Below are 57,671 nucleotides of genomic sequence, written 5' to 3' on the forward strand. Positions count from 1 at the left end.
ATGCACAGACGTTCCGCTCGAGGACATGACAGGGATCAGAAAGAACATGCCACTGGCCACTGCAGTGCTCAGTGGCACTGCAAGCATCCTGGCAGGCAGATTCCAAGCACTCATTGACAAACCTCAACTTTCTTTCCATCCATTATGGACGGCCAGCACTTGGCGGGTGGTGCGCCCGGTATCCACGGCAGCTTGTAGGAGTTGACCTTAGAGCCGATGTTATCTGTATTCGGCCCCGTTTCATCGTGGATCCGCCATATGTGAACTTGCGGTGCGAGAGCATTGGCATAGTCGAGGATCCAGACATGTGCGTCGCATCGCTGGGAACGGTCACCACCGGTACCCATAAGCCCAAACGGCATTGCCGACTGCGAGAGCCAGAAACAGGCAGCCAACAGACAAGGCCGCGCCCGGTGACCGAAGAACTTCAATGCGGTCAACCAAACGCTTCCGCGCCTCACTCAGCGAGTCGCGCTTCAAGCCAGCCCAAAGCATGAACATGTAGACCGATAGCACTGCAAATACGATTGAGTGCAACCACGCTGGAAGAACCGTTCCATTCATTACTACAAATCTCCAAGATGGAAAATTGGCGCGTTCGCGATATCGGGCACATTGATCATTGAGCGGCCTGTGGGCGCGGAACTTTAGACGAGAGCTATCGCCTTTCGCTGCAAATCCGATCCTGGTCGACACCGGAGGCTGCGCCACGATCCGGGAAACCCAGAGGCGACTCCCCTCCCCGGACGGATCACGTAGTTTCTGAGGTCAGCTAAAGGCTTGAATTCTTGAAGGCCTCTTTCGCAAGACCAATAATTTCCGCGAGCTCTCTCACATCGATCCAAGCCTCGGATACATCCAACAAGCGATTACCACCAGCAAGGGAGTCCAGCACGACTTCCGCTGCGACCACCCTAACCTGATGGCCAACCTTCACTGCAAAGGCGAAGCAATTCTCATCCTCCAAATTGTTCGTCGAGGCTTGGTAGGTATAGTCAGTCTGGAAGCTATCGGGAATCTCATCTTCATCCATAAGGATGTAGGGAAGCATTCCATTCAGCAGAAAGCGGAATGTATCATCCGCACCAAGACTTGACACATCGGAATTCTCTGGCAGATCCACAAGAGCATTACCGGGCGACAAGCTACCAATGTCTGCCGAGAGCGCTGATACCCTCGCTCGTCGTGGGAATAGCCGTCCATCTACAACGAAGTGAAAAATGCCATTCCCCATGCCAGGCTTCTCGTTCCAGGATTGGACGCTCGCGGCGATGAGTGCGAAATTGTTTGGGTCGCCGAAGACAGTCATGTACGGTCAGTAATGCAGGCAAGAATGATCATCGGGAACTCGACGGTTGAAGATGATTAGGCGTTGGGAACTAAGACTTTATTAAAGACATGTTGTATAGGAACAGGGTAACGACAACGATCGCCAGGAAGACCTCCGGGAGCCTAGTCCATTTCCAGTGGCGCAAACGAGCGACGAGTACGCAGAGAAGGACTGGAAGAGACAGAAATGACACGACGACGGCAAGCCGGACCCAGTCCCCGTAAGGTCCCAAAAGAAGTTGAGGCATCAATCTCAAGCCCCTATTCCAATGGGAATAGGCAGAAAGTAGCTCGACCAGCGCACATAGCACCCAGAGGCAAAAGTACGCAAGGTGAATCAGGTTGTACTTCGCTCCTGCCATGATCACGCTCCTGACTCATGCAATCCATTCACCACGATCTAGACACAATTTTACTCCAGTCAATGATTGCAGGCGCCTGCACAGCCGGGGTCTCATGAGGCTTCAGAACATCCCCTGATCAGCGGTGGTGCCGTCCGCGGCACCACCTTGCCACCTGCCACGCTAGTCTCGAAATACTTACTGTCACTCGACCTCCCCTTCTACCTGTCCTTGGCCGCTGTCCGCTTACGTAGCAAGCTGGGCCAGATCAAAGAGTAAAGGATGCCCGCGAGCAGACCTATGACCGCAAACACTGCAAGTCGCCTGGGCGCCCGTTCAATCCAGAAGGTGCTGCTTGCCCAGATGTTGTTCCAAGCGTCACGCGCAAAGGCGCCCTCGACTATGAGCCAAGCGAGCACCGCACAGAACGCGCCCAACGCGACATGGCGGAACTTCGCGTGAGGTAGTACGGCATCAACAATGAGAATCGCTGGGAAGCCAACCACCACGCCGAAGATAGCTGCCACCATGCCTATGATCGAAGAAAAGTAGATCGTCTCAATTTCTGTCCCTGCATTGACGCTCAGTGGTAGGCCGATCAGGAGCAACCCGCAGATGCCGGCGCTGAGAGCAACCGCAAGAATCTTCGAAAGCGCAAGACGTTGGTTCACTGGCAGACCTCTATCGATTTTCCCAACGAATCGCGAACGATCAGTGCGCTTGGGTAAGCCTTCAAGCGAAACACGTGCCGCGGATCGGCCTTATCCTCGTCCATGGAAATTTTAGGAACGCTCGAATCCGGCCAACCAGGTCTGGCCTCGCCACATCGCCGTCCTCGAACCTGACGTACTCCGAGCGCGCGTCGTCGACACAGTCGAGCTGTGTCTCAACGATCATCAGGAAACACTTCTGAAGAGGCTCCTACTCAGGCCAAACAATCTCTTCGGCATTCATCCAGTGGAGTCTGCCGGGCATCTCTAGAGGCTTAACAAAGAAGTCCTCTACCGCATGCCATGCGGCCAGGGGTAACACCAATGAGCCAAGAGGAACGAACTGGTCGTCACCGACATCCACAATTGCGTTCATCTCATCCTTGCTTCCAATGGAGTAGTAGGCCTTCCTTGCCCTAGCAAGATCGTAGCGAACAGACATCCGACCATTCCCGTCATGCAGAACTACGAGGACTGCAAGTGAAAGTCCACCTTCTATGTAGCTAAAGACGCAGTCTCCGCCACCCCTGCTCCACTCTGCGGCGGAACAGTTCAGGAAGCTTTTCGCGTACTCGGAAAGCTCGGGGGACCGATCCACTTCACGACCAAGAAATATGCAATTGAATTCTGACATCTGCTTTACTCACTAGCGGGATGCATGCGGGAGTTCAACGTAATTGCATTGCCATCCTTCATAACGATGTGAAGCGCATCAACCTTCGTGTGGCTATATCTTTCAGAATTTAACCCCTGAATCCACCCTTCGATTGAGCTCGATTGCATCCTTACCACCCATTGTTACTGTTTGGCTCTGGAAGGTTTCCGTCACTAACCGAACAAAGCCCTTCTGCTTCAGCTCGGTGCTTGGGTCATCGATTCGACTGGAAGCGGCCATCCTTTCAGGTAGCCCTGGTACGTCAGTGTCGGCAAGCTCCACGTTGCCGCCAGTTCGGGCGCTCTTTGGATGTTCTGCACAGGAAGTGGAAGGACAATCAGCTTTGGTCTGATGGGATCCACTTCGATGGTTGACTCATTGAGTCCGAGCATCACGCGCCCGAGATTGGGTAGAGAGGAACATCGTTGATCGGGACACCGTGAGCATCAAAGATGCGTTCTAGAGCGCACGAAAACTGATCGATACGCTCCTGCTCATCCAGAGTGAAAGACATCTTGATCGCGGACGAAATCTCGGCGCATTCCTCCAGAGCGTGCGCGTACGCGATTGCATCGCTCGCCGCTTCAAAATTTCGATCTGGGTATGTCTCTGGTTCGGCCAGGGCGTGCTGTCTAAGACCCTTAGCCAGCACCAACGTTGCCTGATGATTGAGCAAGCCATGTGTCGCTAGCAGCCTAACGAACTTGATAGTGCCGATGACGTAAGTTCCTACCCAGGCCTTAGCGGAATTCCAGCTACTGGTAATGTTCGCGCTTGGATCAGACATTGACAGTAGTTCGAGGTACGCCTGTTAGCTTAGATTTTCCATGCCGTCTCCGTAGGGAATGAGCTTGACCAAGCCAGACCTGACAGATCTGTACCTTGCAGTGCACTTCGCAGCGCCGCAAGTTCACCCATGCTGACCACGGCATTCGTTGGCCTGACCTTGACCGATCAAGTAGCCGAAGTTATGGGGAGCCGGCACCCTCGTGAAGTTTCAGCGACGCCGATTGGACGTTTCCAGTAGAGGCGAATTCATGAAAGCACCTTCTTACCGGCTCGATGTCATGTGTCGTCATGCATCGCTGATACAGGTCCCCAAGGATTTCAATCTCCCCTTCGCCCGCAGTTGGATTTGTGATGGTATCTACCTCGTGATCTCCGTCGTCGGTGTAGCGACTAAGCATAAGCATGAAGTTTCCGCTGTCTGCATATAGTGCCAGTTCGTAGACTCCGACCTCAGGCACGGGATCTTCACTCAGGCTAACAATTCCGCTCATTGCCGAAAATAGCTGCAGCGCAGCGTCAATCTCTTCATTGGAAGGATCATTCCGAACTGGCAGCTGCGTGCGCGCAGTATCCGAACTTACGTAGAATCCGGCTAGTTTCACGATTTCTTCTCTCTGATTGAGCGCATACCCTGGGTCCAAGAGTAGGTCTTTGGTAGACCGGTCTTGTTGTCAACCGCTCTGACACTAAGGGAATTCAAGCCAGCAGCCTGGGCCGCCGCAGCGATGTCGCCCTTACAGAATCCGCAGACGTCTTTTCCGGAGACAGAGATGCTCATGTCCGCACCGACCGCAAGCCCAGCATCATGCACCTTCTAGATAACAGCGATCTCTGCATGAGCCGTCGCCATGTTGCCATTGGGCAACACCTTGCCTGACCTCTCTGATCGAGCAGCGACGCGATCCGCTATCAGCGTTGGTATGCCGGCATTTCCTTGGTCAAATTCTCCCCCAGTCGGATTTTAGTGTACGAAGGTTCTTCCTCCAATGGTGGTCGTGGCAGTGACAGTTGGAACGACAATTCGGTCCGACAGACCGCCACCGTTCTGAGGCGGAAGGCCAAGAGCATTTGTTTGAGGCACCTCCAGCTCAGAGGGGGTGGCCGCCGGCGGCTTTCGAATGCCAAGTGACCCCGTTACAGGGGCAACTCCAGATTTCACCGTCGCGGCGTTCCCCAGTAGATTCGCCAGTCCCCCTACTGTCAAAGTGAGTGACCGACGACGCTCTTCACTCATGTCGGACGCACTTGCAGCAAGGTAAGCGGCGCTCGCGAGCGCACTGTTTATCTGAGCATCCTGGACCGCAAAGAAGCTGCGCCAAGCCATGTTGGTCGGAAGGTAGTCTTCTGACCGGAAGCTTTCCAAGCCTGACCTGAGCAGTCCTTCCATGTAGGTGCTCTCGTTGCTGGTCTTCTCTCTGTATATGTACCTTTCAAACCAGGTCAGGTTTGTATCCGAATATGCATGCTTGTCTACGCTGAGTCCTGCGTAGGGGAAGCCGATTACGGTGTCCGGACCCGTTCCAGATAGCTGTCCGGTCACCTGACCGCCGGGCGTCAAGCCTCCGCCGTTCTGGGCTACGTAGGTGCTGTAGTAGATATCCCAGTTTGCCTCGACCGGTGTCTCAACGATCATCAGGAAATACTTCTGATCAGTTTCCTGACCTTCGATGGCTACAGGCTAGAAGACAACGTTCTCATATGGCTGGTCGACCTCGGGCAAACCCCTCAATGCACTGAAGAGCCTCTGACTGACAAGCGGGGCACTCGCGTATCCAGCCAGTGAATAGTCGACCTCGTGCCCTGGGTGCGTGACCGAGAGGCTATGGCTACCGGGCTCCATGAAGTTGACCGGCGGTTCGATCAGGTGCCAATCGTTGATGACTCAGATCGCCCAGAACCCATCGGTCCATAATAGCTATGTCCGCCCGCATCAAATAGCGTTCCATGCGACTTCCCTGTCGGCAACTGTAGCCAATTCCTCGGCCTCACTTGCGGTCAGACCAATGCGGAAACCACTCGAACAGTAATGGCGCTAGGATCGTCGACAGCTGAGACTGCCTCGTATATCGACTCAGAGGAAGAATGCAGCGACTCGTTCTCAACGGCAAATAGCAGTGCCGACAAAGCGCGAGCCCTGCTGAATGCGAAGAGATAAGCGTTGTCTCCCGACGAGTCACCGGCGTCATGAAGATCGAAATATTGCTCGTCGGCTTGCTCTGCCAGCATCTTTATCTCTTCAATCTTGGATGCCAAAACATCGCGCCCCAAACTCAGTTCGCCTAGAACGGAAAGCACGACACTATCATGCACTTTCGCAGATTCGATTGCATAGCCACACGCTGCCAATACAGCAGCCCTTCTTTGCGAAGGGCTGGCTTGCCTCAATCGGGTCATCAGATCCACAGACACCGCTTCCAACCTCATCATTCTTCATTCCTTCTTGGAGATACCTTTGACGTTTCCCTGGGCTTCGGTTTTAGCGGCGTAGACACATTTGCACCCGTCGGTTCAATGCTGGACTGACAGGTTGGACACACTGGACGGGTAGCACCAATATCGACCACTTTCAGCCCGTTTTCGCTTGCATATTTGATGATATCAGCTTCCGCATGGCCAGTGCCTGCGATGACCTTCTCCCCAGGCTTAGCTGTTACACCAGGTCGCAGGTACCCTCGGGGCTCACTGGTACTAATCACGACAGACCGGACACCATTGGCATCCTCGACAATCGCAACCCCCATCGTGATTCGACCCCGAGAGTTTTCAGGTATTTGAGCCTGCAGCTCAGACACTCTGTTTTGGACAACCTCACTTGGTTTTCCATATACACCACCAATCTCCACCGGCTTCCCGGAGGGCGTTCCAGCGTCTGCCACACCGCTCGGCTCCGCGCCGCCCTTGGTGGATTCGACTTGGCCTTTGGGATTTTCGGCAACGTGCGTCTCCGGAAGGGGACGAGCTTGTCCAGCCGCAGCAGCTTCACGCTCCAGCTTAGACAATCGCCTTGCCTGCACGGCCGCACGCAACGCAGTTAACTCGCCCATACTCATGACCGCGAGGGCTGCGTCCAAACCAACCTCGCCCTTCGTGTACCCATTCGAGGTTACATCAGCGAGGTTCCACTTGTCGGTGAATCCAGTTTCGTATTTAAGCGTGTCCCATGCACTGCCTGCATAGTCCGAAATCGACGTAATTACTCCCATGCCTTTTTCTTTGACAAGGCCGATGGCACCAATCTCCTGAATTCGATTGATGTCGTACTTGGCTTGTTCGTACTGCTGGTAGGCGCTGTAGATGGGATTCATCGCGGCCATGTCGATGACCATGCCCCCCGCATTTGCGGTTACACCTGCAATCTGCCCGCCGCCGCCGAAGATCATGCTCAAGGCAAGATTGGTGGCCGCTTCTTGGCCTTTCCCAGCCATCGCGAGTTGCATGGCGGTGTCTTTCCCGCAGCTTCCAGCGGCCGCACAAGTAATCTTGTAAAGTGCATCCTGCTTGCTGGTGTGGGTCAGAAGACCGCTGGCAATCTCACCACTTCTGTCGCTTTTTGCTGCGGCTATGGCCAGATCCACCGCATTGTCGCTAATCCACTTTTGATAAGCGGCATCACTGTGGACCAGCGTGGCGTACGCGGCGCCCAGTTTTTCCTGCTCCGTTGCGCACTGCGGGGAACTGGCAGCGCCAGTGCAGGCGGCGATCAGGGATTGGTTGCGGGAATCTGAAAGAGCAGCAAGCTCCTTCTCGGTGCCGCAGCCCTCCTTGTCTCCCTTGAGGCAGCCGAGCATCGCGTCGAGATACTGCATGCGCTCACCGTGGCTGAGGTAGTTGTTCTCAACGGCGTTCTGCGCAATACCGGCGCCCAGCGCTGCACTTGCAAGCCCGCCCGAGCCCACAGATCCTGCAAGCGCACCCACTGCCTGAGACAGGGCGAGGACTGTCTGCCTATCCTCCTCGGTAAGGTTACTGGTCTCGCCCCTGTAGAGGTACTCCGTGATGAATTTCGCGGCCAGCTCGCCCCCGACCGCGGCGGTTGCGCCACTCCCCGCGCTTCCACCGTTTGCCTCGGCCAGCAGTGCGCCGAGCACCGCATGTGAGATCAGCTGGAGAGTCGCGTCCGGATTCTCTCCGTGGTTCGGATCGAACTGGCTGCCAATGAAGTTGGCCGCATAGGGGGCAAGCGCATTTGCTGCAACCTGGCTGCCTCCTTGTCCTGCGACGCCAGCTACAACGGCGGCAGTCACCGCATCAAGCGCACGACTGTAGCTACCACCGGTGCTCCACTTCAGTGCGTCTTGGAAACCAGGACTGTTGTCGGCCAGATAGTTCTGCTTGCCTGCCTCATCCAACTTCGAGTAATCGTTCCACTTGGTGCTGTCTTTCTGCAGCTCACGTTCGTATTCAGCTCGTGCCACCTTGCTCTTGTAGGCGAACACATCTCCGGCCACCTGCTTGCTTGTCGCCACCACGGTGCCCGCAGCCGACGACATCGCCTGTTGCTCCTGCATCAGCTTCTGCAGGTCGGGCAGCGCATTGATCGCCTCGTGCGCCTTGCTGGCATCGGTGTTGACACCCAGCTCTGCAGCCGTGACCTTCTTTCCACCGATGGTGATGTTGCCTTCGGTCAGGGTTGCGTAGGTCGTGGAGCTGTCGCTGCCGCTGCTGGTCATCGGCACGCCACCACTGAAGTTGGTGCCGTCCGCGCTGCCAAACTTGCCGCCGGCCACGTTGGTGCCGATGTCCTTCAACTGACCGGCGGCATTCTTGTCGGCGCCTTCACCGGTGCCCTTGTTCCCAAACCCACCGCTGATGCTTGCCGAGCTCGCCCGGTAGTCCATCTCGTTCTTGAGGTCGGTAAAGGTCAAGCTCTGCGCGGTCAGCTCGCTGTTGGCGGCATTGGTGCTGGCAATGGCGCCGCCCACCAGGTTCACGTGTCCGGCGTCGACGTGGTAGCCGCCATCGCCCGCGAACAACCCGGACTGCTGGCCGACTCCCTTGTAGCTGCCGTTGGCTTTTCCCGCGCTGGCATAGCCGCTGGCGTCCCACGCGGTGCCGACCGACACCTGCACGCGGCCGCCCACCTGGCTGTCCTTGGACATGCTTTCGGCAACGTCCTGCAGCGATTCAATGGTCAGCGTGCCGCCAGTCTTGACGTCGATGCGGTCCGCGGTTGCGGTGGCGCCGCGCAGGGTGGTGTCACCCTCGGCCTTGAGCGAGATGTTCTGGCCGGTCAGGGTGGTGTTCTGCCAGGTGCTGCTGTCGGCGTTGGACTTGCTGCTGCCCACGCTGGCTTCGGCGTACACGTACACGCCGGTCTGCGCGCCAACCGATACGCCCACGCCCACTTCGGCGCCTGCGTTGTTGCTCCTGCTCTTGTCCTGCAGGTGCGCCTTGCCTGCTTCGAGCAGGATATCGCCGGCCGAATCCAGCGCCAGCGTGTTGCCGGCGCTGAGGTTGCCCTGCACCACGTGGATGTCGCCGCTGGTGCTGGTCAGGTTGACGTTGCCGCCGCCCTGGATGGTGGAGCCACGCGAAACGGTGCTGCTGCCCTCGGCACTGCTGCTGGAGGACTTGAAGCCGATGCCCGCTTCGGCACTGAACAGCGAGCCGCTGCCAGCGCCGCCGGCGGCCGCCGAGATTGCGCTGGCCGCCTGGTAGGCATTGGCACCGGCCGCCATGCCTTGCATGGCCTGCAGGCGACCGTCCGACTGGCGTGCCGAATCCACGTTGTTGATCAGGTCGATGAAGGGCGACTTGATCCGCGCGAACACGCCAATCTTCAGGTCCTTGTCGCTCTGCGAGTTATGGCCGCTCTCATCTGCGGTGAGCAGCTCGATCTCGGCGGCAGTAATGTTCACATCCTGAGCGGCCACCACGTTGCTGGCGATCTGGGTGTACTTGCCGCCCGCACCCAGGTTGACGTTGCCGCCCAGGCTGCCGATGGTGCTGGCGACCTGGGAGACCATGCCGCTGTCGTCCTCGTGCTGCTGGCGGTGCCAGCCGGCGAACTTCTCGGTGTCGGAGATCTGCACCGTGCCGATGGCCTTGCTGTCGGCAGTGTTGGCGTTGCTCACCGTGTCCTGGCCGCTCTGCACGGTGAGGTTGCCGGCGGCGCGAATGGTGACGTCCTTCTCGGCGGCGATGTTGGCCGCGGTCAGGGTGATGTCGCCTTCGGTGGTGGCCATGCGCACGCCACCTCCCACCGACAGCTGGGTGCCGGTGATGGTGTCGCTCTGGCCGGTGCCGTCGCTGCGCGAGTTGTTGGTGCCGAACGGCAGGCCGCTGGTGTTGTTGGCGAAGCCCCAGCCCTTGCCGGCACTCTGGCTGGTGCTGGATTCGGTGTTGTGGGCCACGTCGAAGACGATGTCCTTGGTGGCCAGCAGCAGCGCGTCGCCTTCTGCCGAGAGCTGCGCGCCCTGGCTGGTGATCGAGCCGCCATTGGCGATCAGGGTCATGTCCCCGCCCGCACTCAGCTGGGCCACGCGGGCATCGCCGGTGGAGTGGGTCTGGTTGCCGCTGGAGCGCTGGCTGCCCCCGGTGACCACGACCGAGGTGGTGGCCGCCCGCACGCCGGAGGCGGTGCCTTCGGCATTGCGCGTGATGTCGCCCATGATCGAACCACTGTCGGCCATGCCGTCGGTGGTGGAATCGCGGGCGCTGCGGTAGGCCTTGGTGGGGTCGTAGGTGACGCCCATCGAGAAGCCGCTGGATTTGCTGGACTGGCTGTTCTGGGTATCCAGCGTGTCCTGGCGCGCCACCAGGTTGATGTCCTTGCCGATCAGGGTCAGGTCGCGCCCGGCGGCCACGTCGGAGGCGGCGATGGTGAGCTGGTTGCCGGCGTTGAGCTGCACGTTGCCGTCCATCGAGCCCACTGCCGATCCCACCTGGGTGGTGGACTGGGTGGCACTCTCGTTGTTGGACCTGGAGCCGCTGTACCCCACCGAGGCCACGCCATTGGCGAAGCCACCGGTAATGCCCGACTTCTTCTGGCTGAAGCTGCTGGCTTCGCTCAGGGTGTCCTGCGCGGATTCGATGGTGATGTTGTTCACCGCCGCAATGCGCAGGTCGTTGTCGGCCAGCACGGTGGAGCCAGTGATGGAGACGTCGTTGCCCGCGATGATGTCCACCGTCTTGCCGCCGACGCTGGAGCCGACCGCGTAGCTGGCCGCGCTCTGCTCGTGGGTGGTGGTGGTGGTGCTGGAAAGCGTCTTCTTCCTGCGGGTGGTTTCATCCACCACCAGGTCGTGGGTTTCCTGGGCGGTGGTCAGGGCGACGTTGCGGCCAGCCGAAAGCACCACGCCACCTTCGCTGCTGTCCACGGTGGTGGACTGCAGCGTGAGGTCGCGCCCGGCCTGCAGGGCGACGCCTTCGCCGCCGCTGAGCTGGTTGCCCAGCACCCAGCCACTGGCGGCAGTCACCTCGCGCGAGTGGTTCCGGCTCTTTGCGCCGCTCTCGAAGGTCTGGGTGTCAACCACGGCGACGCTGTTGATGTCACGGCCGGCCTGGGCGACCAGTGCGTTGGCCGCCGAGACATTGGCGGCCGCCAGGTTCAGGTCACGGCCCGCGTTCAACACCACGTCGCCGGCGCCGGTGATGGTGGTGCCGGTGTGGGTGAGCTGGCTCTGGTTGCTGAAGTTGCGGGCGTCGTGGGTGAGGGACACGCTCCGTTGCTCGACGACCGAGGTCAGGTTGAGGTCCCCCCCCGCCACGACGGCGGTGAGGCCGTCGGCACCGGCGTTGGCCAGCTGGGCGGCACGCAGTTCCACGTTGCCACCGGCGTTGACGCTCAGCACGCCGGCACCGTCTGTGTTGGTCACGTAAAGGCCAGCCACGCGGTCCAGGGTGGTGGTGCGTTGGGTCAGCAGGTCGCCCTTGTCCTGCCACTCATGGGTGGTGGAAGCCACGGTGATGTCACCGCCAGCCTTGAGCGCCAGCACGTCGGTGGCGGTGACGGTGCTGCCGATGATGTCGATGTTGCCGCTGGCCTTCAGGCCCACCTGCTGGCCACTGATCTGCCCGCCGCCGATGTTGCGGATGTTGCCGGCGTCGATGCTGACCAGCTGGCGCCCGGCGATGGAGCCGTTGCTGACCAGGTCGCCACGCAGCTTGATGTCCACGTCGGCACCGGCCAGCAGTGCCCCGTTGTGGTCGAGGTCGCCCGGCATCACGCGCAGGTAGACCTGCGGCACCAGCGCGCGTGCAGTTGAGCCGTCGGCCAGGGTCACGTCCTGCTCCACCAGCCACACGATGTCGCTGGTGAGGCGCGCCATCTGCTCGGCAGTGAGGGCCACGCCGGGGCGCAGACCCCATTCGCCGGCCACGGTGGCGCCGGCTTCCAGCAGCGCGCGGTACTGGTCTTCATCGCTGGCGTAGCCATCGAGGAAGCGACGGCCGGTGAGCTCACCGATCTGTTCGCGCACCAGCTTCTGTTCGTAGAAGCCATCGCCCAGGCGCTTCTGGGTCTGGGAGGGCTCGTAGCCGGCGCGCTGCAGCAGGTAATCGGAACTGAGCCAGCTGCGGTAGTTGGCGAATTTCGGATCGGTTTCGACCAGGTAGCTGCCGCGGTTGGCATCCACGTTGAACAGGCTGGCGCTGGGGGCGCTGGCGTTCGGTGCGGTGGTCACCACCAGGTGCGGATCGTTGCCGGCGGCGGCCACGGCCTGCTTGCGGTCGAGTGCAGCGTTGGCGCCACTGCCGACATGGTTGCCGCCCTGCGCGGCGCTCGGGCCGGCGGCGGTGGCCTGGGTGGCCTGGGTGGCGCTCACGTCCTGGACGGTGCCGCTGCCGGGCCCGGCCGAGCCGACCTGCCCGGGACCCTGCGCCGTGGCAGCATCGGCCAACTGCGCGCCGGTCGTTCCGGGGCCCTGCACGGCGCTGCCGTTGTGACCCTGCGCTGCGGTGGCTGCGCCGGGGCCCTGTGCGGCCACCGGGCCGGCGCCCTGGCCGGTGGCCTGGCCGGGTCCCTGTACCGCGCCGGCACCCGGACCGACCGAACCTGCACCGGGACCGCCGTTGTTGAGGTTGGCCATGCTGCTTCCGTCGCGGACGTTGGGAGCGTCGCTGCCGTTGTTTTCATTGCGCAGCGTGCCGACATCGACGATCAGCTTGCCACCGGCGACGAGGCCGGCGCCCAGTACGCCGACCTGCTCGGAAATGGGGGCTGCGCTCCAGGGGCTGGATGCGCCGCCGTAGGTGACGCTGACGTTGTTGAAGGAGTGGGTACGCTCCAGCTTCCGGGCCGTATTGATGACCGACGCGTCCTGGGTGAGGCCGTGGATCTCCAGGTTGCCACCTGCAGCAATGCTGGCGTACTCGTTGCGCAGTGCATTGGTGTTGATGTTGATGCGCCCACCCGCGTTGATCACCGCATCGGCACCGGCCGAAACGACCACATCTTCCACGGTGGTACGGGTGGCCAGGCGGTACTTCTCGTTGCCGCTGGTGCGTTCGGGGTGACGCTGCATGTTGATCAGCATCGCGTCCGGATTGTCGTAGTCCGGGTAGGTGATCAGCTGCACGCAGTTCGTGGTGCACGTCCCGTAGGCATTGCTGTAGGCCAGGGTGTCCGACTCGTAGCGGAACGCCGGACTGCCCGGCTGGGGTTTGGAAAGCTCACGGAACGGATCTTCTGCTCCGGCACCCAGCTGGTCGGGGTTGCTGCGGTTGTCTGCACGGCCGACGTAGTAGATCACCACCGTGCCGTCCTGGACATTCAGGCGCGCACGTTCACCGCGCGCACCATAGAGGCCGCCGCGGGCAAAGTAGTAGGCGCTGGTGTTGGGGGTCAGCCGTACGACCGCCTTGCGGATCTGCTGGCCGTCGGGCGTGATGTAGCCCGTGTCCTCCAGGATGTCGGCCGGGTTGAGGTAGTAGATTTCAAGAGGCTGGAAATTGGAGGTCTCACGCAGCCTGCCGTCGTTGTCGCCGTTCCTGAACCAGGTCGGCTGGTTCAGTGTCACGGTGTCGTGCACCGTGGTCTGCTTCTGCACCACCACGTTTTCGCGGATGTTGTTGACCGCCAGCGCATTGATGTCCAGGTTGCCGGCGATTTCGATGGTGGAGCTGAGGTTGTCGATGCGCTGCGCGGTGCCCACCGCGTTCAGTCCGTTCAGGCCGCCGCCGATCACGGCGTCGCCATCGCTGAAGATCAGGCCCTGGCCGCTGTTGGTCAGCACGGCCACGCCCAGGTCCAGGCGCTGGCGCGCGGCAATGGTGGCCGAGCGCTGCGCGCCGCCAACGTTCTCGGCGACATTGTTGAGCGTGCCGGCATTGATGGCGATGCGATCGCCATAGATGCGGCCGGTGCCGATGTTGGTCAGGGTGCCCGCGTCGATATGCGTGGTACGCCCGTCGAGCAGACCGCGGTTGACCAGTTCACCGCCGGCCACCAGCCGGGTCAGGCCGACCGAGCTGATTTCGCCGGTGGCCGCGTTGTAGACGTTGCCGGCACTGATGTTGACGTTGGCGCCCTGCAGCTTGCCCAGGTTGTCCAGATTGCCCTGGATGGCGAGGGTCAACGTGCCATTGGCGGCCAGCTCGCCGGTATTGGTGTGGCTCTGGCCCAGTTCCAGGGTCATGTCGCCCTGCGACAGCAGCTTGCCGTCTCCGGTGATTTCGCGGGTGTGGATGAACTGGCTGGTGCCGGCCACCAGCGTACCGCCGGCGTTGGCGATGCTGTCGGCGCGGATCTCGGAAGTCTGCGAGGCCGAAACCAGCCCGCCCGCGTTGTTGAGCTGGTTGCTGAGCTGCACTTTCAGGTTGTTGGCCAGCACCTGGCCCTGCTGGTTGTCCAGGCTGCCACTGGTAAGCAGAAGTTGCTTGCCCTGCAGGCCCAGGGCCGGGCCGTTGGGTCCGCTCAGGGTGTCGCGGTTGTCGACGCTGGCGGCCTGCACAGTCAGCGTGCCGGCGGCAGCCACCAGCCCGCTGCGGTTGTCCAGCACGCCGGGCAGCAGCAGGTCGGCATTGCGACCGACACTGATGGCGCCACCAGCGTTGTTCAGCTGCTGCGCGCGCAGCGTGAGGTCGTTGGCACCCTGCAGCGAGCCGCCGCCGGAGTTGTCCACGCTGCTGGCATTGACGGTGATGGCGCCCTGGCCAAATACCGCGCCGGCGCGGTTGTCGAATGCGCCGCTGGCGATGTCCAGCGCGCCGCTGCTGTTGATGCCGTTGCCGTTCGCGTTGGTGTTGAGCAGCGCCTGGCCGGCCGTGTCGATGCGCAGGTTGCCGGCCGATTGCAGCAGGCCGCCGCTGTTGTCCAGCAGGCCGGTATGCAGCGTGGTACCGCCGGTCAGGCTGGCCACCGTACCAGCACGGTTGTCCAGCGCCTGGCCGTGCGTGTTCAGATCGACGGTGCCGGCAATGACCCTGCCGGCCTGGTTGTTCATGCCGGCCGTGCCCAGCTGCAGGGCGGTACCGGTCTGGATCAGGCCGCCGGCATTGTTGAGCTGGGTGGACGTGTCGAGCTGCAGCCCCGTACCTGCAGCGAGGATGCCCGCGGCGTTGTTCAGCGACTGCGCATCGATGTCGGCGCTGCCGCCCGCGTTGATGGTGCCCTGCGCGCTGTTGTCGAGCAGGCCGTCGACAGTGAGGGTCAGCGCTGACGCGCCATCGGTATGCAGGATGCCGGCGCGATTGTCGACGCCGGCAGCAGTGACGGTGGCAGCGCCGCCGGTGAGGATGCGTCCGTTACGGTTCTCCAGCGCACCGCCGATGGCCAGCTGGCTGCTGCCGGTGCCGGCGGCCTGAACGGTGCCCTGGTTGTTGGTGAACTGGGCGGCGTGCAGATCCAGCGCGCCGTTGCTGGCGAGGGTGCCGGCGGTGTTGTCCAGGCGGCCGCGTATGTTCAGTGCAAGCACGTCCGTGCCCGCCGCGGTCAGGCTGCCCCCGGCCGTGGTCAGGTTGCCGGTCTGGACGGTGATGCGCTGCGCGGCGGTGGTGCCGTTGCGCAGGTCGGTGTTTTCGCCCTGCAGGTGCAGGCTGCCATTGCTGAGCAGTTTGCCGCCCTGGCCGTCGAGCGTACCGGCGTTGATTGCCAGCGAGCCGGTCCCGGCCTGCTGCACGGTGCCGCCAGCATTGCCCAGCGTGGACGCGGTGATCTGGAGATCGCCATTGCTGGCCAGGGTCCCGTTGTTGCCATTGTCCAGGCTGCCCTGCACCGCAATCGTGCTGGCGCCGCTACCGCCGGACAGCACGGTGCCCCCACGGTTGTCGAAGCCGGTGGCGACGATGTCCAGCTGGCTGGCGCTGAGGGTGGCATCACGGTGATCGACGTCCCCCGCGCGCAGGATCAAGGCGCCTGCGGTGGCGATGCTGCCCTGCTGGCCGCTCAGGCTGCCGGTCTGCAGGGTCAAGCCACCGTTGCCCGCGTGGGCGATCCTGCCGGCGGTGTTGACCAGGCTACCGGCCTGCAGGTGCAGGGCGTTGGCGTTGCTGGCCACGGTGCCCCGGGTGTTGTCGAGCTGGCCGGTCACCTCGATGCGGGTGTTGGCGCTGCCGGCCGAGCTCAGGGTGCCGTCGACGTTGGACAACGAACCGGCAGTGATCTGCTGCGCGCCATTGGCCGCGATGGTGCCGCCGTTGTTGCCGAGCGCGTCGCGCACCTGCAGGACCATGGCCTGCTCGCCGGTGGCACTCAGGGTGCCGCCTGCGTTCTGCAGGCTGCCGGCGGTGATCTGGATGTCCCGCGCGGCGGTGGTGCCGCCAGTGAGGTCGAGGGTTTCGCCCTGCAGCGCCAGTGCGCCGTTGCTGACGATGCGGCCGCCGGCGCCGTGCAGGGCCTGCGTTTCGATCTGCAGCTGGCCGTCGCCGGCCTGCTCGATGCTGCCGGCGCGGTTGTCCAGCGTGCCTGCGCGCAGGTATGCGTCACCGCCGCTGGCGATCAGGCCTGCGTTGCTGTTGTCCAGCACACCGTCGGCGCCGACGCTGAGCGCACCGGCGCTGTGCAGGGTACCGCCCTGGTTGTTCACGCTGACCGCCGCGATGTCGAGGTCGCCGCTGACCAGCACCTTGCCGTCGCGGTTGTCCAAGGCCTGCCCGATGGCGAGCTGGCTGGCGGCGGTTCCCGCGGCCTGCACGGTGCCGGCGACGTTGACCAGGTCTGCGGCGCGCAGGTCCAGTGCGCCGTTGCTGGCCACGGTGCCGCCGCTGTTGTCGAGCTGGCCGCGCGCGTGCAGCACCAGCGCCTCGGTGCTGGTCGCGGTGAGCTTGCCACCGGCGGTGGTCAGGTTGCCGCTGTCGATGCGGATGCGCTGCGCCGAGGTGGTGGCGTTGCGCAGATCGATGTCGTCGCCCTTCAGGGTCAGGCTGCCATTGCTGACAAGCGTGCCACCTGTCCCCTTGAGCGTGGCAGCGTTGATGTCGAGCAGGCCGCTGCCGGCCTGTTGTACCGTGCCACCGGCGTTGCCGAACACCGCTGCGTTGACGGTCAGATCACCATTGCTGGCGATCACGCCCTGCTCGCCGTTGTCCAGCGTGGCGTCCACGGTGAGGCGGTTGGCCCCGGTGCCGGTGGCCACCAGTTTGCCGCCGCGGTTGTCGAAGGAGCGGGCATCCAGCGCGATCTGCACGGCCTGCAGCGTGGCACCGCGATGGTCCACGTCCGTGGCGGTCAGGGCGAGGTCGCCTGCGGTGACGATGGTGCCATCGCGGCCATCCAGCTGGCCCGTACCCAACGTGAGGCCCTGCGTGCCGGCATGGTTGAGGGTGCCTTCCACGTTGCGCAGGCTGCCGGCATTCACGGCCAGCGCGGCGGCGTTGCTGGCGATCAGGCCCTTCGAATTGTCCAATTCGCCACTGACGGTGATCTGGCTGTTGGCGGTACCGGCCGAGCTCAGTGTGCCGTCGCGGTTGGACAGCGTGCCGGCATCAATGCGCTGGGCGCCGTTGGCGGCGATGGTGCCGCCGTGGTTGCCCAGGCGGTCGCGCACCTGCAGCAGCATCTCGGCGGTGCCGGTGGAACTGAGGGTGCCACCGCTGTTGTCCAGGTTGCCGGCCTGCACGCTGATATCGGTGGCGCCAACCGCGCCGTCGCGCAGGTCCAGCACCTCGCCCTGCAGCTGCAGCGCGTCGCTGGCGACCACCGTGCCGCCCGCATTGCGCAGCAGCGCGGCGTCGATATGCAGGCTGCCGTTGCCGGAAATGGCACCGCTGCCGTTGTCCAGCGTGTCGGCCACGCGGATCTTCGACGTCGCTTCGCCGGCGGCGATCAGCTTGCCGTGATCGTTGATGAAGCTGCCGGCGGCGATGTCGATCGCACCATTGCTGCCGAGCATGCCGCCGCTGTTGTCCAGCAGTGTGCGTGCCTGCACCTGCAGCACGCCGGTGCCCACCGCGGTGAGCTGGCCGCCGCCGGTGATCAGGCGTTCGCTGTCGATGGCAATCTGCTGCGCCGAGGTAGTGCCTTTGCCAAGGTCGAGGGTGTCGCCCTTCAACCGCAGGGCGCCGTTGCTGAGCAGCGTGCCTGCCGTGCCCTGCAGGGTCTGCACCTGGATGGCGAGCGTGCCGCTGCCGGCCTGTTGGATCGTGCCGCCGGCATTGCCCAGGGTCTGGGCGGTGATCGACAGGTCGCCGTTGCTGGCCAGGCTGCCGCCGTCACCGTTGTCCAGCGTGTCATCCACCTGCAACGTGTTGGCGGCGGTGCCGGTGGCGACGATGCTGCCGCCCCGGTTGTCCAGCGACTGCGCGCTGAGGTCGAGCTGCGCGGCGGCCAGCGAGGCGCCGCGATGGTCCACAGCACCGGCGCTGAGGGTTACCGTGCCGGCGGTGCCGATGCGGCCGTCCTGTCCGTCCAGGCGGCCGGTGGTGATCGACAGCCCGCCGCTGCCAGCGTGGCTGATGGCGCCGTCGGCGTTGACCAGCGTGCCGGTCTGCAGCTGCAGCGCCGCGGCATTGCTGGCTACGCTGCCGGCGTGGTTGTCCAGGGTGCCCGCCACCACGATGCGGGTGTCGGCGGTGCCGGCCGAGGTGAGCTCGCCGCTGCGGTTGCTCAGCGAGCCCGCCTCGATCTGCTGTGCACCGTTGGCACTGAGGGTGCCGCCATCATTGAGCAGGGCGCCCCTGACGCTCAGCTGCAGGGCCTGCTCGCCCAGCGACAGCAGCGTGCCGTTGCTGTTGTCCAGCGAGCCGGCGCGGATGTCTACCTGGCGTGCGCGGGTGCTGCCCTTGCGGACATCCAGCGCCTGCGCCTGCAGCTGCAGCAGGCCGTTGCTGGCGATGCTACCCGCGCTGCCCTGCACGGTACTGGCGGTGATCTGCAGGGTGCCGTCGCCGGCGTGATCGATGCTGCCGCCGGCGTTGAGCAGGCCGTCGGCGTCGATGCGCAGGTCCCCATTGCTGGACAGCGTGCCACCCTGGTTCTGCAGCAGGCCGCTGGCGCGCAGCGTGCTTGCCCCGGTGCCGGCGGCGACCAGCTTGCCGCCGTTGTTGATGAGGGTGGTGGCCTCGATGGCCAGCGCACCGTTGCTGCCGAGCAGGCCACCGGTGTTGTCCAGGGTGCGGCTTACCTGCAGGTTCAGCGCATCGGGGCCAGCCGAGGTGAGCGAGCCGCCGGCGGTGACCAGATGGTTGGTATGGATGTCGATGCGCTGGGCAGCGGTGGTGCCGTCGCGCAGGTTGGTGGTGCCGCCCTGCAGCAGCAGGCTGCCGTTGCTGAGCATGCTGCCGCCTTGGCCCTGGAGGTTGGCCGCATCGATGCGCAGGCTTCCGCTGCCGGCCTGCTGCACGGTGCCGCCGGCATTGCGCAGTTGCGCTGCGCTGATCTGCAGGTCACCGTTGCTGGCCACGGTGCCGCCGTCGCCGTTGTCCAGGGTGCCCTGTACGTTCAGGCTGCTGGCCTGCTGCCCGGTGGCGAGCACGCGGCCACCGCGGTTGTCGAAGGACGCGGCGGTCAGGCTGATCTGGTTGGCAATCAGCTGCGCGTTGCGGTGGTCGGCGGTGCCCAGCTGCAGGAGCAGGTCGCCTGCGGTGGCGAGGGTACCGCCCACGCCATCCAGGCGATCGGCGCGCAGGCGCAGGCCGTCGCTGCCGGCGTGGCTGATGCTGCCCCGCGTGTTGACCAGGGTGCCGATGCCCAAGCCGAAGCTGGCCGCGTTGCTGGCGATGCTGCCATCGCGGTTGTCGAGCGTGCCGATCGTCCAGGCGCTGGCGGCGCTGCCGCCGTGCGCCAGGCTGCCGCCCCGGTTGAGCAGTGTCTGCGTGTGCAGCTCCGCTCCCTGGGCCAGGGTCATGTGCCCGTCGCTGTTGTCCAGCGTGGCTACCCGGGCGGTGGTGGCGCCCTGCACTTCCAGGGTGCCGCCGACGTTGCGCAGGGCCTGGCCCTGCACCTTCAGGGTGTCTACACCGAGCGTGCCGCCGCTGTTGTCCAGGCTGCTGCGCGCGTCGAGATGCAGCACGCCGGTGGCGTCGATGGCGCCGCCGTCGTTGTCCAGCGTGCGCGCGATGTTGAGCACGCCGGCCGCCAGGGGAACCGTCGTGGCGGGCGGCGGGGTGGTGCCGGTGCCTGTGCCGGTGCCGGGCGTCGGGATGCCCGTGCCGGTGCCGGGAGTGCTGCCGCTGCCCGGAGCGGTGCCGCCGGTGTTGCCGGTGCCTTCGCTTGGCGTGGTGGTGGCAACGGTGCCGATCTGCCCCTGCAGGTTGCGGACGTCGGCCCCCTTCAACTGCAGCGCCTGCGCGCCCACCTGTTCGATGCTGCCGGCGCGGTTGCGCAGCGCGTCGGCGTTGAGTTCGAGCCGGCGTGCGTTGAGCGTGCCGCCGCTGTTGTCGATGTTGGCGGGGGTGTCCACGCGCAGCTCGCGCTCGGCGCTGAGCGTGCCGGCGTTGGCAACGCCGCCTGCGGCTTTGATGCGGGTGTCCTGCTGGGCGTGCAGCGCGCCGGTGTTTTCCAGCCGTCCTTCGGCGGTGACCACCAATTCGCCGGCCTGCGCACCGATCTTGCCGGCGTTGCGCATGCCCACGCCCTGCTCGTTGCCGACCAGCCAGATCCGGTTGGCATACATGCCACCCAGCGCGCCCACGTCCAGGGCGAACGCCGCGGCTCCGCCGCCGGCGGCCTGCGGGGTCACGGCGGTGTTGTCCGCGCTCACCACGTTGTTGCCCAGGCTGGCCTGCAGCTGGTTGGCCCAGATGCCGGCGTTGACCTGCAGCGAGCGGGTGATGATGTCGGTGTAGTCGGTGCGGCTGGCATCCAGGCCGGCACCGGCAATGCGGATGGCGCCCCCGGCCACCCGGTAGCCTTCCAGCGCACCGTTGCTGACGATGGGCGTGCCAGTGGTCAGGGTGACGCGGCTGGCGTTGAGGAAGCCGGCGCCGTCGATCTGGATGCCGGCCGGATTGGCGATGATCACCTGCGCGCGGGCGCCGGCCACTTCGATGTAGCCGTTGAGCTGGCTGGGACTGCTGCTGTTGATTTCATTGAGGATGACGCGCGCGGTGCCGGTGGCCAGCCACGGGTTGCCCTGCACCCAACCGCCGATCTGGGTCTGGGTATCGCCACGCGAGTTGTTGAGGATCACGCCCTGCGCGCCAACGTCGAACTGCTGGTACTGGTTGCGCGAGACACCCGCCGCACTGGGCGTGGTGATGTTGACCTGCGGGGTGCCGTTGGCCGAGCTGACCACGGTGGGGCGCTGGTCGGCCGGCGCGTTGGGGTCGGCGATGATGCGGCCGGCGCTGGGTGACTGCTGCGCCGAGAGTGGCTGCACCACGCCCACCCAGCCCAGCGCCAGCCACAGGGCGAAGCTCACCGGGCGCAGCGTGGCCACCGTGTTGCCACCGCGCGCGTCGCAGCCGCCGCGCGGTGCGGTGACCAGCTCCGAGGCGACCTGCATGACACCCAGCGTGCGGTTGAAGACCAGACGGTAGACTCGATTCACGGCGTTGCTTCCTTTCAATGCGGTGGTAAGGGCGCGCACCGGCAGGGTGCGCAGTACCGTACGACGGACGTCAGAACGAGACGCCGAGATTCATGCCAAAGGTGGTGTAGGCGGTCTGGAAACCGGCGGGCTTGTCCAGCGGGCTGCCCACGAAGCCTTCCCATTGCACGTGGCGGGTGCCACCGCGCAGGCCCAGCGCCATGCCGGTGAGGCGGTCGCCGAGCAGCCATCCGGTGGACGGGCCGCTGACCTGGCCGTGGTCGATCGCCACGTAGCTCTCCACTGCGCCGCCGAGCGCGAACGCCAGCTCATTGCGCAGCAGCCAGCCGCGCTCGCCGGTGAGCGAGACTTCACCGTCGAAGCCACGCACGGTGTAGCGGCCGCCGATGGAGAAGCGGTCCTGCGGGACCAGCCGCGAGCGGTTCCACTGCGCGCGCCAGCTGCCGGTGTAGCGCACGGCCTGGCTGCCCCACTGCATCGGCACGGTGAGCTGCGCATCGGCGGTGACCACCTTGCCGCGCGCGGTGCCTTCGCCGAACCCCTCCTCCGGTGCGTGCAGCGCATCGAACGCGCCGGTACCACGTCGGTATGCCAGGTTGCCGTCCAGGGTGGCCTTGCCGATGAACTGGCGGTGGGCGAGCCCGAGTTCCCAGCCGGCCATGCGCCGGCGCTGCACCAGGATTTCGGTGTCGTCGATGAAGTTGTCCGATTCGCGGTACCAGCCGCGCGCGTGCATGCTGGTCTTTGCGCGCGCGTTGCGGAACAGCATGCGGGTGAGGCGCAGTTCGGCGTTGCGGCTGGAGCCGCTGTATTCGTACGTCTCGAACGCGCCGGCCACGGTCTGCTGGTAGTCGTACTCGCTGGCGTTGGCACCCAGCAGCCACCACCCCATGGGCACGCTGTAGTGCGCGGCCCAGCTGTCGGTGCCGCGTGCGCTGCCGTTGAACACGGACTTGCCGGCGTTGAAATAGAACAGGTCGCTGATCCCGGCCAGGTTGTCCAGCGACACCGTGGCACCGGCCTGCAGCTTGCCGGTGGAGGTGCTGCCGGCGTCGTCCAGGGTCAGGTTGAGGCGCACGGGCGCGCGCTGGCTCCAGCTGATGAGCAGGTCGCTCTCACCGGGCCGGGCCTGTTCGCCTTCCTGCGGCGGTGCGATCTGGATGTCCACGGTGGCGGTCGGCACGCGCTGCAGGTTTTCCAGCGCCTGTTCGATGTCGCGCAGGTTGAGCAGGTCGCCGGGGCCGACCGCCAGTGCGTTCCACAGAGCCGGGGTGCGTCCTTCACCGCTGGCGAAGCGGACCGCGTGGATGCGCCCTGGGACCACCGTCAGCGTGAGCGTGCCGGTCTTCAGGTCCTGCGGGGCGGCAAGGATGCGGGTGGTGACGAAGCCGCGGGCGATGATCGCGTTCTGCACGCGCTTCATCACGATGTCCACGCCACCGGTGCCGAGGCAGCGCCCGGTGGCGCGATCGTTGCGCGGATCGGCGGCCTTCAGCGCCCAACCGAAGCGTTCGGCCAGTTCACCGTCGAGCACGATGTGGTTGATGGTGAAACAGGGCGATTCGTCGACCGGCAGGCGACCGACGGCTTCTTCCGGGGCTGCCTGCAGGCGTACGTCAGGCGTGGTTTCCTGCTGCTCGCGCAGCACCCGCTCACGCTCCTGCTGGCGCAGCAGTTCCTGGTCTGACGGCCCGGCCACCTGTGCAACGGCGGCGGCCGGCAGGCAGGCGATTGCCACGGCCACGGCCAACGGCCAGCGCAGCGCACGGCTGCGTTCGATACGTCCCTGATCCACGTTCACGCGCTTCCCTGGCAGAAAATTCTGATGCCTCCGATCCTGAAACGGCCGGCGGGCGGGGAACTTTAAAGCAACCCTGCGATCCGAAACAGCTCTGGATCCTCCCTTTCGTTTGTAGGAAAACTACGCATCGCGCGTGAAAGTGAGACATCGCCCGGGGCGTGCGCGGGCATAAAAAAACCGGCGGCCCGAAGACCGCCGGTAGCAACGTCAATGGTCAACGTGCATTACCGCAATGGTGTAACCCCGAAGAAACTGTGACCTCTATCAGACCTCGTAAGCGGACTCGCCGTGCGAGGTGACGTCCAGACCGGTGCGCTCGGCTTCCTCGGTGACGCGCAGGCCGAACACCAGGCGCACCACCAGCAGGATGGCGACGGTGACGACCGCGCACCAGGCGATGGTGAAGCCCACGCTGACCAGCTGCACCCATACCTGGTGGCCGATGTCGAGGTCGGCCTTGGTGCCGCCCAGCGACTGCGCGCTGAACACACCGGTGAGCAGCGCGCCGACGATGCCGCCGACGCCGTGCACACCGAACACGTCGGCGGTGTCATCAACCTTGAGCAGGCGCTTGAGGCCGGTGACGCCCCACACGCACACCACGCCGGTGACCAGGCCGATCACGATCGCACCCAGCGGACCCACGGTGCCGCACGCCGGGGTAATGCCGACCAGCCCGGCGACCGCGCCGGACGCCGCGCCCAGCGCGGACGGCTTGCCCTTGCTGACCGCTTCGACCAGGGTCCAGCCCAGCACCGCAGCGGCGGTGGCGAGGATGGTGTTGATGAAGGCCAGCGATGCCACGGTGTCGGCAGCAGCAGCCGAGCCGGCATTGAAGCCGAACCAGCCCACCCACAGCAGCATCGCGCCGATGTAGGTGAACGGCACGTTGTGCGGCTTCAGGGCGGTCTGGCCGTAGCCGATGCGCTTGCCGACGAAGTACGCGGCGACCAGGCCGGCCACGCCCGCGTTGATGTGCACCACGGTGCCACCGGCGAAGTCGATCGCGCCCATTGCGCCGAGGTAACCGCCGCCCCACACGATGTGGGCCATCGGGATGTAGCTCAGGGTGAACCACAGTGCCGAGAACAGCAGCACCGCCTTGAACTTGATGCGTTCGGCGAACGCACCGACGATCAGCGCGGTGGTGATGCCGGCGAAGGTGGACTGGAAGGCGACGAACAGGTAATCCGGCAGGCCCTTGATCGGGGTGTTACCCACCGAATCGGGCGCAAAGCCCTTCAGGAAGGCGAACTGGGTGAACGAGCCGAAGAAGGCGTTGCCTTCGCTGAACACCGCGCTGTAGCCATAGGCCACCCACAGGATCAGCACCAGCGAGAACACCACCAGGATCTGGCTGAGGACGGACAGTACGTTCTTGGAGCGGACCAGGCCGCCGTAGAACAGGGCCAGGCCAGGCACCACCATCAGCAGCACGAGCAGGGTGGAGGTGAGCATCCAGGCGACGTCGCCATGGTCGAAGGTGGGCGCTGCGGCAGCTTCCGCGGCGGCGGCCGGGGCCGCGGCTTCCGGGCCGGGCAGCGGTTCGACGGCAACAGCTTCCGATGGTGCGGGGCTGACCTGGGCCTGGGCATGCGCGGTGCCTGAGAAGGCACCCACCGCCAGCGCGCTGAACAGCATCAACAGGCACACCGCGTGGAACCGGGCTTGCCACCCGGTGAACAAGGAAGTCTTCATTGTGGGCTCCGAGTGGGGTTAGAGCGCGTCCGCGCCGATTTCGCCGGTGCGGATGCGGATGACCTGTTCAACGGCGGTGACGAAGATCTTGCCGTCGCCGATCTTGCCGGTGCCGGCCGCGTTCTGGATCGCTTCAACCACCGCGTCCAGGCGTTCGTCGGTGACCACGGTTTCGATCTTGATCTTGGGCAGGAAATCCACGACGTACTCGGCGCCGCGATACAACTCGGTGTGTCCCTTCTGGCGACCGAAGCCTTTTACTTCAGTCACGGTAATGCCCGACACGCCCGCATCGGAGAGGGCCTCGCGGACCTCGTCGAGCTTGAACGGCCGGATGATGGCGGAGATCAGTTTCATGCGCATGTCCCGATGGTGGATGGAACCGGCCTGCAGGGCAGGCCGATGTCAGGTCAACCGGCGGCCACTTGCACATGGCCACCGGTTGTTGCGCCGAACGCTGCATGGACCGCGATGACGCGGGAGGGAGGTGTGGCCCATGCTGCGCGTCCGGTCTCTCTTTTCCCCTGGTGGTGCGGCAGAAGCAGCCGACTAACAGTCGGCTCTACCGGGTGGTGCGTGCGGATTGTCGCGTGGTGCGTGCGGAATGCCGCGTGGTGCGTGTTGCCGCGTTTTGGCTCCCCAGCCATGGCGCGTTGGTGCAGAAGCGGTGGCGATGACGAAGGTGGGAGGGAAGTCCTTCGGCATCGCCACCTGTTGCTCAGTTGGCGTAGTACATCTGGTATTCGAGCGGGTGCGTGGCGGCGCGGAAGCGGGTCACTTCCTGCATCTTCAGCGCGATGTAGCCATCGATGAAGTCGTCGGTCATCACGCCGCCGGCCTTGAGGAACTCGCGGTCCTTGTCCAGCGCTTCCAGGGCCTGGTCCAGGCTGGAGCACACCTGCGGGATCAGCTTCTCTTCTTCCGGCGGCAGGTCGTACAGGTCCTTGTCGCTCGGTGCGCCCGGGTCGATCTGGTTCTTGATGCCGTCCAGGCCGGCCATCATCAGTACGGTGAAGGTCAGGTAGCCGGACTGGATCGGATCGGGGAAGCGCATTTCAATGCGGCGCGCCTTCGGGTTGGACACCCACGGAATGCGGCACGAGGCCGAGCGGTTGCGGGCCGAATAGGCCAGCATGACCGGGGCTTCGAAGCCCGGCACCAGGCGCTTGTAGCTGTTGGTACCGGAGTTGGCGAAGGCGTTGATGGCCTTGGCGTGCTTGAAGATGCCGCCGATGTACCACAGCGCCAGCTGGCTCAGGCCGCCGTAGCCGTCGCCGGAGAACAGGTTGGTGCCGCCCTTGGACAGCGACTGGTGCACGTGCATGCCGCTGCCGTTGTCGCCGACGATCGGCTTGGGCATGAAGGTGGCGGTCTTGCCATTGCGGTGGGCCACGTTCTTGATGACGTGCTTCATGCGCAGCAGTTCGTCGGCCTTCTGCACCAGGGTGCTGAACTTGGTGCCGATTTCGCACTGGCCGGCGGTGGCCACTTCGTGGTGCTGCACTTCGACTTCAATGCCGACCTGTTCCAGCGTCTTGCACATTTCAGCGCGCAGGTCGTGCAGCGAATCGGTCGGCGGGACCGGGAAGTAGCCGCCCTTGACGGCCGGACGGTAGCCGCTGTTGGCGCCGTCGAACTTGTCGCCGGTGCTCCAGGCGGCTTCTTCGGAGGAGATCTTGAAGAAGGTGTTGCCCATGTCGTTGGCGAACTGGACGGAGTCGAAGATGAAGAACTCCGGCTCCGGGCCGAAGAAGGCCTGCTCGGCAATGCCGGAGGACTTCAGGTAGGCCTCGGCGCGCTTGGCGATGCCGCGCGGGCAGCGGCCGTACGGCTGCATGGTGGCCGGGTCGAGGATGTCGCAGCTGATCACCAGGGTCGGGTGCTGGTAGAACGGGTCGACGTAGGCGCTGGCCGGGTCCGGCAGCAGGACCATGTCGGACTCATTGATGCCCTTCCAGCCGGCGATGGAGCTGCCGTCGAACATCTTGCCTTCTTCGAACAGGGACGGTTCCACGATGCTGACCGGGAAGGTGACGTGCTGTTCCACACCGCGCATGTCGACAAAACGCAGGTCGATGAACTCGATCTGGTTGTCCTTGATCAGCTTCTCAACATTTTCCACGGACATCGGTGAAACCTCAGATGGGTGATTGCCTGTGTGGATAGAGCAATCCCCGTGCCAACTTTTCGTGGCGCACAAGTGATTGATTTCACACGGCGTGCACCCGGATGGACGCTGAACGCGGCGCACCATTGCGGTGCAATGGCCGCACCATGCACACATTTGGTGCGGGTTGTGATGTTTTATGATTTCACCGCACCAGCCGGGCACGGCCCGGCTCTACCCCTTCATTTTTCGAGCAATTGCCCGCCGATGTCCGATCTGTTCTCCGCCCTGCTGTTGGGCATCCTTGAAGGCCTCACCGAATTCCTGCCGATTTCCAGCACCGGCCACCTGCTGATCGCCCAGCACTGGCTGGGCGCACGCTCGGACTTCTTCAACATCGTGATCCAGGCCGGTGCGATCCTGGCCATCACCCTGGTGTTCCGCCAGCGGTTGTGGACGCTGGCCACCGGCCTGCACGACCGCGCCAACCGCGATTACGTGCTCAAGCTGGGCACCGCGTTCCTGGTGACCGCGATCGTGGGCCTGCCGGTCCGGCTGGCCGGCTGGGAGCTGCCCGAAACGGTGACCCCGGTGGCGTGGGCGCTGATCATCGGTGGTATCTGGATGATCCTGGTGGAAGCGCGCACCGCGCGCCTGCCCGACCGCGACGAGGTGACCTGGAAGGTGGCGGTGCTGGTTGGCCTGGCGCAGGTGGTGGCGGGCGTGTTCCCGGGCACCTCGCGCTCGGCGGCGGCAATCTTCATCGCCATGCTGTTCGGCCTGAGCAGGCGCGCGGCAGCCACTGAATTCGTGTTCCTGGTGGGTATTCCCACCATGTTCGCCGCCAGTGGCTACGCATTCATGGAACTGGCCAAGGACGGCAGGCTGGCCAGCGAGAACTGGGCCGACGTGGGCGTGGCCTTCGTTGCCGCCGTCATCACCGGCTTCGTCGTAGTGAAGTGGCTGCTGGGCTACATCAAGGCCCACCGCTTCACGGCGTTTGCGTTCTACCGGATCGCACTCGGTGCGGGCCTGCTGCTGTTCCTGCCTGCCGGGAACTGAACAGCGCCGCGCCGCCGCAACCCCACCCGGGCTGCTCCAACGTTATTCCCCGGGTTCCCAAGGAGATGTCCATGAAAACCACCCGCAACCTGATGCTGATCCTGCCGCTGGCCCTGCTGGCTGCGTGCAGCAACCCCTCCAGCCAGGCCCCCGCCGGCCCCGGCCGCGACGACCTCGCGCCGGCCCCGACCGCCGCCGCCGACCAGAAGGCCGCCGTGCAGCTGGACGTGCAGCGCCTGCAGGGCAACCACTGGGTGCTCGACAGCGCCACCGACAGCGCCGGCAAGCGCATCGATGCGCTGTTCGCGCGCGCCGACAAGCCGGTCACGCTGGACTTCATCGATGGCCGCCTGGCCGTGAGCAATACCTGCAACCGCATGGGCGGCGGCTACACCCTGGCCGACGGCACGCTGACCGTTTCGCCGATGGCTTCGACCATGATGGCCTGCACCGACAAGGCGCTGATGGCGCTGGACCAGGCGGTGGGTTCGCGGCTGGAAGGCGCGCTGAAGACCGAGCTGGGCGGCGAAGGCCAGCTGACCCTGCGCACCGCCAGCGGTGACGTGCTGGTGTTCAGCCCGCAGCCCACCGCCGAAACCCGCTTCGGCGGCCCGGGCGAGACGATCTTCATCGAGGTGGCCGCGCAGACCAAGCCGTGCCCGCACCCGATGATCCGCGATAAGCAGTGCCTGCAGACCCGTGAGATCCACTTCGACGACAAGGGGATCAAGCAGGGTGCGCCGGGCGCGTTCGAGAACTTCTACGACGTGATCGAGGGCTATACCCATGAAGCCGGCACGCGCAACGTGCTGCGGGTGAAGCGCTTCAACGTGGCCAACCCGCCGGCCGATGCGTCGTCTAAGGCGTATGTGCTGGATATGGTCGTGGAGTCTGCGACCGAGAAGTGACCGGCATTGCGTGGGCCGGCCAACGGTATGCCCGCCGTCCTGGCGGGCACCCTGCGGGCCGTCGCTGCGCGACGTTGGGAACAGCTCCTGCCGTTCCCTTCGGCACGCGTCTGGTTTACGCCAACGCCGGGTTGAGCGTGTAGGTGCCGTGCAATGCGGCTTCGGCCAGCACGTGGCCGTGCATGGCCTTGTGCACGTCGGCAGCGGTGAACGGCGTGGGCAGCTCGAGCGTGGCCACGTCCAGCGCGAACAGGCGGAAGAAGTAACGGTGCACGCGCGCGTCGTTGAACGGCGGGTACGGGCCGTCGTAGCCCAGGTACTGGCCGGCCATGTCCGGGTTGCCGGCGAACCAGCCTGTGAAATCGTTCAGGCCCTGGCGCGCACCGGCCGGGCCGGCAGGCTGCGGCTTGCCCTTGGCGGTGAAGCCATCGCTGCAGCTGCCTTCGGCGATCTCGCGCAGGTCTGCCGGAATGTCGGCCATCGCCCAGTGGGTGAAGTCGGCACGTGGCTGGTCGACGGGCACGCTGCAGTCGCTGCGGCCCACCGTTTCCGGCACCGTGGGCACGTCCGGGTCGATGCACAACAGGGCAAACGAACGGGTGCCCTCGGGCACCTCGCTCCAAGCCAGCGGCGGGTTGCGGTTGGCGGCGAAGCCGTTGGCATCACCTGCGGCGAAGCTGCTGTCGATCGGCGCGCCGTTGCGCAGGCGGGTACTGGTGAGTTTCATCAGGGTCTCCTTACGCTTCGGTATAGCCAAGCCGCACCGCAACCGGGGTGAGCTGGGCGAACGCGGCAGACAGGACCTCGCTGTACTGGCGCCAGTGGCCGGCCGGGAAGCGCGCCGGGCCAAGGGTCTGCGCGGGCGGGAAATGCACGCCGAACAAGCGGCCCAGATGCTCGGCCATGGCGGCCGGGTCGTTGCCGATCTCGTCGACGCGCACCACCGCGTGCGGGTACAGGTCCTGCTCGTGCAGCGTTGCGATCTGGGCAAGTGCGCGCGCCAGCCACTCGGCCACTTCGTGCACCGAGTTCACCGCAAAAGGTGCCGGTGCGCCGTGTGCCAGCCACTCCAGCAGCATGTCACGCGGGTCGCGCAGCACCAGCAGCAGGCGGCCTTCGGGCAGCTGCGGGCGCAGCGCCCACAGCAGCGCGTTGTCCCACCAGAGCAGCCAGTCGATCACGTTGCCATCGGCCAGGCCGCGTTCGGGCAGGGCGGCGCGCCACTGCGCCACCAGCTGCTCCGGCGCCAGCTTGCCGGTGGAGAGGTCCTGCAGCGCGTGGTAGCTCTGGAACGCATCATTGGGCGGGTTGGGACTGAAGCGATCGCCACGCACCACCGGGCTGGCCGCCGCGATAGCGGCGACGACCCGCTCTACGCCCGAACCCGGCGCGCCCCATACGAACATGGGGCGACTGCCGACGTCGGCGGCAACCTCGCCCAGCGCCGGCCAGCTCAACGGGGCCTTGGCCTGCGGCGGCAACGGCAAGCGCATGGAGGCTTCGTTGGAATGCAGGCTGGTCCACGTGGCCAGCGCGGCGGCGTGCTGACCGGCACGGTCCTGCACCGCGCCCAGCCAGGCGCGCAGGCCCGGCTTGGCCTCGGCCGGAACCTGCTCGATCAGCTGCTCCACGTGCGCCACAGCCGCCGCCGGGTCACGCGCCAGCAGGGCCTCGACCACGCGCATTTCACCGCTGCTGCGGCCGGGCTCCAGCGCAATGATCCGACGCGCAATGGCTTCCGCGGCGGCGGCATCGCCGGCCATGTCGTGCAGGCGCAGGCGCGCTTCCAGCGCCGGCAGGTGATCCGGCACGGCCGCGATCCAGCGATCGGCCACGGCGGCGGCCTCGGCACTGCCGACCACTTCGATGGCCAGGCGGGCCATCCACAGGTTGTGTTCCTGCGGGTGCGTTTCCAGCGTGGCATCCAGGGTGTCGCGGGCCTGCTGCTCGCGGCCCAGGCGCTGCCAGGCCATCAGCAGCAGCTGCAGGGTCTGGCGGTCGGCCGGCCACTGTTCCAGCACCGGCAGCAGGTGTTCCAGCGCCTGCAGCGGCTGGCCCGACTGCAGGGCCAGCTCGCCGGCCAGGCGGCGCATCGCCGGGGTGTCGGTCTCGGGCTGGGCCAGCACCTGGCCCACGATGGCGGCGGCGTTTTCGGTATTGCCCTGGCGCAGGGCCAGCTGCACCAGCAGGCCCTGCAGCGAAGTGATGGCCGGGTTGATCTCCAGCACGCGGCGGAAGGCCTGTTCGGCAAACGCCAACAGATCCTTGCCCAGGTAGGCAAAGCCCAGCGCATAGAGGATACGTGCATCGTTGGGCAGCGCCTGGCTGGCGGCCGAGAGCAGCGCCAGCGCACGGTCGGCATCATTGCGGCGCAGCGCGATCATGCCCTGCAGCGCCACCACTTCGGCGTTGTCTTCCTCGACGCGCGCGGCGGTGCGGGTGATCCGCTCGGCCTCGTCCACATCGTTGCGCGACAACGCCAGGTGGGCCTGCATCAGGTAGGCCGACAGTTCGTTGGGATTGAGCTCTGCGGTGCGGTCCAGCGCGCTGTTGGCGGCGTCGAACTGGCGCAGCGCCAGCAGCAGGCCGGCGTGCTGCAGATGCAGTTCGGCGTTGTCCGGGGCCAGCTCCAGCCCGCGCTGCAGGCTGGCCAGTGCTGCGTCGTGCTGGCCCTGCTGCTGCAGCGCCAGGGCCAGCCAGCGGTGCGCCTGCGGCTGCTCCGGCTCGGCCTGGATCCATTCGCGCGCCAGCTGCGCGGCTTCTTCCACTGCGTTGCGGCGCAGGGCTTGGAGAATAGTGTCTTGCATGACGGTCCGGCTTGGGGTCAAACCCCGATTGTAGAACACCGGCGCCGGCGCGCCGGGTCGTCCCTCAGCGCAGCGCTTCCAGGCTCAGCCGCTGGGCCACCCAGCGTTCGGAGAAGCCATCGCCGCGCCAGTTTTCCAGGAACCCGCAGTGGCCGCCCCATGGGGCGATTTCCAGCCGGGCATGGGCCGGCAGGCGCCAGCCGTGGAAGGTGGCGTAGGGAATCACCGGGTCGTCCTGGGCCATCAGGATGTCGGCCGGCACTTCCAGCCCCGACAGGCGGTCGCCGGCGATGGAATAGCCGTCGAAATAAGCCTGCAGGGTGCCGAATTCGGTGTGGTGTTCCACCAGCCAGGCGGTCAGCGCGCGGATGTCCAGCTTCAGCACGCGGTCGTCCCAGTCGCTCAGCTCGGGGAACAGGTCGCGCTTGCGGCGCAGCGAGCCGGCCCATTTGCGGCGGAAGTACCAGTCGTACATCGCCGGGCCGTTTTCGATGCTTTCCATGGTGATCGCCGGGTCCAGCACCGGGCAGACCGAGGCCACCCGCCGCAGCGGCACCCCGGCCGACGGCGCGCGCAGCGCCAGCCGCAGCACGAAATTGCCGCCCAGCGAGTAGCCGGCCGCCACCAGCGGCAGCTGCGGCCAGCGCCGGGCAATGTCGCCGGCGGCCTGCACCACTTCGTCGATGCGGTTGGAGTGGAAGATGCCGGGGTTGAGGTGGTGGGTGTTGCCGTGGTCGCGGAAGTTCAGGCGCACCACGTCGTAGCCGGCCTCGAGCATGCGCGCGGCGGTCATGCGCATGTAGCTGGATTCGGAACTGCCTTCCCAGCCATGCAGCAGCAGCGCCATGCCGACCGGCTCACGGCCTTCGATGCGGCTGTGCCAGCCCTGCAGGCGCACGCCTTCGCCGCCATCCAGGATCAGCTCTTCGGTGAGCGCGCCGGTGGCGGCCAGCAGCACCAGGCCGCGCTGCATGCGCATGCGGCTGGAGCTGAGCATCGACTGCAGGTGCGGGTTGCGCAGCCAACGCGGCGGACAGTAGTCGGCAGCGGTCAGCATCGCGCTATTGGGCGTTCATGGCCGCCACGATGCGCGCACGCGAGGTTTCCGCGATGCGGCGACGGCCTTCCAGGTCATGGGTGCCAATGGGCGCGAGGAAGTGCACCTCGGCCCGCCGTGCCGGTTCCCCCAGCAGGCGAAGGAAGTTGGCGAAGAAGCTTTCGCGTTCGCCGAACGCGACCACGGTCTGCGCGTCGCCGCGCACGCCGTAGCGCAGCGCCACCGGCTGTACCGGCACCTGGGTTTCCACTGCGGCCTGGAAGATGCGGGCGTGGAACGGGCCCACTTCATGGCCACCGCGGGTGCGCCCTTCCGGGAACACGCCCACGGCCTTGCCTTGCTGCAGGCGCTCGACCATCAGCTGCATCACTCCGCCCAGCGATTCGGTGCTGCCACGCTGGTGGAAGATGGTCTGCCCGCGTGCGGCCAGCCAGCCGACCACCGGCCAACCGGCGATTTCGCGCTTGGCCACGAAGCCCATCATGCGCTGGCTGTGCAGCATGGAGATGTCCACCCAGCTGACGTGGTTGGCCACGAACAGCACCGCGCCCGGCAACGGCGTGCCGATGCGGTGCAGGCGGAAGCCGAAGATCCACATCAACCCGCCCGACCAGGCATTGACCAGCAGGTGCTCCAGCGTACGCCCGCCCACGCGCAGGTTGCCCCACGGCGGCAGCATGCCGACCAGGAGCAGCGGAAGGAACAGCAGCAGGTGGACCAGCAGCAGGGGAACGCGGTACAGGTAACGGCACACACGCGCCACGCCGCCACGCGAGGCCGAAGGGGGGGAAGTCATCCGCGAACGATACCCGAGCGCTGCGGGGTCTGCCAGCGTGGCGGGCCATCCGCCACAGCAGGTCAAGCCGGGCTCAGCCCGGGCGGACTGCCGGGACCACGGCCAGGGTCAGCCGCGAGGTGCAGACCAGCTTGCCGGCCTCGTCTTCGATGCGGATGTCCCACACGTGGGTGCTGCGGCCCACGTGCACGGCCCGCGCGGTACCGGTAACGGTGCCACCGCGCTGGGCGCGGATGTGGTTGGCGTTGATCTCCAGGCCCACGCAGACCTGTTCGCGGGTATCCACGCACAGGTTGCCGGCGCTGCTGCCCAGGGTTTCGGCCAGCACCACCGAGGCGCCCCCGTGCAGGATGCCGTAAGGCTGGCGGGTGCGCGCGTCGACCGGCATGGTGGCCTGGACCCAGTCGTCACCGGCGGCGGTAAAGACGATGCCAAGGTGTTCGATCAGGGTGTTGCGGCTGAGCGCGTTGAGCGCCTCGATCGAAACCGGCTCGCGGAATACCTGGGACATGCGCTGCTTCCTTGGAACGAAGAGTAATTACAGGATGGGCACCAGGCCGGCGCCGAACGCGGTGAGCATGCGCACCAGCAGCCACTTCGGGCCGACGTTGACCTCGGGGAAATCGCCCACGGCCACATAGCAGCGGTGGAAGTCCGGGTCCTGGCGGCGCAGCGGCTCCGGGCATTCCGGGCCGGGCTGGAATTCGTAATCGGTGGCGTAACGCCACGGCCAGAAATCGAGCACCGGCAGTGCTTCGGAGGCCTTGCCCACGCTGTAGTTCAGGCCCGACAGCACCGGCGGCTTGGTCCGCGGCGCCACCACCCAGGAGTTCTCCGGGTGGATGTCGCGCAGGATGCTCTGCGCCAGCGCTTCGGCAAACGCCGGGTCATCGATGATGACCGCGCCTTCGGTGTTGTAGTTCTCGCTACGCGGGTCGAAGTTGTGGGTGCCGATCACGCCGATGCGGCGGTCCACCACCAGCGATTTGGCGTGCAGGCCCATGCGCGCGCCGCTGCGGGTCACCGGCAGCGGCTTGTTCACCGCCTTGGTGCCCAGGAACGAGGGCCGGGTTTCGGCACGCAGCACGCGGCGCTCCACCACGCTGCCGTCGGTACGGCGGCGCGCGGCCGGGCCGGGGGTGGGCTGCGGGCGGTCGCCGGCGTCGTCGGTGGCTGGCACGGTGCCGGCGTCTTCCTGCGCCACGGGCGGTGCGGTGGCGCCCGCGGTGTCCGCCCTGCGCCGGTTGCTGCCGCTGCTGCGCGCGTTGCTGCCGGCCGCGCTGCCACCCAACAGGCTGCTGCGCCCGCTGTCGGTGCTGGGCGTGGTGCCCAGCGGGGCCGGCACCAGGTTGCGGTAGTCGACCGGCGCATCCAGCGGGAACGGCTTGAATTCGTAGATGTTGAAGCCCAGCTCGCGCATGTTGCGGCGCTTGTACTTATAGGACAGCGCGTAGACGATCGGGTTGTCGGTGGCGGCCAGGCTGTTGGTGGAGACCACGATGCGCGGCGGTTGTTCGCGCTTGCGCAGTGCCTCGAACAACTTGCGCGCCGGCTTGGACAGCACCAGGTACGGGGTCTGCAGCAGCACTTCGCTCTGCGCGCCGGCAATCAACGAATCCAGCTGCGGCTCAGTCACGTGCTGGCCGTTGGCCGGCTGGCTGGCACGCTCGCGGCGGTGCTTGCGCGGCAGGTCGGCCACATAGCGGACCGAGCGCACCGGCAGCGCGGTATCGACGAACATGCGCTGGATGTAGGCCGGGTCGATCGCCTCATCGATCACCTGTTCCACCCGCGCCGGGCGGCGGTAGTCGGCCGGCGGCATGGCCGGGGCGCCCTGCTTGAGCAGGGTATTGCCCACATCGTTCAGGCGCTCGGCCGGCACGCTGCGCTGGGCCCGCCAGAACGCATCGAAGTTGGCTGCCATGCCGCGCGCTTCGGGGCCGGCCAGCAGTACGTCGCGGTCGCGGAAGTTGTATTCGCTGTCCCAGTCGTAATAGTCGTCCTGGTAATTGCGCCCGCCCACCACGCCCAGCGCATCGTCGATCACCAGCAGCTTGTTGTGCATGCGCTGGTTGAAGCGGCGGAAACAGCAGATCACGCTGCCGGCGTAATCGGCGTAGTTCAGCCGCGCCTTGCCGAACGTCGGGTTGTAGACGCGTATTTCGAAATTCTGGTGGCTGCTGGCCAGCGCGGCCAGGATCTCCAGGTCGGAGATCGCCGAGAGCTGGTCGATCAGCACCCGCACCTTCACGCCGCGCCGGGCGGCGGCCAGCAGTTCGTCCAGCACCAGCCGGGCGCTGTCGTCCTTGTCGAAGATGTAGGTCTGCAGGTCGATGCTGCGGGTGGCGCTGCGGATCAGGTTGATGCGCGCCACCAGCGCGGTTTCGCCCTCGTCCAGGATGGTGGCGTAATGGCGAGGCGCCGCTTCGGTGGATTCGCTGAAGGCCTGCCCGCCCAGGGCGCGCAACGGCGAATCGAGCGCGCAGCGGTCGGGCTGGTCGCAATCCACCGTCTGGGAACGCGCCTGCGCCGCAATGCCGGCCGCGCGCTCGCGCTGCGCGTTGGACAGCGACGCACAGCCGCTGCCCAGCAACAGGATTGCCAGCACGATCACCCGCAGCAGGGGATTCACGGTTTCAGCGCCTCGTTGAGACGCGCACGCAGGACGAAGGTCACTCGATCACTCAGGGCTAGCTGCCAGCTGTCCATTCCATACCGGCCACGCTGGACGGTACCGCGGCTGACCACATCGCAATCATACCCGGCCCGGGGGCAGGACGCCGCTTCAACCTGCAGGGTCTCGGGGTGGGATACCCCGCGCAGGATCAGCCGGCCATGGATGCCGCCGCCCTTTTCGACCAGCTGCGGGTCGTAGGGCACCGAATCGAACTCGACCACCGGGTAGCGCCCGGCGTCGAAGAACTCCTCGCCCCGCATCCAGCCGGTGTAGCGGTCCTTGCCGGGAATCTCCACGTAGCCGGTGAACATGCGCAGGTGGACCTGGTGGCGGCCATCGGCCAGCACGTCGATGCGGCCTTCAAAGCGCGGGAACACCCCTTCGATACGCTGGCCCAGCCGGGTGCGGATCTCGAAGCCCAGGCGCGAACGCGCCGTATCCAGTTCCATCACGTGCCTGGGTGCGGCCTGGGCCGGGGGCAGGGCCGTCACCGGGGGTTCGGCACGCGCCGCCCCCGCCGCCAGCCCGAGCAGACAGCACAACAGGGTTCGTACTGCTGTCACGGCTTACGGCCACCAGAACGCGGTCAGGCTGGCAACGCCGGGCTCGATGGCTGTGTCTCTGGGAATCTGCAGTACCGCTATTCCGCCCGGGGCCATGCCGCGGTATTCACTGCTGCTGCCGTCGCTCATCAGCGCCACCAGTTGTTCCAGTGCGGGGTTGTGCCCGACCACCAGCAGCCGATCCACGTCCCTGCGGTCATCGACCAGGGCGGCCAATGCACCGGGCGTCGCCTCGTAAATCCCGTCGTCCAAGCGCTTTTCGACGTTGCCGATGACGCCCAGCACCGCTTCAAGGGTCTCGCGGGTACGCCGCGCGGGTGAATACAGCACGCAGTCGGGCAGCAGGTTGTTTTCTTTCAGCCATTTGCCGGCGGCTTCGGCTTCGGCCAGCCCGGTCGACGACAACGGCCGGTCAAGGTCGGCCTGACCGGTACCCGCAGGTTCGGCATGGGCGTGGCGCAGCAGGATCAGTTCTCGCATAAGGCTCTCTTCTGGCTCAGGCAATCTTCAACCACTTCAACAGTGGCTCCCAGTCACTCTGGTGCTCGCGCACCTGCGCGGAGCGGTAATCGAACATGCTTCGGCCCAGGCCGGTCATGACCACGTAGGCTTGTGTATCGCGCAGCTTGGCAACGACCGGGTACGGCCACTCCTCCAGCATCTGCTCGGCCTGGCGGGAGGTCTGGGTCCACGGTTTGGTGCGGTTGAGCACCAACCCCACCGGCAGCTTGCGCTTGTGCACGCGCGGCACCTTGGACAGGGTGTTCAGGAAGCCGACGATGGCTTCGATGTCCAGCGCCGAGGGCAGCACCGGCACCACCACCGCGTCGGCCACGTCCAGGAAGGCGTCCAGCTCACCGGCCCGGGCGCCGGCGGGGGCATCGATGACCAACACCTCGGTATCGTCAGGTACGTGTTTGAGCGGGTGCTTGCCGCTGGCATCAATGGGCAGCACCGCGCTTTCCAGCCCGGCACGGCGTTCTGCCCAGCGGGTGCTGGAGCCTTGCGGGTCGGCGTCGGCCAGTACGGTCCGTTTGCCGGCCAGGGCGGCCTGCGCCGCCAGGTGGGTGGCAATGGTGGATTTACCCACCCCACCCTTGGAACCGGCTACCAGGATCGTCTTCATGCCAGCCTCGCTTCCGGGGAACGTGACCCGAGCGTACACCGCCCTCCGTGATGGAGATAGTCGCGCGGCTGAACCTCCTGCATCCCGCGCCGCTTTGCTATCGTGCGCGATCCAATGGACTGCATGCCGGCATGAGCGAGTTACAGGACCTCAGCGCGTTGATCCGCGCCAATACCCCGCTGATCGTGATCGAGACCCAGGACGAGGGTCGTGTGGTGGAGCTGTTCCGGCAGACCCTGATGCATGTCTGGCGGGCCCTGCACCGCTGGTCCATCACCGAAGGGCTGCGCCGGATCGACATGGACCGCGAGGACGACGCGGTCGGCCCGCCCGATGCCAGTTCGGCCCTGCAGATGATCCGCCAGGCCGACCAGCGCGGCATCTACCTGCTTCTCGATTTCCACCCCTACCTGGGCTATGCCAGCCACCAGCGCGCGCTGCGCGACCTGATCCAGCGCCGCCACTGCGAGGCCCACGTACTGGTGCTGATCGGCGCCAAGGTGGAGCTGCCGGCCGAGCTGGAGGCGCTGGCCACCCGCTTCAACCCGCGCCTGCCCGACCCCAACGCGCTGCTCAAGATGCTGCGCGAGGAAGTGGCCGCCTATGCGCGAGAGAACGGCGGCCGCCGGGTCGAAGTGGACAACGATGCGGTCAAGAAGATCCTGCACAACCTGCGTGGGCTGAGCCTGGTGGATGCACGGCGGATCGCCCGCCAGCTGATCTTCGCCGACGGTGCGATCAGCCAGGACGACCTGCCGCAGCTGGCGAAGCTGAAGTTCGAGCTGCTCAACCGCGCCGGGCACCTGCATTACGAATACGACACCACCCGCTTCGCCGACGTGGCCGGGGCCAACCGGCTCAAGCGCTGGGTCAACCAGCGTCGCCCGGTGTTCCTGGGCGGCCAGGGCCCGGCCGGGCTGGACCCGCCCAAGGGCATGCTGCTGCTGGGCGTGCAGGGCTGCGGCAAATCGATGCTGGCCAAAGCCACCGCCGCCGGCTTCGGGGTGCCGCTGCTGCGCCTGGACTTCGGCAGCCTGTACGACAAGTTCCACGGCGAAACCGAGAAGAACCTGCGCGAGGCGCTGGCCTCGGCCGAGCAGCTGGCGCCGTGCGTGCTGTGGATCGACGAGATCGAGAAGGGCCTGGCCAGTGGTGGCGAGGACGGCGGCGTGTCCCGGCGCGTGCTGGGTCACCTGCTGACCTGGCTGGCCGAGCGCAAGAGCCAGGTGTTCATCGTGGCCACCGCCAACCAGGTGCATGAACTGCCGCCGGAGCTGCTGCGCAAAGGCCGCTTCGACGAGATCTTCTTCGTCGACCTGCCCGATGCCAACACCCGGGTGGAGCTGCTGCGGCTGCACCTGGGCCGGCGCACGCTCAATGCCGACGATTTCGCGCTGCCGGCGCTGGCGGCGGCCAGCGATGGTTTCTCTGGAGCGGAAATCGAACAGGCCGTGGTGGCCGGGCTGTACGCGGCACATGCCGAACAACGTGCGCTGGACACCGAGCTGCTGATGACCGAGATCCGCGGCAGCCGCCCGCTGTCGGTGCTGATGGCCGAACAGGTCAACGGCCTGCGCGACTGGGCACGCGGGCGTACCGTCAGCGCGGACGAATAGACCACGCTCCAGCACGGTGCGGCGACCGGCTTCGAGCAGGGTCGAAGCCGGCTAACCTGCGGGTGTTACGGCCACGCCGGCGGCTGCGCCGCCCAGGCCTGCTGCACTTCGGCCAAGGTGGCACGTTCACTGTCACGCCAGCCCGGCAGTGCCTGCGCGTAGCCGTCGCTGGTGCTCCAACGCTGCGGCTCGGTGCGCACGGCGGCGGCGTACCACTTCACCGCTTCGTCCTTGCGACCCAGCGTCCACAACGCCAGCGCGTAGGTCTGCGGCACCCACGATGCGTTGCCGCGCAGACCCTGCTGGGCGCTGTGCCACTGCACCAGGGCCGCCTCGGCGTCACCCTGGCGGAACAGATCCCAGCCATGGTTCCAGCGCACCATGCGGCCCGGCACCGAGGTACCCGGCGCATTCTTTTCCGCATCGGCGTACAGCTCACGGCCCAGCTCCGGGCGGCCCTGTGCATAGGCCACGCTGGCCAGCTGCACGGTGGCTTCCAGCGCCTTGCGGCCACGTTCGCGTTGTTTCATCAGCTGGTCGACGACATCGCTGCTGTCGGCCGGCACGACCACGGGCGTGACCGCAGCCACGTCGTCATCGAAGTAGAACTCCTGCAATGCCGGCAACGATTGCGCTGCCGCCCCGAACACGGTCATCCCCGCCGCCAGCACCATGCCGGTCAGCATCTTTCTTGCCACTGCCATACAAACTCCCCCAGGTTGTCACAACAACCTCCCTCCCCGATCCTAACCGCAGCTCGCCCGCGGTGCGAGTCCCGAAGGCCAGAAAATGCCCGGCTGATACAATTCCGCCCTTTCCGGCCGCCCTCGCGGTGGCCGTGCCAGCCGTCAGCACGGGCCAGCCATGACCAGTACCGCCGAAATCACCTCGCCTTCGTCCGCCAACCTGCCTGCCGGGCCGCTGGACGACAGCTACACGCTGGACCACAAGTACACCCGTACCGATGGCCGCATTTACCTGAGCGGGGTGCAGGCACTGGTACGCCTGCCGCTGATGCAGCGGCTGCGCGACCAGGCCGCCGGGCTGGACACCGCCGGCTTCATCAGCGGCTACCGCGGCAGCCCGTTGGGCGGCTTCGACCTGGAACTGTGGCGCGCCCGCCAGCACCTGGAGGCGGCGAAGGTGAAGTTCACCCCCGGCCTCAACGAGGACCTGGGCGCGACCATGGTCTGGGGTACCCAGCAGACCAACCTGTTCCCCGGGGCCAGGGTCCAGGGCGTGTACGGCATGTGGTACGGCAAGGGCCCCGGCGTGGACCGCTGCGGCGATGTGTTCAAGCACGCCAATGCGGCGGGTACGTCCGTGCACGGTGGCGTGCTGGCGCTGGCCGCCGACGACCACGCCTGCCGCAGCTCCACCCTGCCGCACGGCAGCGAGGATGAATTCGTCAGCGCGATGATGCCGGTGCTCAACCCGGCCGGCGTGCAGGACATCCTGGACATGGGCCTGCTCGGCTGGGCCATGAGCCGTTACACCGGGCGCTGGATCGGCTTCAAGACCATCGCCGAGACGGTGGAATCGTCCGCGTCGGTGCAGGTGGACCCGTTCGCGCGCCGGATCGTGCTGCCGGAAGACTTCGAAATGCCCGCCGGCGGGCTCAACATCCGCTGGCCGGACCCGCCGCTGGACCAAGAGATGCGCCTGCACCGCTATGCGGTCAAGGCCGCCCAGGCGTTCGCGCGGGCCAATGGCATCGACCGGGTGGTGATGGATTCGCCGCGCGCGCGGCTGGGTATCGTCACCACCGGCAAGAGCTACCTGGACGTGCTGCAGGCGCTGGAGTACCTGGGCCTGGACGAGCGCGCCTGCGCCGACATCGGCATCCGCGTGTACAAGGTCGGCATGACCTGGCCGCTGGAACCGGAAGGCATCGCGCGCTTCGCCCAGGGGCTGGAAGACATCGTGGTGGTGGAGGAGAAGCGGGCCTTCATCGAGCGCCAGATGAAGGAGCAGTTCTACAACTGGCCGGCCAGCTGGGGCCAGCGCCCGTCCATCGTCGGCAAGTACGACGAAGCCGGCCAGTGGATCCTGCCGTCCACCAACGAACTCACCCCGGCCACCATTGCCGGCGTGATCGGCCGCCGCATCCAGCGCTTCTTCACCAATGACTCCATTGAACAGCGCCTGCGCTGGATGGATGCCAAGGAGGCCGAACTGGCACTGCCGCGCGCCAGTTTCCCGCGCGTGCCGCATTACTGCTCGGGCTGCCCGCACAACACCTCCACCCGCGTGCCGGAAGGCTCGCGTGCGCTGGGCGGGATCGGGTGCCATTACATGGTCACCTGGATGGACCGCAGCACCGACACCTTCACCCACATGGGCGGGGAAGGCGTGACGTGGGCCGGCCAAGCCGCGTTCACCGATACCGAACACGTGTTCCAGAACCTGGGCGATGGCACCTATTTCCACAGTGGCTCGCTGGCGATCCGCCAGGCGATTGCCGCCGGGGTCAACATCACCTACAAGATCCTCTACAACGACGCGGTGGCCATGACCGGCGGCCAGCCGGTGGACGGCACCCTGACCGTGCCGCAGATCGCCCACCAGATGCGCGCCGAAGGCGTGCAGACGATCGTGCTGGTGAGCGATGAGATCGGCAAGTGGAACAAGCGCGAGCTGTTCCCCGAGGGCGTGGAATTCCATGACCGCGCCGAGCTGGATGCGGTACAGAAGCAGCTGCGCGAAGTGAAGGGCACCAGCATCCTGATCTACGAACAGACCTGCGCCACCGAGAAGCGCCGCCGGCGCAAGCGCGGCAAGCTGGTCGACCCGCCCAAGCGCGTGGTGGTCAATTCACTGGTGTGCGAGGGCTGCGGCGACTGCGGCCAGAAGAGCTTCTGCGTGTCGGTGCTGCCGAAGGAAACCGAATTCGGGCGCAAGCGCGATATCGACCAGTCCAACTGCAACAAGGACTATTCCTGCACCACCGGTTTCTGCCCCAGCTTCGTCACCGTGCACGGCGGCACGCTGCGCAAGGGCTCGCGCAGCGAGCGCAGCAGCCTGCTCGACAACCTGCCCGCGCCGACCTTCCGCAGCACGCTCGAGCAGCCCTGGAACATTCTGATCACCGGCGTGGGTGGCACCGGCGTGGTGACCATTGGCGCGCTGCTGGGCATGGCCGGGCACCTGGAAGGCAAGGGTGCCAGCGTGCTCGACCAGACCGGACTGGCCCAGAAGGGCGGCGCGGTCACCACCCATATCCGCATCGCCAAGCGTCCGGAAGACATCCATGCGGTGCGCATCGCCGCCGGCGAAGCCGACCTGGTGGTGGGCTGCGACATGGTGGTGGTCAACGATTACTGGGCGCTGTCGAAGGTGCGCGCCGAGCGCTCGCAGGTGGTGCTCAACACCTATGAAGCCATGCCGGGCACCTTCACCACCCGCCCGGACATGCAGTTCCCGGCGGCCGACATCATTGCCGGCATCCGCGTGGCGCTTGGCGGCCGCGACCCGCTGCTGCTGGATGCCACCCAGCTGGCCACCGCGCTGCTCGGCGATGCGATTGCCTCCAACCTGTTCATCCTGGGCTACGCCTGGCAGCAGGGGTTGGTGCCGATCTCGTTCGAGGCGCTGATGCGCGCGGTCGAGCTCAATGGCGCAGCAGTCGCGATGAACCAGCAGGCATTCGCGTGGGGCCGGCTGGCCGCCGTGGATCCGCAGGCGGTGCAGCAGGCCGCCGGTCTGGTCCGCAACGGCCATACCGATGCCGAGCGCACCCCGGGCCCGCTCCACGACCTGCCGCCGGGCGAGTGGGAAGGCAACGAATGGGGCGCCACCGCCGCACCGCGCGAAACCGGCGACGAGCGCGAACTGCGCGGCCTGCCCGGGCATGGCGGCGGCAGCGACGTGGCGTTCCTGCCGCTGGATGACGAGCGCCTGTCGCGTTCGCTGGATGAGCTGGTGGAACGCCGGGTGCGCTTCCTCACCGAGTACCAGGACGCGGCCTATGCCGCGCGCTACCGGGCGCTGGTCGACCGCGTGCGCACGGCGGAGTGGGACAAGGCCGGCAGCACCGCGCTGACCGAAACCGTGGCGCGTTACTACTTCAAGCTCATGGCCTACAAGGACGAGTACGAAGTGGCGCGCCTGTACACCAGCGGCGATTTCCAGCGCCGCCTGCAGCAGCAGTTCGAGGGCGATTTCCAGGTGCACTTCCACCTGGCCCCGCCGCTGTTCGCGAAGAAGGACGAACAGGGCCGCCTGATCAAGCAGGAATACGGGCCGTGGATGCTCAAGGCGTTCGGGCTGCTGGCCAAGCTTAAGTTCCTGCGCGGTGGCACGTTCGACATCTTCGGCCGCACCGAAGAGCGCCGGGGCGAGCGCCAGCTGATTGCCGATTACGAACAGACCGTGGCACTGCTGCTGGAAGGGTTGAGCGATGACCGCGTTGCGTTGGCGGTCGAGATTGCCAGCATTCCGGAACATATCCGCGGCTATGGGCATGTAAAGGAAGCGCACCTGCACAAGGCCAAGGCGCGTGAAGCGGTGCTGCTGGCGCAGTGGCGCAACCCGAAGGCACTGCATATCGTGCAGGTGGCGTAATCGCTGACCCTGCGTAGCAGGGCGATGCGTTTTCGACCGCATCGCCCTGACACCCGGAACGTACGCGCACCCCCAGGGTAGAGCGGACCGTTGGTCCGCTGCGCGCGAAGCGCGCTGCCGCCCGCGTTCGCGATTTCCCGCATCCCGCAAAAGGCAGCGGACCAACGGTCCGCTCTACCGCCCGCCGCCGCTGTGTCGCACGGATCCGGCACACCGAAAGTGTGCCACTCATTCCACGTTGCACCACGGCGGCGCAATGCTGCTCCTGTCACGGCCCACACTGAGGCTACACTTGCATCACGCCTGCCAGGTGACCCGCCGACGCTGCACAAGCGCAAGCCGCACGCCCTGTTGCGGGAAACACCGATGCCCTAAGGGCGCAAAGACAAGGAAGCTGACATGCCGAAGATGCCCCTGCAGGTCGCCGCTGTCGCAAGCCTCGCGCTGGCTGCTTGTGCAACGCCCGGGGCGGCAACGTCCCAGCCCACGGAGATTGAGGAGAGCAAGCCAATGCACGGTGCACGCTATACCTACCCCGACCCTCCGGTCGTGACCAGCGGTGAGCTGGTGTCCGAAGGCGATCCCGCCATCTCGGCGAAGATGAACTACAAGCCGGTGGAATGGCCGCTGCGGTTTGAGAAGCACAGCTTCAGCGCTCGCTGCTACGACACTCGTGAGTGTGAAGTTGTGTACGACAACCTGCGCCACGGTGACGCTCGACCCTCGCCGCCTGCCTCAACGTACGGAACCGACTACCTTGAAGGTTGGATGGGCGGGCACGGTGGAATCAGGAATTTCCCACCCGCCGCAAAAGTTTCCTGGGTTTCCAAGGATGGCACTTCACTCGAAGCCGAGATTGATATCGGAGGCATCTTCAAGGATGAACTCATCCGGCATTTTGTTCCTAAAGAGGAGGTTGCTGACCTTCCTGATGGAAGGAACGAGAGCCCGCCTTCGATTCTCCTAGAGGTCAATGATCGTGTCATCCGCGTTTACATGAGGGCTTCTGTACCAACGAAGCACCTTCAGAAGCCCGGAAATCAACATAGCATCTCGCGTCGCGATCTTGTTCTGGTGAAGACATACAGCTACTGAGCAAAGGGAGTTTTGCCATGGGGAAGGTGAGTTCCAAGGGCGGCAGCCGGCCGGCTACCGCCGGTGATCTTCAAATGGAGCAGGCATTACGACAGGAGTTGGAGCAACTCTCGGTTCCTGTCTTGCAGCGCGGCAATGCTTCTCACGAGTACCTGTATCTGGCCTTTCTCGATGGCACTGGTCAGGACCTCAACAAAACCCGACTGGGGGCACCAACTACAGTTGGACTGTTATTTGAACAAGCAGATCGTCTGGAGAAGGACGCAGGAAATCGAATCGGCTCCCACTACTCGCAAGGCATCGGGACCCAGAGCAATGCCGTTGGCCGGGCGTTCGACGGTTTGATTGCGTACTCATGGGAGGATGGAATAAAGAGCGCGTATCGCGACCTTGCAGTTCAGGCTAGTGCTTGGGTCAACAATGATCCTCAAGCCGAAATCCGCGTTGTTGGCATCGGCTACAGCCGTGGCGCGGTACAGACGGCGGGCCTGCTCCGGTTGATTGATGAGTACGGCATCGTTCCTGAAGAAGGCCTTGGGTTTGGCCATGACAGGAACGGCAACATCAGCGTCATCAGCCGGTTACCACCGCTGGTGCCGCCAGGCCAGGCCGCACAGGCCACCCTGCTGCTGGATCCAGTGGCGACCAACATGCCCGCCAACTTCGACGCGCGCCTGCCACCGAGCGTGATCTCGCGCGTGGCGATCATGGCCGCCCATGAGCAGCGCGAGCTGTTTCCGCACCAGGCCATCAACGATCCCGGGATGACGCCGGATGGGCGCGCGATCAACGTCGCCGCGCCAGGTGGCCATTCCAACGTGGGCGGCGGGAACCGCGATGCAGGCCTGGAGATCCTGACCGGCAATGCCGCCATCGATTATCTGAACACGTTGCGGGACCAGCCGCTGTTCGAGAAGCGCGCCGTGCCGATGGACCTCGATACGATGACGCTGTACCAGGCCGGCGGCGCGACCGCGCTGTATGGCTTGAAGATCGACCGCGACGGCGAGCGCAATCTGCGTGATGCACTGGCCAACTGCAAGATCGTCGATCCGTGCAACGACTCCGAGCCGATTGACCAGGCGCTGGCGGCGCGGTTCGAACACCGTTCCATCCAGCCCGATCCGGTGGAACAGGCGCAGCTTCAGGCGCTGGTGGAGCTGGCCGCGCAGCGCGATCAGCGGAAGGCGCCGGACGTCCCCGGGCACGTGGACAACCCCACGCTGGCCCGCATCCGGGAAGGCGTGCAGACCGCCGAGGACAAGGGGCAGGTCAGCTTCGCGAACGGGCTGGAACGGGAACAGTTCTGCCGCTCGGCGCTGGCCTGCGCCATGGATAACCGGGAAACACGCCAGGCGTTGTATCCCGGCAGCAACGCCGGCCCGCTGCAGAAGAGCGAGATCTCCCGCGTCGATGACGTTGTCTTCGGGTCTAAGGGCTACGCCTTCCTTGTCCAGCACGGGAGCGGACCGCACGACCAGCAGCGGGTGCCGTTTGATATCGAACTGGCCAAGCAGACGCCGGTAGCGGTGTCGGACCAGAAACTGGAGGCTGCCGCCAGTGAGATCGAGCAGCAGCAGGCATTTCAGTTGCAGCACGCCGCCCCGCAGCAGGCCCCGGAGCCAGCGCTGGGCGGGTTTGCGCGGTAACCAACGTAGGGACACGCCATGCGTGTCCGCGCCGGCCCGGCCTGCGTGTCAGCGCCGCCAGATACGCAGCCGGTTGTTGGCCGGCATCGCCACATCGTCAACCAGCCGCAAGCCCTGCGCTGCGGCCAGCGCATCCACCGCTTCGGCATCCCGGATGCCCGACGCCGGGTCCCGCGCCTTCAGCCACCCATCAAATTCCCGGTTGCTTTCGCTGCTGTAGTTACCGTTGTAATTGAATGGGCCATACACGCACAGCAGCGCATCGTCGGCCATCACCGCCGGCAGCCCGGCGAATAGTGCCTGCACGTGCGGCCAGCTCATGATGTGCAGGGTGTTGGCGCTGAACACCGCACCGAAACCCAGCGGGGCCTCCGGCAGTGGGGCCAGGCCCGGCACCGGCGCCAACACCGCCTGCAGCGGCCACGGCGCCGGTGCGTTGGGCAGCCCCGCCTCGGCCAGGCGCTCGGCGATACCCGGCAGGTAGTCCGGATGGTCGCTGGCCTGCCACTGCAGGTGCGGCAGCTGGGCGGCGAAGTATTCGGCATGCTGGCCGGTGCCGCTGCCGATCTCCAGCACGCGCTGGCGGTCCTGCAGCAGGCGGCGCAGTACCGCCAGGATCGGGTCGCGGTTGCGCTCGCAGGCCTCGGACCAGCGTTGTTGGCTCATGACGTTCGGAAATGTCGGATCAGCGCACATCCAACCATGACCGCAGTCACTTGTGCCAGCACCGGGTCGCAAACGACAGTCGAAGGCTGATCGTTCCCGGGGAATCGAACGCTGTGCAACGCCGTGAGTTTTTGACGCTGTCTGGCATGGGCCTGGCGGGCCTGATGGTGCCGCACGCCCGCCTGATCGCCGCCGAGCAGCTGCTCGAGCCGGCCAACGCGGTCCGCAACAAGGCACTGGCCGAGGCCGCACTGGCTGCCGCCAAACGGGCCGGGGCCAGCTACTGCGACGTCCGCATCGGCCGCTACCTCAACCAGGCGGTGATCACCCGCGAGGCGCGGGTGCAGAACGTCACCAACAGCGAATCGTCCGGGATCGGCATCCGGGTCATCGTCAATGGGGCGTGGGGCTTTGCCGCCACCCACCAGCAGACCCCGGCCGCGATCCTGGCCACGGTGGAGCAGGCCGCCGCCATCGCCCGTGCCAACGCCACCATCCAGACCCGCCCGGTACAGCTGGCGCCGGTCAAGGGGGTGGGCGATGTGAGCTGGAAGACGCCGATCCGCAAGAACGCCATGGCGGTGCCGATCAAGGACAAGGTCGAGCTGCTGCTGAGCCTGAATGCGGCCGCGACCAATGCCGGCGCCGACTTCATCAACTCCACCCTGTTCCTGGTCAACGAGCAGAAGTACTTCGCCTCCAGCGATGGCTCGTTCATCGACCAGGACGTGCACCGCATCTGGCTGCCGTTCACCGCCACCGCCATCGACAAGGGCACCGGCAAGTTCCGTACCCGCGCCGGGCTGTCTTCGCCGATGGGCATGGGCTATGAATTCCTGGATGGCGACGCCAGCGGCAAGATCCAGCTGCCCGGCGGGATCACCGCCTACCGTGACTCGTACGATCCGGTGGAGGATGCCATCGCCGCCGCCCGCCACGCCCGCGAGAAGCTCAAGGCACCGTCGGTCAAGCCGGGCAAGTACGACCTGGTACTGGACCCGTCCAACCTGTTCCTGACCATCCACGAGAACGTCGGCCACCCGCTGGAACTGGACCGCGTGCTCGGCTACGAGGCCAACTACGCCGGCACCAGCTTCGCCACGCTGGACAAGCGCGACGCCGGCTACCGCTGGGGCAGCGAGCGGGTCAACTTCTTTGCCGACAAGACCGCCCCGGGCAGCCTGGGTGCGGTGGGCTACGACGACGAAGGGGTCAAGACCAAGCGCTGGGACCTGGTCAAGGACGGCATCCTCGTCAACTACCAGGCCACCCGCGATGAAGTGCACCTGCTGGGCGAAACCGAATCGCACGGCTGCAGCTACGCCGATTCCTGGTCCAGCGTGCAGTTCCAGCGCATGGCCAACGTGTCGCTGGCACCGGGCAAGACCCCGCTGAGCGTGGCCGACATGATCAAGGACGTGGAGAACGGCATCTACATCCACGGCCGCGGCTCGTATTCCATCGACCAGCAACGCTTCAACGCGCAGTTCGGCGGGCAGCTGTACTTCCAGATCAAGAACGGGCAGATCGCCGGCATGGTCGAAGACGCCGCTTACCAGATCCGCACGCCGGAGTTCTGGAACGCCTGCAGCGCGATCTGCGACGAGCGCGATTTCCGCTTCGGCGGTTCGTTCTTCGATGGCAAGGGCCAGCCCGGCCAGGTCTCGGCGGTGTCGCATGGCTCGGCGACCACGCGTTTCGACGGCATCAACATCATCAACACCGCACGCAGCCTGGGCTGAGCCGCCCGGCCACCGTGCCAAACGTCACTACCGTTGGACCGCCGCGCCCGCAAGAATCGATGCACCGCTGTACCGCTGATCCCGCCTTGTTCCTGCCACCCCCACACCGACGTGGAGAGCTGCCTTGCAAAGACGTGACTTCCTTGCCCTGACCGGGCTTACTGCTGGCGGCCTGATCGTGCCGGCGTTCTTCGGCAAGGTGATTGCCGCCGAGCAGCTGCACAGCACCCTGGACCCGGCGTTGAAGAAGCGCCTGGCCGATGCCGCGCTGGCCGCTGCCCGCCAGGGCGGCGCCACCTACTCCGACGTGCGTATCGGCCGCTACCTGCGCCAGTTCGTGATCACCCGCGAAGACAAGGTGCAGAACGTGGTGAACACCGAATCCACCGGTGTGGGCATCCGCGTGATCGTCAATGGTGCCTGGGGCTTTGCCGCCACCAACCAGCTCAACCCGACCGACGTGGCGCGTGCTGCCCAGCAGGCGGTGGCCATCGCCAAGGCCAACGCCGGCGTGCAGACCGCCAAGGTACAGCTGGCCGCCACGCCCGGCGTGGGCGAGGTGAGCTGGAAGACGCCGATCCGCAAGAACGCGATGGAAGTGCCGATCAAGGAAAAGGTCGACCTGCTGCTGGACGTCAATGCCGCTGCGATGGGCGCCGGCGCCAGCTTCGTCAACTCGATGCTGTTCCTCGTCAACGAGCAGAAGTACTTCGCGTCCACCGATGGCTCCTACATCGACCAGGACGTGCACCGCATCTGGGCGCCGATGACGGTCACCGCCATCGACAAGGCCAGTGGCAAGTTCCGCACCCGCGAAGGCCTGTCCGCGCCGATGGGCATGGGCTACGAATACCTCGATGGCGCCGCGAGCGGCAAGGTGCTCACGCCGAACGGCGTGGTCAACTACGGCTCGTCCTACGACATGAAGGAAGACGCCATCGCGGCGGCCAAGCAGGCGCAGGAGAAGCTGAAGGCGCCGTCGGTCAAGCCGGGCAAGTACGACCTGGTGCTGGACCCCTCGCACACCTGGCTGACCATCCACGAATCGGTCGGCCACCCGCTGGAACTGGACCGCGTGCTGGGCTACGAGGCCAACTACGCCGGCACCAGCTTCGCCACCCTGGACAAGCGCGAACAGCACTTCCAGTACGGCAGCGACCTGGTCAACATCTTCGCCGACAAGACCCAGCCGGGCAGCCTCGGCGCGGTGGCCTACGACGATGAAGGCGTCAACACCAAGCGCTGGGACCTGATCAGCAACGGCAAGCTGGTCGATTACCAGACCATCCGCGACCAGGCCCACATCCTGGGCAAGACCGAATCGGACGGCTGCTGCTATGCCGATTCCTGGTCCAGCGTGCAGTTCCAGCGCATGGCCAACGTGTCGATGGCGCCGGGCAAGACCCCGCTGAGCGTGAGCGACCTGGTCAAGGACGTCGAGAACGGCATCTACATCATCGGCGACGGTTCGTTCTCCATCGACCAGCAGCGCTACAACGCCCAGTTCGGCGGCCAGCTGTTCTATGAAATCAAGAACGGCCAGATCACCCGCATGCTCGAAGACGTGGCCTACCAGATCCGCACGCCGGAGTTCTGGAACGCGTGCAGTGCCGTGGCCGACGAACGCGATTACCGCCTGGGCGGTTCGTTCTTCGACGGCAAGGGCCAGCCGGGCCAGGTTTCGGCGGTCTCGCACGGTTCGTCCACCGCGCGCTTCAACGGCATCAACGTCATCAACACCGCGCGCAGCCTCGGCTGACCGGTCAGGAGCCCTTATTCCATGAGTATCTTCACCGAAGCCCAGGCCAAGGCCATCCTCGACAAGGTCATCGCGCTGTCCAAGGCCGATGAGACCACCGCGGTGCTGGCCGGCTCGATCAACGGCAACATCCGTTTCGCGCTCAACAACGTCTCCACCAGCGGCATCGTCGACAACACCGAACTGGCCGTCACCGTGGCCTTCGGCAAGCGCGTCGGCACCGCCTCGATCAACGAGTTCGACGACGCCGCGCTGGAGCGCGTGGTCCGCCGTGCCGAGGACCTGGCCCGCCTGGCCCCGGAAAACCCGGAGTTCCTGCCGGCCATCGGCAAGCAGACCTACACCGCCAGCCCGACCTTCAGCGAATCCACCGCCGCCATCGACCCGGCGTTCCGCGCCAAGGTCGCCGCCGATTCGATCGCGCCCTGCCGTGGCAACGGCCTGATCGCCGCCGGCTTCCTGGAAGATGGCCAGGGTTTCCAGGCCACCGCCAACAGCAACGGCAACTTCGGCTACCAGCGCACCACCAACTTCGACTACACCTGCACGGTGCGCACCGAAGACGGGCGCGGCTCGGGCTGGGTGGGCCGCAACCTGAAGGACGCCGCCGACTTCAAGGCCGACCAGGACGTGCGCATCGCCATGCGCAAGGCCACCGAATCGTCCGAAGCCAAGGCGCTGGAGCCGGGCAAGTACACCGTGATCCTGGAACCGGCGGCCGCTGCCGGCCTGATCAGCTTCATGATGAACTTCTTCGATGCGCGCTCGGCCGATGAAGGCCGCAGCTTCCTGTCCAAGAAGGGTGGCGGCAACAAGCTGGGCGAGCAGGTCTACGACCCGCGCGTGAACATGTACGCCGACCCGTGGCACCCCGAGGCACCGGTGCTGCCGTGGGACCAGCAGGGCCTGCCGCGCAACAAGCTGGCCATCATCGAGAACGGCAAGGTCGCCAACCTGGATTACTCGCGCTTCTGGGCGCAGAAGCAGGGCAAGACCGCCAACGCCACTCCGGGCAACCTGCTCATGAGCGGCGGCGACAAGAGCACTGCCGAGCTGGTCCGCGGCACCCAGAAGGGCATCCTGGTCACCCGTACCTGGTACATCCGCATGGTCGATCCGCAGACCGTGCTGCTCACTGGCCTGACCCGCGACGGCACCTTCTATATCGAAAACGGCCAGATCAAGTACCCGGTGAAGAACTTCCGCTTCAACGAATCGCCGGTGATCATGCTCAACAACATTGAAGAGCTGGGCAAGCCGGTACGCGTGGCCGGTGACGAATCCAGCTTCGTGATGATGATCCCGCCGATGAAGCTGCGCGATTTCACCTTCACCTCGCTGTCCGACGCGGTCTGATGGCGCGCGTGCGGCAATGAACCGCGCGCAGTTCCTGCGGTTGATGATTGGCGGGGCCGCCCTGGCGGCCCTGCCCTCGTTCGCCCGCGCGCAGGCCGGGCGTTACGACTTCTGGTTCACCCGGCTCAAGTACGACTCCGGCGACTGGGACGTGGACGCGCGCATGCCGTCCAACCTGATCACCTCGCTGATCGACTACACCACGCTGCGGGTGGACCCGACCGAGCATGTGGTGGCACTGTCCGACCCGCGCATGCTGGAAGCCCCGTTCTGCTACCTGGCCGGGCACAAGCTGGTGGAGTTCAACGCCGCCGAGCGGCAGAACTTCGTGCGCTATGTGCGCAACGGCGGCTTCGTGTTCGTGGATGACTGCAACCACGATATCGATGGATTGTTCGCCAAATCGTTCGAAGCGCAGATGGCCAAGCTGTTCGGGCCGGCCGCGCTGAAGAAACTGCCCAATACGCATGCGCTGTATCGAAGCTTCTTCAGGTTCCCGGACGGGCCCCCGGCCACCGGCTTCGAGCTCAATGGCTGGGGCGATGACCTTGTGCACGATTACCTCAAGGGGATCGAGGTCGATGGCCGGCTGGGCGTGCTTTACAGCAATAAAGACTACGGCTGCGAGTGGGATTACGACTGGCGCAACAAGCGCTTCCTGGCCGAGGACAACACCCGGTTCGGCGTGAACATCGTGATGTATGCGTTGAACAACTAGGTTTCGCTGATTTCTTCAGCCACGCAGGGCGTGGCTCTACATTCATTGCTGCGAGCGTGCCATGCAAAACGATAGCCCCATTGACGCCCTTCTCTCCAAGCTGCAGCCCCTGCGCGATGCGCTGGGCACGGCCGTGGTGGGCCAGCATGATGTGGTGGAGCAGCTGCTGATCGGCCTGCTGGCCGGTGGCCATGTGCTGCTGGAAGGCGCGCCAGGGTTGGGCAAGACCCTGCTGGTACGTTCGCTCGGGCAGGCGCTGGAGCTGCAGTTCCGGCGCGTGCAGTTCACCCCGGACCTGATGCCCAGCGACATCCTGGGCACCGAGCTGCTGGAAGAAGACCACGGCACCGGCCACCGCCATTTCCGTTTCCAGCAGGGCCCGATCTTCACCCACCTGCTGCTGGCCGACGAGCTCAACCGCACCCCGCCCAAGACCCAGGCGGCGCTGCTGGAAGCCATGCAGGAACGCACCGTCAGCTACGCCGGCACCACCTACCCGTTGCCGGCGCCGTTCTTCGTGCTGGCCACGCAGAACCCGATCGAGCAGGCCGGCACCTACCCGCTGCCGGAAGCCCAGCTTGACCGGTTCCTGCTGCACGTGCGGGTGGACTACCCCACCGAGCAGGAAGAGCGCGACATCCTGGTGCAGACCACCGGCAGCAGCAGTGGCACCGTTCCCAAGGTGATGCACGCCGAGGATGTGCTGGCCCTGCAGGCGGCGGTACGGCAGGTGCATGTGAGCGATGACGTCCTGGGCTGGATCACCCGCCTGGTGCGTGCCAGCCGTCCGGGTGCCGGTGCGCCGGATGCGGTAAACCATTGGATCAAGTGGGGCGCCGGCCCACGTGCCGGGCAGTCGCTGGTGCTGGCGGCCAAGGCCCGCGCGTTGCTGCAGGGGCGTTTCGCGGCCACCCGCGACGACGTGCAGGCGTTGATCGCGCCGGTGATGCGCCACCGCCTGCTGCTCTCGTTCGCCGCCGAAGCCGAGCAGAAGGGCGCCGACGATGTGATCGCCGCGCTGCTGCAGGCCGTGCCCTTCCCCGCCTGAGCCTTCCGTGAGCCCGCACGCCCCAATCGCCATCCCCGCCGATGTCCGCAGCCGCCTGAAGGCGCTGCGGCTGTTGCCGCGGCGTGCGATTGGCGCGCAGGGCATCGGCCAGCATGCCAGCCGCAGCCGTGGCGCTGGTTTGGAATTCGCGCAGTACCGTGCCTACGAGCCCGGTGACGAACTGCGCCAGATCGACTGGAAGCTGTACGCCCGCTCGGACCGCTTCTTCGTGCGCGAGTCCGAGCGCGAAAGTCCGGTCACGATCTGGATCCTCGTCGATGCCACGGCATCGGCCGGGCAGGCCGACCGTGCACGCCCCGCGCTGCCGCGGCTGGACCATGCCTGCGCCACCGCGGCCTGCATCGTGGAACTGGCGCTGCAGCAGGGGGACCGCTTCGGCCTGGTCGCCATCAACGGCGACGGCGTGCAGCTGGTGCCAGCCGGTAGTGGTGCGCGCCAGCGCGACCGCATCCACCTGCTGCTGCACCGCCTGCGTGCGCGTGGCGCATGGCCCGCTGCGGACGCACTGCGCCCGGTCTGGGAACGCGTACAGGCCAACGACATGCTGGTGGCGCTGGGGGATGGCTTCGACGACGCCGGCACCGTGCTGCTGGAGCGGTTGGCCGCCGCCCGCCGCGATGTGGTGCAACTGCAGATCCTGACCGCCGACGAGCGTGATTTCCCGTTCCAGGACGGCCACCGCTTTCGCGATCCGGAAACGGGTGAAGAGCTGCTGGGTGATGGCCGCGCGATCCGCGACGCGTACCTGGCCCGCTTCGCCGAGGCGCAGCGCGTGCTGCAGGCACGGTTGCAGCGCGGCGGCATTGCCCATGTGGTGACCCATACCGACCAGCCGCTGGACGCGCCGCTGCGGCTGCTGGCGGGGAGCGCGCGATGAGCCTGTCGCTGCTGTTCCCGCTGGGCCTGCTGGCGTTGGCGTCACTGCTGGTGCCGTTGCTGATCCATCTGGCGCGCCGCCACCAGTACGCGCCGCTGGAGTTCGCCGCGCTGCGCTGGCTGCGCGCGAAGGCCCGCCCGCGCCAGCGGATCCGCGTCGACGAATGGCCGCTGCTGCTGGTGCGCCTGTTGCTGCTTGCCGCGCTGGCCGTACTGCTGGCCCGGCCGCTGCTGCACGGCGCGCCGGTGCAGACGTCGCCATGGGTGGTGGTGGCGCCGGGACTGAGCCCGCCGACGCTGCCCGCAGGCAGCGAGGGTCGCTGGCTGGCGCCCGGGTTCCCGCCGCTGCGGGACGCGGCGCCGGCCGGCCAGCAGCCGGTTTCCAGCCTGCTGCGTGAGCTGGATCAAACCCTGCCTGAGGGAACGGCATTAACGGTGTACGTCCCCGATCCGATGCGCGGGCTCGACGGCGAGCGGCCACGGTTGTCGCGTGCGGTGAACTGGCGGCCGGTGGCGATGCCGGTGGCCGCACCCGTGCAGGACACCGCGCCGCAGCTGCGCGTCAGCGGCGACGACCAGGATCCGTCCGAACGGGGCGTGCTCGATGCCCTGCAGCGCGCGTGGAGCGGGCAGCCGCTGTCGGCGCCGCTCGCCACCGATGCCGTGCCGGAACAAGGTCAGGTCGGCGTGTGGCTGGTCGATGCGCCACTGCCGCCCGCTTGGCAGGCCTGGGTGCACGATGGCGGCAGCGTGTTGGCTGTGTCGACCAAAGCGGCCACCGGTACCGGTACGACGGTGCTGCAGGATGCCAGCGGCAAGGCAGCGGTCATGCGCCATGCGCTCGGTCGCGGACAGGTGCTGCGTTTTACAGCCGCGCTGTCACCCGATGCACTTCCGATCGTGCGCGAACCTTCGTTCCCGCGCCGCCTGCTGGAGCAGTTGCGGCCGCTGCCGTCGCCGCAACTGGCGCCGGCTGCCGTGCAGGCGCCGCTGACCGGTGCCAGCCCGCCGCTGGCACAGCCGCGTGAACTGGCGGCCTGGCTGCTGGCGGTGATCGTGCTGCTGTTCGCCCTGGAGCGTTGGATGGCCACCGCACCGCGACGTGGGGCAAGCGCATGAAACGCGTTCACCAGGCATGGCAGCGCGCGCGGCGCCGGCGGTGGTGGATCACCGCATTGCTGCTGGTGCCGCTGGCGCTGGCCCTTACCGCCATCGCCGCGCGCGTAGCGGGCATCAACATCGGCTCCATCGTGCTGCTGGCAACCCTGCTGGTCGTCGCGGGTGCCGCCACCTGGCGCGCGCGACGACTGGACCGGCACTGGCTGGTGCGCCAGCTGGACACGCATGCCATCGCGCAGGACAGCGCCGATCTGCTGTTCGCCGATACCGCCGCACTCAATCCCCTGCAGCAACGCCAGCAGGCGCGCATCACCGCCGCGCTGCAGGCCGCGCCGCCGGACCTGCGCGCCGCCTGGCCGAAGCGCTGGCTGGCCGTGTCGTGGTGTGGCGGAATGCTGGTGGCCGTGCTCGCCGCAGGCTGGCCTGTACCGGGCGCACCGGTGCCGGGCCTTCCCGGCCGTGCCCCGCCTCCCGCCAGCCCGGCCCAACCGCCCAGCCTGCAGTCCTCCCGGCTGCAGATCCAGGCACCGGCCTACACCGGCCAGGCCCTGCGCACCCAGACCGCACTGGACGCCAAGGTAGTGCAGGGCAGTGCACTGGACTGGTCGCTGCGTTTCAGCGCACAGCCCACGCAGGCCGCATTGCAGCTGCACGACGGCACCCGCATCGCGCTGCGCCGCGATGGTGAGGCGTGGGTGGCGCAGTGGAAGGCGGCCAGGCCCACGCTGTACCGCATCGTCACCGAGCCGGCGCTGACCGCACCCAAGCTGTATCGCCTGGATGTGGTGCCCGACCGCCCGCCGAGTGTCCGCGTGATCGCACCGGACCGCACCCTGGTCCTGGCCACGCCCGGCCAGCGCCAATGGACCCTGCAGTTCGAGGCCAGCGATGACTTCGGTGTGGCGGCAAGCGCCGAACTGCACCTGACCCTGGCCCAGGGCAGCGGGGAGAACATCACCTTCCGTGAGCAGCGCATCGCGCTGGCCGGCACCGGCCCGGCCACCCAGCGCCGCTTCGCGCGCACGCTGGACCTGGCTGCACTCGGCGCCGGACCCGGCAACGATGTGATCGCGCAGCTGCAGGTGCGCGACAACCGCACGCCCACCGCGCAGACCGCGCAAAGCACCAGCCTGATCCTGCGCCTGCCCAG

General features: G+C 66.0%; 37 protein-coding genes (1 of these 37 only partly in view). 14 read left to right on the forward strand and 23 right to left on the reverse strand.

Annotated elements, in window-relative coordinates:
• Nucleotides 1–772 precede the first annotated feature (772 nt).
• From V9K91_RS15295 to glnA, 12 genes are all read right to left on the reverse strand, one after another.
• Nucleotides 773–1,309 carry an Imm42 family immunity protein gene (locus V9K91_RS15295; RefSeq protein ID WP_336443623.1) on the reverse strand — a complete coding sequence of 179 codons (537 nt, stop codon included), beginning with the start codon at nt 1,307–1,309 and terminating at the stop codon, nt 773–775.
• Between the two features lie 582 nt (nt 1,310–1,891).
• Nucleotides 1,892–2,341 (reverse strand): hypothetical protein, encoded by a 450-nt coding sequence (locus V9K91_RS15300; RefSeq protein WP_306990185.1) that lies wholly within the window; start codon nt 2,339–2,341, stop codon nt 1,892–1,894.
• A 250-nt stretch (nt 2,342–2,591) separates the two neighbouring features.
• Nucleotides 2,592–3,014 carry a hypothetical protein gene (locus tag V9K91_RS15305; RefSeq protein ID WP_306990188.1) on the reverse strand — a complete coding sequence of 141 codons (423 nt, stop codon included), beginning with the start codon at nt 3,012–3,014 and terminating at the stop codon, nt 2,592–2,594.
• Between the two features lie 412 nt (nt 3,015–3,426).
• Nucleotides 3,427–3,822 (reverse strand): hypothetical protein, encoded by a 396-nt coding sequence (locus V9K91_RS15310; RefSeq protein ID WP_306990190.1) that lies wholly within the window; start codon nt 3,820–3,822, stop codon nt 3,427–3,429.
• Nucleotides 3,823–4,003: 181 nt separating this feature from the next.
• Complete coding sequence (locus tag V9K91_RS15315) at nt 4,004–4,426, reverse strand: hypothetical protein (RefSeq protein WP_306990192.1); 423 nt, start codon at nt 4,424–4,426, stop codon at nt 4,004–4,006.
• Between the two features lie 359 nt (nt 4,427–4,785).
• Nucleotides 4,786–5,457, reverse strand: coding sequence for a hypothetical protein (locus V9K91_RS15320; protein WP_306990194.1), 672 nt, complete (start codon nt 5,455–5,457; stop codon nt 4,786–4,788).
• A 362-nt stretch (nt 5,458–5,819) separates the two neighbouring features.
• Nucleotides 5,820–6,248, reverse strand: coding sequence for a hypothetical protein (locus V9K91_RS15325; RefSeq protein WP_306990196.1), 429 nt, complete (start codon nt 6,246–6,248; stop codon nt 5,820–5,822).
• Complete coding sequence (locus V9K91_RS15330) at nt 6,248–21,691, reverse strand: hemagglutinin repeat-containing protein (protein ID WP_336443622.1); 15,444 nt, start codon at nt 21,689–21,691, stop codon at nt 6,248–6,250. The genes V9K91_RS15325 and V9K91_RS15330 overlap by 1 nt, the downstream gene beginning before the upstream one ends.
• Before the next feature lie 70 nt (nt 21,692–21,761).
• Entirely contained in the window at nt 21,762–23,492 is a 1,731-nt protein-coding gene (locus V9K91_RS15335) for a ShlB/FhaC/HecB family hemolysin secretion/activation protein (RefSeq protein ID WP_176472567.1), read from the reverse strand.
• Nucleotides 23,493–23,756: 264 nt separating this feature from the next.
• Complete coding sequence (amt, locus tag V9K91_RS15340; RefSeq protein ID WP_184126271.1) at nt 23,757–25,190, reverse strand: ammonium transporter; 1,434 nt, start codon at nt 25,188–25,190, stop codon at nt 23,757–23,759.
• An 18-nt stretch (nt 25,191–25,208) separates the two neighbouring features.
• The gene (locus V9K91_RS15345; protein ID WP_068854487.1) at nt 25,209–25,547 is read right to left on the reverse strand and encodes a P-II family nitrogen regulator; all 339 of its coding nucleotides are present in this window, start codon (nt 25,545–25,547) and stop codon (nt 25,209–25,211) included.
• A 361-nt stretch (nt 25,548–25,908) separates the two neighbouring features.
• A complete protein-coding gene (glnA, locus tag V9K91_RS15350) occupies nt 25,909–27,318 on the reverse strand; it encodes a type I glutamate--ammonia ligase (protein ID WP_184126272.1) in 1,410 nt (469 codons plus the stop codon).
• A 246-nt stretch (nt 27,319–27,564) separates the two neighbouring features.
• Between glnA and V9K91_RS15355 the strand changes: the two genes are divergently transcribed.
• Together V9K91_RS15355 and V9K91_RS15360 are read left to right on the forward strand one after the other, a co-directional pair.
• Nucleotides 27,565–28,359, forward strand: coding sequence for an undecaprenyl-diphosphate phosphatase (locus V9K91_RS15355; RefSeq protein WP_336443621.1), 795 nt, complete (start codon nt 27,565–27,567; stop codon nt 28,357–28,359).
• A 71-nt stretch (nt 28,360–28,430) separates the two neighbouring features.
• Nucleotides 28,431–29,267, forward strand: a complete 837-nt coding sequence (locus tag V9K91_RS15360; protein ID WP_095362463.1) for an META and DUF4377 domain-containing protein — start codon at nt 28,431–28,433, stop codon at nt 29,265–29,267.
• Between the two features lie 115 nt (nt 29,268–29,382).
• Here the strand turns inward: V9K91_RS15360 and V9K91_RS15365 are convergent, their stop codons facing one another.
• From V9K91_RS15365 to V9K91_RS15405, 9 genes are all read right to left on the reverse strand, one after another.
• Nucleotides 29,383–29,994, reverse strand: a complete 612-nt coding sequence (locus V9K91_RS15365) for a YbhB/YbcL family Raf kinase inhibitor-like protein (RefSeq protein WP_095362462.1) — start codon at nt 29,992–29,994, stop codon at nt 29,383–29,385.
• 10 nt (nt 29,995–30,004) lie between these two features.
• The gene (locus V9K91_RS15370; protein WP_095362461.1) at nt 30,005–32,074 is read right to left on the reverse strand and encodes a tetratricopeptide repeat protein; all 2,070 of its coding nucleotides are present in this window, start codon (nt 32,072–32,074) and stop codon (nt 30,005–30,007) included.
• 64 nt (nt 32,075–32,138) lie between these two features.
• Entirely contained in the window at nt 32,139–33,131 is a 993-nt protein-coding gene (locus tag V9K91_RS15375; protein ID WP_095362460.1) for an alpha/beta fold hydrolase, read from the reverse strand.
• A 4-nt stretch (nt 33,132–33,135) separates the two neighbouring features.
• Complete coding sequence (locus tag V9K91_RS15380; RefSeq protein WP_095362459.1) at nt 33,136–33,927, reverse strand: lysophospholipid acyltransferase family protein; 792 nt, start codon at nt 33,925–33,927, stop codon at nt 33,136–33,138.
• A 73-nt stretch (nt 33,928–34,000) separates the two neighbouring features.
• Complete coding sequence (locus V9K91_RS15385; protein WP_068848225.1) at nt 34,001–34,438, reverse strand: hotdog fold thioesterase; 438 nt, start codon at nt 34,436–34,438, stop codon at nt 34,001–34,003.
• 27 nt (nt 34,439–34,465) lie between these two features.
• Nucleotides 34,466–36,559 (reverse strand): phospholipase D family protein, encoded by a 2,094-nt coding sequence (locus tag V9K91_RS15390; protein ID WP_095362458.1) that lies wholly within the window; start codon nt 36,557–36,559, stop codon nt 34,466–34,468.
• On the reverse strand, nt 36,556–37,053 hold the full coding sequence (locus V9K91_RS15395; protein WP_095362457.1) for a YceI family protein: 498 nt from the start codon (nt 37,051–37,053) through the stop codon (nt 36,556–36,558). Before V9K91_RS15395 ends, V9K91_RS15390 begins: the two co-directional genes overlap by 4 nt.
• 117 nt (nt 37,054–37,170) lie before the next feature.
• Nucleotides 37,171–37,647 carry a histidine phosphatase family protein gene (locus tag V9K91_RS15400; RefSeq protein ID WP_068848219.1) on the reverse strand — a complete coding sequence of 159 codons (477 nt, stop codon included), beginning with the start codon at nt 37,645–37,647 and terminating at the stop codon, nt 37,171–37,173.
• A gap of 16 nt (nt 37,648–37,663) precedes the next feature.
• The gene (locus V9K91_RS15405) at nt 37,664–38,293 is read right to left on the reverse strand and encodes a ParA family protein (protein ID WP_093535299.1); all 630 of its coding nucleotides are present in this window, start codon (nt 38,291–38,293) and stop codon (nt 37,664–37,666) included.
• Between the two features lie 131 nt (nt 38,294–38,424).
• On the opposite strand from V9K91_RS15405, the gene V9K91_RS15410 reads away from it, so the two are divergent.
• Complete coding sequence (locus tag V9K91_RS15410; protein ID WP_068848215.1) at nt 38,425–39,909, forward strand: AAA family ATPase; 1,485 nt, start codon at nt 38,425–38,427, stop codon at nt 39,907–39,909.
• 65 nt (nt 39,910–39,974) lie between these two features.
• Here the strand turns inward: V9K91_RS15410 and V9K91_RS15415 are convergent, their stop codons facing one another.
• On the reverse strand, nt 39,975–40,613 hold the full coding sequence (locus V9K91_RS15415) for a hypothetical protein (RefSeq protein ID WP_068848212.1): 639 nt from the start codon (nt 40,611–40,613) through the stop codon (nt 39,975–39,977).
• Nucleotides 40,614–40,773: 160 nt separating this feature from the next.
• Here V9K91_RS15415 and V9K91_RS15420 point away from each other — a divergent pair, with 160 nt between their 5' ends.
• From V9K91_RS15420 to V9K91_RS15430, 3 genes are all read left to right on the forward strand, one after another.
• Nucleotides 40,774–44,472, forward strand: coding sequence for an indolepyruvate ferredoxin oxidoreductase family protein (locus V9K91_RS15420; protein ID WP_095362456.1), 3,699 nt, complete (start codon nt 40,774–40,776; stop codon nt 44,470–44,472).
• Nucleotides 44,473–44,871: 399 nt separating this feature from the next.
• Nucleotides 44,872–45,567 carry a hypothetical protein gene (locus tag V9K91_RS15425; protein ID WP_095362455.1) on the forward strand — a complete coding sequence of 232 codons (696 nt, stop codon included), beginning with the start codon at nt 44,872–44,874 and terminating at the stop codon, nt 45,565–45,567.
• A gap of 17 nt (nt 45,568–45,584) precedes the next feature.
• Nucleotides 45,585–47,216 (forward strand): DUF2235 domain-containing protein, encoded by a 1,632-nt coding sequence (locus V9K91_RS15430; protein ID WP_095362454.1) that lies wholly within the window; start codon nt 45,585–45,587, stop codon nt 47,214–47,216.
• A 48-nt stretch (nt 47,217–47,264) separates the two neighbouring features.
• On the opposite strand, the gene V9K91_RS15435 is transcribed toward V9K91_RS15430, so the two are convergent.
• A complete protein-coding gene (locus V9K91_RS15435) occupies nt 47,265–47,882 on the reverse strand; it encodes a DUF938 domain-containing protein (protein WP_095362453.1) in 618 nt (205 codons plus the stop codon).
• Between the two features lie 113 nt (nt 47,883–47,995).
• Here V9K91_RS15435 and V9K91_RS15440 point away from each other — a divergent pair, with 113 nt between their 5' ends.
• The 8 genes from V9K91_RS15440 to V9K91_RS15475 form a co-directional block, all read left to right on the forward strand.
• The gene (locus tag V9K91_RS15440) at nt 47,996–49,624 is read left to right on the forward strand and encodes a TldD/PmbA family protein (protein ID WP_176472566.1); all 1,629 of its coding nucleotides are present in this window, start codon (nt 47,996–47,998) and stop codon (nt 49,622–49,624) included.
• 124 nt (nt 49,625–49,748) lie between these two features.
• Nucleotides 49,749–51,383, forward strand: coding sequence for a TldD/PmbA family protein (locus V9K91_RS15445; RefSeq protein ID WP_095362452.1), 1,635 nt, complete (start codon nt 49,749–49,751; stop codon nt 51,381–51,383).
• Between the two features lie 21 nt (nt 51,384–51,404).
• Entirely contained in the window at nt 51,405–52,739 is a 1,335-nt protein-coding gene (locus V9K91_RS15450; protein WP_068848200.1) for a TldD/PmbA family protein, read from the forward strand.
• Nucleotides 52,740–52,755: 16 nt separating this feature from the next.
• On the forward strand, nt 52,756–53,457 hold the full coding sequence (locus V9K91_RS15455) for a DUF4159 domain-containing protein (RefSeq protein WP_095362450.1): 702 nt from the start codon (nt 52,756–52,758) through the stop codon (nt 53,455–53,457).
• A 61-nt stretch (nt 53,458–53,518) separates the two neighbouring features.
• Complete coding sequence (locus V9K91_RS15460) at nt 53,519–54,505, forward strand: MoxR family ATPase (RefSeq protein ID WP_093535311.1); 987 nt, start codon at nt 53,519–53,521, stop codon at nt 54,503–54,505.
• A 7-nt stretch (nt 54,506–54,512) separates the two neighbouring features.
• Entirely contained in the window at nt 54,513–55,403 is an 891-nt protein-coding gene (locus tag V9K91_RS15465) for a DUF58 domain-containing protein (protein WP_336443620.1), read from the forward strand.
• Nucleotides 55,400–56,521: a BatA domain-containing protein gene (locus V9K91_RS15470; protein WP_306990229.1), complete on the forward strand. Its 1,122-nt coding sequence runs from the start codon at nt 55,400–55,402 to the stop codon at nt 56,519–56,521. Before V9K91_RS15465 ends, V9K91_RS15470 begins: the two co-directional genes overlap by 4 nt.
• A protein-coding gene (locus V9K91_RS15475) for a hypothetical protein (protein WP_095362636.1) crosses the window boundary here: on the forward strand, nt 56,518–57,671 show its 5' portion. It continues 1,003 nt past the right edge of the window; the window shows 1,154 of its 2,157 coding nt (coding positions 1–1,154); it begins with the start codon at nt 56,518–56,520; its stop codon lies beyond the right edge, outside the window. Before V9K91_RS15470 ends, V9K91_RS15475 begins: the two co-directional genes overlap by 4 nt.

The sequence above is a fragment of the Stenotrophomonas sp. CCNWLW57 genome, assembly GCF_037203925.1.
In the GTDB taxonomy this organism is placed as follows: Bacteria; Pseudomonadota; Gammaproteobacteria; order Xanthomonadales; family Xanthomonadaceae; genus Stenotrophomonas; species Stenotrophomonas rhizophila_A.

Excerpts from the sequence above, each read along its gene's own strand:
- V9K91_RS15470 (WP_306990229.1), top strand. The coding sequence starts at position 55,400 with ATGAGCCTGTCGCTGCTGTTCCCGCTGGGCCTGCTGGCGTTGGCGTCA.
- V9K91_RS15430 (WP_095362454.1), top strand. The coding sequence starts at position 45,585 with ATGGGGAAGGTGAGTTCCAAGGGCGGCAGCCGGCCGGCTACCGCCGGT.
- V9K91_RS15360 (WP_095362463.1), top strand. The coding sequence starts at position 28,431 with ATGAAAACCACCCGCAACCTGATGCTGATCCTGCCGCTGGCCCTGCTG.
- V9K91_RS15460 (WP_093535311.1), top strand. The coding sequence starts at position 53,519 with ATGCAAAACGATAGCCCCATTGACGCCCTTCTCTCCAAGCTGCAGCCC.
- V9K91_RS15320 (WP_306990194.1), bottom strand. The coding sequence starts at position 5,457 with ATGATCGTTGAGACACCGGTCGAGGCAAACTGGGATATCTACTACAGC.
- V9K91_RS15370 (WP_095362461.1), bottom strand. The coding sequence starts at position 32,074 with ATGCAAGACACTATTCTCCAAGCCCTGCGCCGCAACGCAGTGGAAGAA.
- V9K91_RS15410 (WP_068848215.1), top strand. The coding sequence starts at position 38,425 with ATGAGCGAGTTACAGGACCTCAGCGCGTTGATCCGCGCCAATACCCCG.
- V9K91_RS15415 (WP_068848212.1), bottom strand. The coding sequence starts at position 40,613 with ATGGCAGTGGCAAGAAAGATGCTGACCGGCATGGTGCTGGCGGCGGGG.
- V9K91_RS15385 (WP_068848225.1), bottom strand. The coding sequence starts at position 34,438 with ATGTCCCAGGTATTCCGCGAGCCGGTTTCGATCGAGGCGCTCAACGCG.
- V9K91_RS15305 (WP_306990188.1), bottom strand. The coding sequence starts at position 3,014 with ATGTCAGAATTCAATTGCATATTTCTTGGTCGTGAAGTGGATCGGTCC.
- V9K91_RS15420 (WP_095362456.1), top strand. The coding sequence starts at position 40,774 with ATGACCAGTACCGCCGAAATCACCTCGCCTTCGTCCGCCAACCTGCCT.
- V9K91_RS15425 (WP_095362455.1), top strand. The coding sequence starts at position 44,872 with ATGCCGAAGATGCCCCTGCAGGTCGCCGCTGTCGCAAGCCTCGCGCTG.
- V9K91_RS15345 (WP_068854487.1), bottom strand. The coding sequence starts at position 25,547 with ATGAAACTGATCTCCGCCATCATCCGGCCGTTCAAGCTCGACGAGGTC.
- V9K91_RS15450 (WP_068848200.1), top strand. The coding sequence starts at position 51,405 with ATGAGTATCTTCACCGAAGCCCAGGCCAAGGCCATCCTCGACAAGGTC.
- V9K91_RS15395 (WP_095362457.1), bottom strand. The coding sequence starts at position 37,053 with ATGGAACTGGATACGGCGCGTTCGCGCCTGGGCTTCGAGATCCGCACC.
- V9K91_RS15295 (WP_336443623.1), bottom strand. The coding sequence starts at position 1,309 with ATGACTGTCTTCGGCGACCCAAACAATTTCGCACTCATCGCCGCGAGC.
- V9K91_RS15455 (WP_095362450.1), top strand. The coding sequence starts at position 52,756 with ATGAACCGCGCGCAGTTCCTGCGGTTGATGATTGGCGGGGCCGCCCTG.
- V9K91_RS15365 (WP_095362462.1), bottom strand. The coding sequence starts at position 29,994 with ATGAAACTCACCAGTACCCGCCTGCGCAACGGCGCGCCGATCGACAGC.
- V9K91_RS15435 (WP_095362453.1), bottom strand. The coding sequence starts at position 47,882 with ATGAGCCAACAACGCTGGTCCGAGGCCTGCGAGCGCAACCGCGACCCG.
- V9K91_RS15400 (WP_068848219.1), bottom strand. The coding sequence starts at position 37,647 with ATGCGAGAACTGATCCTGCTGCGCCACGCCCATGCCGAACCTGCGGGT.
- amt (WP_184126271.1), bottom strand. The coding sequence starts at position 25,190 with ATGAAGACTTCCTTGTTCACCGGGTGGCAAGCCCGGTTCCACGCGGTG.
- V9K91_RS15310 (WP_306990190.1), bottom strand. The coding sequence starts at position 3,822 with ATGTCTGATCCAAGCGCGAACATTACCAGTAGCTGGAATTCCGCTAAG.
- V9K91_RS15325 (WP_306990196.1), bottom strand. The coding sequence starts at position 6,248 with ATGAGGTTGGAAGCGGTGTCTGTGGATCTGATGACCCGATTGAGGCAA.
- V9K91_RS15375 (WP_095362460.1), bottom strand. The coding sequence starts at position 33,131 with ATGCTGACCGCTGCCGACTACTGTCCGCCGCGTTGGCTGCGCAACCCG.
- V9K91_RS15380 (WP_095362459.1), bottom strand. The coding sequence starts at position 33,927 with ATGACTTCCCCCCCTTCGGCCTCGCGTGGCGGCGTGGCGCGTGTGTGC.
- V9K91_RS15355 (WP_336443621.1), top strand. The coding sequence starts at position 27,565 with ATGTCCGATCTGTTCTCCGCCCTGCTGTTGGGCATCCTTGAAGGCCTC.
- V9K91_RS15405 (WP_093535299.1), bottom strand. The coding sequence starts at position 38,293 with ATGAAGACGATCCTGGTAGCCGGTTCCAAGGGTGGGGTGGGTAAATCC.
- glnA (WP_184126272.1), bottom strand. The coding sequence starts at position 27,318 with ATGTCCGTGGAAAATGTTGAGAAGCTGATCAAGGACAACCAGATCGAG.